50 protein-coding genes, 1 pseudogene and 1 riboswitch (1 of these 52 running past the window's edge) are annotated in these 57,671 nt (G+C 72.4%); of the genes and pseudogenes, 14 read left to right on the top strand and 37 right to left on the bottom strand.

Going from position 1 to position 57,671, the window contains the following annotated elements; all coding sequences use genetic code 11:
• Positions 1-65: 65 nt before the first annotated feature.
• Positions 66-974: pseudogene (locus NIE111_RS25025) on the bottom strand (MFS transporter); the annotation flags it as partial.
• 160 nt (positions 975-1,134) lie between these two features.
• Between NIE111_RS25025 and NIE111_RS25030 the strand changes: the two are divergent.
• Positions 1,135-1,488, top strand: a complete 354-nt coding sequence (locus NIE111_RS25030) for a nuclear transport factor 2 family protein (RefSeq protein ID WP_238686785.1) — start codon at positions 1,135-1,137, stop codon at positions 1,486-1,488.
• A 6-nt stretch (positions 1,489-1,494) separates the two neighbouring features.
• On the opposite strand, the gene NIE111_RS25035 is transcribed toward NIE111_RS25030, so the two are convergent.
• The 3 genes from NIE111_RS25035 to NIE111_RS25045 form a co-directional block, all read right to left on the bottom strand.
• Positions 1,495-2,094, bottom strand: a complete 600-nt coding sequence (locus NIE111_RS25035) for a hypothetical protein (protein WP_238686786.1) — start codon at positions 2,092-2,094, stop codon at positions 1,495-1,497.
• A gap of 79 nt (positions 2,095-2,173) precedes the next feature.
• Positions 2,174-2,869, bottom strand: a complete 696-nt coding sequence (locus NIE111_RS25040; RefSeq protein WP_238686787.1) for a UdgX family uracil-DNA binding protein — start codon at positions 2,867-2,869, stop codon at positions 2,174-2,176.
• 343 nt (positions 2,870-3,212) lie between these two features.
• Entirely contained in the window at positions 3,213-4,553 is a 1,341-nt protein-coding gene (locus NIE111_RS25045) for an aminotransferase class I/II-fold pyridoxal phosphate-dependent enzyme (protein WP_238686788.1), read from the bottom strand.
• Between the two features lie 36 nt (positions 4,554-4,589).
• Between NIE111_RS25045 and NIE111_RS25050 the strand changes: the two genes are divergently transcribed.
• Together NIE111_RS25050 and leuE are read left to right on the top strand one after the other, a co-directional pair.
• Positions 4,590-5,834: a bifunctional pyridoxamine 5'-phosphate oxidase family protein/GNAT family N-acetyltransferase gene (locus NIE111_RS25050; RefSeq protein WP_238686789.1), complete on the top strand. Its 1,245-nt coding sequence runs from the start codon at positions 4,590-4,592 to the stop codon at positions 5,832-5,834.
• Complete coding sequence (gene leuE / locus NIE111_RS25055) at positions 5,834-6,505, top strand: leucine efflux protein LeuE (RefSeq protein WP_238659665.1); 672 nt, start codon at positions 5,834-5,836, stop codon at positions 6,503-6,505. The genes NIE111_RS25050 and leuE overlap by 1 nt, the downstream gene beginning before the upstream one ends.
• Positions 6,506-6,738: 233 nt before the next feature.
• On the opposite strand, the gene NIE111_RS25060 is transcribed toward leuE, so the two are convergent.
• From NIE111_RS25060 to NIE111_RS25105, 10 genes are all read right to left on the bottom strand, one after another.
• A complete protein-coding gene (locus NIE111_RS25060) occupies positions 6,739-7,668 on the bottom strand; it encodes a sporulation protein (protein WP_238686790.1) in 930 nt (309 codons plus the stop codon).
• Positions 7,669-7,808: 140 nt separating this feature from the next.
• Positions 7,809-8,873, bottom strand: a complete 1,065-nt coding sequence (locus tag NIE111_RS25065) for a hemolysin family protein (RefSeq protein ID WP_210787401.1) — start codon at positions 8,871-8,873, stop codon at positions 7,809-7,811.
• Entirely contained in the window at positions 8,870-10,225 is a 1,356-nt protein-coding gene (locus NIE111_RS25070) for a hemolysin family protein (RefSeq protein WP_238686791.1), read from the bottom strand. Before NIE111_RS25070 ends, NIE111_RS25065 begins: the two co-directional genes overlap by 4 nt.
• A gap of 218 nt (positions 10,226-10,443) precedes the next feature.
• A complete protein-coding gene (gene mnhG / locus NIE111_RS25075; RefSeq protein WP_442932657.1) occupies positions 10,444-10,815 on the bottom strand; it encodes a monovalent cation/H(+) antiporter subunit G in 372 nt (123 codons plus the stop codon).
• Complete coding sequence (locus tag NIE111_RS25080) at positions 10,812-11,075, bottom strand: MrpF/PhaF family protein (protein ID WP_030489433.1); 264 nt, start codon at positions 11,073-11,075, stop codon at positions 10,812-10,814. The genes mnhG and NIE111_RS25080 overlap by 4 nt, the downstream gene beginning before the upstream one ends.
• Positions 11,072-11,683 carry a Na+/H+ antiporter subunit E gene (locus NIE111_RS25085; RefSeq protein WP_238686792.1) on the bottom strand — a complete coding sequence of 204 codons (612 nt, stop codon included), beginning with the start codon at positions 11,681-11,683 and terminating at the stop codon, positions 11,072-11,074. Before NIE111_RS25085 ends, NIE111_RS25080 begins: the two co-directional genes overlap by 4 nt.
• Positions 11,680-13,185: a Na+/H+ antiporter subunit D gene (locus tag NIE111_RS25090; protein WP_238686793.1), complete on the bottom strand. Its 1,506-nt coding sequence runs from the start codon at positions 13,183-13,185 to the stop codon at positions 11,680-11,682. The genes NIE111_RS25085 and NIE111_RS25090 overlap by 4 nt, the downstream gene beginning before the upstream one ends.
• Positions 13,185-13,664 (bottom strand): Na(+)/H(+) antiporter subunit C, encoded by a 480-nt coding sequence (locus NIE111_RS25095; RefSeq protein ID WP_238686794.1) that lies wholly within the window; start codon positions 13,662-13,664, stop codon positions 13,185-13,187. The genes NIE111_RS25090 and NIE111_RS25095 overlap by 1 nt, the downstream gene beginning before the upstream one ends.
• Before the next feature lie 55 nt (positions 13,665-13,719).
• Positions 13,720-16,554, bottom strand: a complete 2,835-nt coding sequence (locus NIE111_RS25100; protein ID WP_238686795.1) for a Na+/H+ antiporter subunit A — start codon at positions 16,552-16,554, stop codon at positions 13,720-13,722.
• A 220-nt stretch (positions 16,555-16,774) separates the two neighbouring features.
• On the bottom strand, positions 16,775-17,161 hold the full coding sequence (locus NIE111_RS25105; RefSeq protein WP_238686796.1) for a hypothetical protein: 387 nt from the start codon (positions 17,159-17,161) through the stop codon (positions 16,775-16,777).
• Between the two features lie 178 nt (positions 17,162-17,339).
• Between NIE111_RS25105 and NIE111_RS25110 the strand changes: the two genes are divergently transcribed.
• The gene (locus NIE111_RS25110; RefSeq protein ID WP_238686797.1) at positions 17,340-22,010 is read left to right on the top strand and encodes an Lhr family helicase; all 4,671 of its coding nucleotides are present in this window, start codon (positions 17,340-17,342) and stop codon (positions 22,008-22,010) included.
• Positions 22,011-22,122: 112 nt separating this feature from the next.
• On the opposite strand, the gene NIE111_RS25115 is transcribed toward NIE111_RS25110, so the two are convergent.
• Entirely contained in the window at positions 22,123-22,680 is a 558-nt protein-coding gene (locus NIE111_RS25115; protein ID WP_238686798.1) for a hypothetical protein, read from the bottom strand.
• Between the two features lie 101 nt (positions 22,681-22,781).
• Between NIE111_RS25115 and NIE111_RS25120 the strand changes: the two genes are divergently transcribed.
• Positions 22,782-23,582 carry an SAM hydrolase/SAM-dependent halogenase family protein gene (locus tag NIE111_RS25120; RefSeq protein WP_238686799.1) on the top strand — a complete coding sequence of 267 codons (801 nt, stop codon included), beginning with the start codon at positions 22,782-22,784 and terminating at the stop codon, positions 23,580-23,582.
• 46 nt (positions 23,583-23,628) lie between these two features.
• Positions 23,629-23,850 carry a CPCC family cysteine-rich protein gene (locus NIE111_RS25125; protein ID WP_091400463.1) on the top strand — a complete coding sequence of 74 codons (222 nt, stop codon included), beginning with the start codon at positions 23,629-23,631 and terminating at the stop codon, positions 23,848-23,850.
• A 33-nt stretch (positions 23,851-23,883) separates the two neighbouring features.
• Here NIE111_RS25125 and NIE111_RS25130 read toward each other — a convergent pair whose 3' ends face one another.
• On the bottom strand, positions 23,884-25,146 hold the full coding sequence (locus NIE111_RS25130; protein ID WP_238686800.1) for a DUF8814 domain-containing protein: 1,263 nt from the start codon (positions 25,144-25,146) through the stop codon (positions 23,884-23,886).
• A 109-nt stretch (positions 25,147-25,255) separates the two neighbouring features.
• Between NIE111_RS25130 and NIE111_RS25135 the strand changes: the two genes are divergently transcribed.
• Positions 25,256-26,065: a DNA-formamidopyrimidine glycosylase family protein gene (locus tag NIE111_RS25135; protein ID WP_238686801.1), complete on the top strand. Its 810-nt coding sequence runs from the start codon at positions 25,256-25,258 to the stop codon at positions 26,063-26,065.
• Positions 26,066-26,230: 165 nt separating this feature from the next.
• Positions 26,231-29,842 (top strand): hypothetical protein, encoded by a 3,612-nt coding sequence (locus NIE111_RS25140; protein ID WP_238686802.1) that lies wholly within the window; start codon positions 26,231-26,233, stop codon positions 29,840-29,842.
• 68 nt (positions 29,843-29,910) lie between these two features.
• Here NIE111_RS25140 and pspM read toward each other — a convergent pair whose 3' ends face one another.
• From pspM to NIE111_RS25175, 7 genes are all read right to left on the bottom strand, one after another.
• The gene (gene pspM / locus NIE111_RS25145) at positions 29,911-30,696 is read right to left on the bottom strand and encodes a phage shock envelope stress response protein PspM (protein ID WP_238686803.1); all 786 of its coding nucleotides are present in this window, start codon (positions 30,694-30,696) and stop codon (positions 29,911-29,913) included.
• A 24-nt stretch (positions 30,697-30,720) separates the two neighbouring features.
• On the bottom strand, positions 30,721-31,593 hold the full coding sequence (locus NIE111_RS25150) for a PspA/IM30 family protein (protein WP_238686804.1): 873 nt from the start codon (positions 31,591-31,593) through the stop codon (positions 30,721-30,723).
• Positions 31,594-31,791: 198 nt separating this feature from the next.
• A complete protein-coding gene (locus NIE111_RS25155; protein WP_238686805.1) occupies positions 31,792-32,226 on the bottom strand; it encodes a helix-turn-helix domain-containing protein in 435 nt (144 codons plus the stop codon).
• 221 nt (positions 32,227-32,447) lie between these two features.
• On the bottom strand, positions 32,448-32,957 hold the full coding sequence (locus NIE111_RS25160; protein WP_238681857.1) for a CinA family protein: 510 nt from the start codon (positions 32,955-32,957) through the stop codon (positions 32,448-32,450).
• Between the two features lie 236 nt (positions 32,958-33,193).
• Complete coding sequence (gene pgsA / locus NIE111_RS25165) at positions 33,194-33,784, bottom strand: CDP-diacylglycerol--glycerol-3-phosphate 3-phosphatidyltransferase (protein WP_238686806.1); 591 nt, start codon at positions 33,782-33,784, stop codon at positions 33,194-33,196.
• A 77-nt stretch (positions 33,785-33,861) separates the two neighbouring features.
• Positions 33,862-35,370, bottom strand: coding sequence for a 30S ribosomal protein S12 methylthiotransferase RimO (gene rimO, locus NIE111_RS25170; protein ID WP_238686807.1), 1,509 nt, complete (start codon positions 35,368-35,370; stop codon positions 33,862-33,864).
• A gap of 80 nt (positions 35,371-35,450) precedes the next feature.
• A complete protein-coding gene (locus NIE111_RS25175) occupies positions 35,451-36,374 on the bottom strand; it encodes an ornithine cyclodeaminase family protein (protein WP_238686808.1) in 924 nt (307 codons plus the stop codon).
• 92 nt (positions 36,375-36,466) lie between these two features.
• Positions 36,467-36,537, top strand: a riboswitch (guanidine-III (ykkC-III) riboswitch).
• Between the two features lie 60 nt (positions 36,538-36,597).
• Between NIE111_RS25175 and NIE111_RS25180 the strand changes: the two genes are divergently transcribed.
• Positions 36,598-36,912, top strand: a complete 315-nt coding sequence (locus tag NIE111_RS25180; RefSeq protein WP_238686809.1) for a DMT family transporter — start codon at positions 36,598-36,600, stop codon at positions 36,910-36,912.
• Between the two features lie 87 nt (positions 36,913-36,999).
• Here the strand turns inward: NIE111_RS25180 and NIE111_RS32465 are convergent, their stop codons facing one another.
• From NIE111_RS32465 to lanL, 4 genes are read right to left on the bottom strand one after another with little or no spacing between them, the layout of a single operon-like run.
• Entirely contained in the window at positions 37,000-37,134 is a 135-nt protein-coding gene (locus NIE111_RS32465; protein ID WP_353962154.1) for an ALQxL family class IV lanthipeptide, read from the bottom strand.
• A gap of 10 nt (positions 37,135-37,144) precedes the next feature.
• Positions 37,145-37,297 carry a hypothetical protein gene (locus tag NIE111_RS25185; protein ID WP_238686810.1) on the bottom strand — a complete coding sequence of 51 codons (153 nt, stop codon included), beginning with the start codon at positions 37,295-37,297 and terminating at the stop codon, positions 37,145-37,147.
• Between the two features lie 10 nt (positions 37,298-37,307).
• Entirely contained in the window at positions 37,308-37,499 is a 192-nt protein-coding gene (locus tag NIE111_RS25190) for a hypothetical protein (RefSeq protein WP_238686811.1), read from the bottom strand.
• Positions 37,496-40,255 carry a class IV lanthionine synthetase LanL gene (gene lanL / locus NIE111_RS25195; RefSeq protein ID WP_308193747.1) on the bottom strand — a complete coding sequence of 920 codons (2,760 nt, stop codon included), beginning with the start codon at positions 40,253-40,255 and terminating at the stop codon, positions 37,496-37,498. The genes NIE111_RS25190 and lanL overlap by 4 nt, the downstream gene beginning before the upstream one ends.
• Positions 40,256-40,422: 167 nt before the next feature.
• Here lanL and NIE111_RS25200 point away from each other — a divergent pair, with 167 nt between their 5' ends.
• Positions 40,423-41,415: a helix-turn-helix transcriptional regulator gene (locus NIE111_RS25200; protein WP_238686812.1), complete on the top strand. Its 993-nt coding sequence runs from the start codon at positions 40,423-40,425 to the stop codon at positions 41,413-41,415.
• A gap of 44 nt (positions 41,416-41,459) precedes the next feature.
• Here the strand turns inward: NIE111_RS25200 and NIE111_RS25205 are convergent, their stop codons facing one another.
• Positions 41,460-43,253, bottom strand: a complete 1,794-nt coding sequence (locus NIE111_RS25205) for an ABC transporter ATP-binding protein (protein ID WP_238686813.1) — start codon at positions 43,251-43,253, stop codon at positions 41,460-41,462.
• Positions 43,254-43,321: 68 nt separating this feature from the next.
• Complete coding sequence (locus NIE111_RS25210; protein WP_238686814.1) at positions 43,322-45,784, bottom strand: FtsK/SpoIIIE family DNA translocase; 2,463 nt, start codon at positions 45,782-45,784, stop codon at positions 43,322-43,324.
• Positions 45,785-45,897: 113 nt separating this feature from the next.
• Here NIE111_RS25210 and NIE111_RS25215 point away from each other — a divergent pair, with 113 nt between their 5' ends.
• Together NIE111_RS25215 and NIE111_RS25220 are read left to right on the top strand one after the other, a co-directional pair.
• Positions 45,898-46,377 carry a YbjN domain-containing protein gene (locus tag NIE111_RS25215; protein ID WP_091400436.1) on the top strand — a complete coding sequence of 160 codons (480 nt, stop codon included), beginning with the start codon at positions 45,898-45,900 and terminating at the stop codon, positions 46,375-46,377.
• Between the two features lie 86 nt (positions 46,378-46,463).
• On the top strand, positions 46,464-48,047 hold the full coding sequence (locus tag NIE111_RS25220) for a type III secretion system chaperone family protein (RefSeq protein WP_238686866.1): 1,584 nt from the start codon (positions 46,464-46,466) through the stop codon (positions 48,045-48,047).
• Positions 48,048-48,111: 64 nt separating this feature from the next.
• Here the strand turns inward: NIE111_RS25220 and NIE111_RS25225 are convergent, their stop codons facing one another.
• The 5 genes from NIE111_RS25225 to NIE111_RS25245 form a co-directional block, all read right to left on the bottom strand.
• Positions 48,112-49,800 (bottom strand): ribonuclease J, encoded by a 1,689-nt coding sequence (locus NIE111_RS25225; RefSeq protein ID WP_238686815.1) that lies wholly within the window; start codon positions 49,798-49,800, stop codon positions 48,112-48,114.
• Between the two features lie 52 nt (positions 49,801-49,852).
• Positions 49,853-50,779 (bottom strand): 4-hydroxy-tetrahydrodipicolinate synthase, encoded by a 927-nt coding sequence (dapA, locus tag NIE111_RS25230; RefSeq protein WP_238686816.1) that lies wholly within the window; start codon positions 50,777-50,779, stop codon positions 49,853-49,855.
• Positions 50,780-50,826: 47 nt separating this feature from the next.
• Positions 50,827-51,567 carry an FAD-dependent thymidylate synthase gene (thyX, locus tag NIE111_RS25235; protein ID WP_210786506.1) on the bottom strand — a complete coding sequence of 247 codons (741 nt, stop codon included), beginning with the start codon at positions 51,565-51,567 and terminating at the stop codon, positions 50,827-50,829.
• Positions 51,568-52,501: 934 nt separating this feature from the next.
• Complete coding sequence (locus tag NIE111_RS25240; protein ID WP_238686817.1) at positions 52,502-53,140, bottom strand: DUF2752 domain-containing protein; 639 nt, start codon at positions 53,138-53,140, stop codon at positions 52,502-52,504.
• 4 nt (positions 53,141-53,144) lie between these two features.
• Positions 53,145-54,374, bottom strand: a complete 1,230-nt coding sequence (locus tag NIE111_RS25245; RefSeq protein WP_238686818.1) for a winged helix-turn-helix domain-containing protein — start codon at positions 54,372-54,374, stop codon at positions 53,145-53,147.
• Positions 54,375-54,453: 79 nt separating this feature from the next.
• On the opposite strand from NIE111_RS25245, the gene NIE111_RS25250 reads away from it, so the two are divergent.
• On the top strand, positions 54,454-55,005 hold the full coding sequence (locus tag NIE111_RS25250) for a GNAT family N-acetyltransferase (RefSeq protein ID WP_238686819.1): 552 nt from the start codon (positions 54,454-54,456) through the stop codon (positions 55,003-55,005).
• Here the strand turns inward: NIE111_RS25250 and NIE111_RS25255 are convergent.
• Entirely contained in the window at positions 54,904-56,178 is a 1,275-nt protein-coding gene (locus tag NIE111_RS25255; RefSeq protein ID WP_238686820.1) for a glycosyltransferase family 87 protein, read from the bottom strand. The two genes, NIE111_RS25250 and NIE111_RS25255, sit on opposite strands and share 102 nt — an antisense overlap.
• Positions 56,179-56,213: 35 nt before the next feature.
• On the opposite strand from NIE111_RS25255, the gene NIE111_RS25260 reads away from it, so the two are divergent.
• Positions 56,214-56,795, top strand: coding sequence for a GNAT family N-acetyltransferase (locus NIE111_RS25260; RefSeq protein WP_238686821.1), 582 nt, complete (start codon positions 56,214-56,216; stop codon positions 56,793-56,795).
• 123 nt (positions 56,796-56,918) lie between these two features.
• Here the strand turns inward: NIE111_RS25260 and NIE111_RS25265 are convergent, their stop codons facing one another.
• A complete protein-coding gene (locus NIE111_RS25265) occupies positions 56,919-57,389 on the bottom strand; it encodes a GNAT family N-acetyltransferase (RefSeq protein ID WP_238686822.1) in 471 nt (156 codons plus the stop codon).
• Positions 57,390-57,456: 67 nt separating this feature from the next.
• On the bottom strand, positions 57,457-57,671 hold the end of the coding sequence (gene dapB / locus NIE111_RS25270) for a 4-hydroxy-tetrahydrodipicolinate reductase (RefSeq protein WP_274531649.1). 562 nt of this gene lie beyond the right edge of the window; the window shows 215 of its 777 coding nt (coding positions 563-777); its start codon lies off the right edge, out of view; the stop codon is at positions 57,457-57,459.

Below are 57,671 nucleotides of genomic sequence, written 5' to 3' on the forward strand. Positions count from 1 at the left end.
GCCAGACTCGGCATAGCTGCCGTGGCGGTGGGTCACCTGGTGATGGTGGCGGTGATGGCGATGACTCCGAGCCGGACCGGAGTCATCGCCATCACCGCCACCATCACCAGGTGACCCACCGCCACGGCGGCGATGCCGAGTCTGGCGGCGGGCTGTCCGCGTACCACCGACCAGGCCACACGCATCCCGGCGCCGCGCGGCGCGCGCACCGTGACCGGCGCGGCGGCCGGCGTCGCGCCACCACCTGCCGCCGGCGCCTCGGCCGCCACCGCGGTCGCCGTCGCGTCGGCGGCCGGCGGCAGATCGGTGGCCGGCGCGTCGGCCGCCGCGAGCCGCCGCGCGGTGAGCAGCGGGTCGGGCCGGAGCAACCCGAGGAGTACGACGGCAGCCAGCACGAACGCGGCCGCGCTGAACGCGAACGGGCCGGCCAGCGGGGGCAACCCCCAGCCGGTGGTGACGCGGTCGGCCAGCGCGGCGAAGTTCGGCGCGGCCACCGCACCGATGGTGGTGGCCCAGACGATCAGGGAGAGCTGCCGCCCGCGACGGGCCGGCTCGGCGAGGTCCACCGCCGTGTAGCGGGCCTGGAGGTTCGCGGCGGTGCCCCCGCCGAAGAGCAGCATGCCGAGGAAGAGCAACGGCACCCAGCGGGTGGCCGCTGCCAGCACCACCAGCAGGCCACCGACGGCGCCGACCGCGTACGCCAGCACCAGGCCCGGCCGGCGGCCGTGCCGCGCCATGATCCGGGTGACCGGGACGGCGAGCAGCGCGGCACCGACCACCCCGGCGCTCTGCGCGACACCGGCCACCGCCGTCCCGGCGATCCGGGCCGCGAGCAGCGCGCCCACGGCGATGCCGATGGTCACGCCGATCCCGCCGATGATCTGGGTGGTGAAGAGCAGCCGCAGGGTACGCCGCTGGATCGACGCGACGTCGGGTCGGGCGGCGGTACGCGGCGCGGTCAGGTCGGTCGCCATCGGCGCTCCTGTCGGAAGGGGTGACTCATCCTCGCGCACCCGCACCGACCAGCGGCAGTGGGTTTTGCCGACAGCCGAACGCCCTACCCACGCGGCCCGCGACGCACCGTCGTGCCGGAACGGGGTCGCTCCCGGCGCGGCCCACGCCTATGGTGCCCGGGTGAGCGATGCCGGGGTGTTGGTGGTCGAGCGGTTCAACGCGGCGTGGCACCGCGGCGACATGGCCGCGGTGTCGGCCTGCCTCGCCGAGGACGTGACCTACAGCCCGAGCGCCTGGGACGGTGCGGCGGTGACCCTGCGGGGTCGGGACGCGGTGTGCCGTGCCTTCGCCGACCAGTTCGGCCCTGGGCCGACCCTCGGAGCGGTCCGATCGGCCGGCGACCGGGTCCTGTGCGAGTGGGGCTGGCCGCGGGCGGAGGACGGGACGGTGCTGCGCGGAGTGGATCTCTATCTGGTCGAGGGTGGTCTGATCGCCGCCAAAGACGTGTTCAGCAAGATCACGGCAGGCGACTGAGCCGCCCTACCCACGCGATCCCGGCGCTTGCGGTGGGTTGGGCGCGGCCAGCAGGGACGCCAGCCGACGGATCCGGGTCAGGGTGCGTGCGGCGACAGCCACACTGACGGCGGCGACCACGCCGAAGATCACCGGGAAGCCCTCGTTGTCGGCGGCGAGCAGAGCGAGCAGGACCAGCCCGAGGCAGATGCCCAGAATGGCCAGCAGCGCCGCCCAGGTGGCCCGCCGCTGTTCGGCGAGGTAGCCGGGCAGCTCGGCCCGCGCCACGACGTCCTCGGGCACGGTGGCGGTACGCACCGCCTCGCGCAGCGTGTACCCCTCGGGATCGCGCCGGGCGGCCTGCTCGCCCGCCATCCGCTGGCTCAGGTAGAGCGCCGGGCCGATCGAGACGGCGTTCAGCGCGGCACCCAGCAGGGCCTCGTCAAGTGATTCCTGGCGATCGAAGAGCCAGCGCACCGGCAGCCCGATGAGCACTGTCATCGGCACCCAGTAGACGGCCATGAGCTGCAAGCCGGGCGCCCGCTCGAAGAACCGCTTCCATCTCCCGCGACGCCCGGCGGCCGCAGTGGGCGCACCCGCCCGACGCTCCACGTTGTCGACATCCATCGACCCCCGTTACCCACCCACGCGGTCCGCGACGCACCGTCAATCGTGGACAGTTTCCGGCGGCGCGCGGGGTGGCTGGTCAGCCGGGCAGGGCGCGGGTGACGACGGTGAGGTCGGCGACCAGCCCCTCGTACGCCTTGTCCTGGTCGTCGGCCCGCAAGACGGCGGACGGGTGGATGGTGGCCAGCACCCGAGCCTCCGGCGCGTCGGCCCGCTTTCCGGCGTTGTCCACCGGCACCTGCTCGAAGTCGGCGGGGTGTTGGGCCGACTCCGGCCAGGGCAGCAGCTCGCCCCGCTGTCGGGTGACCCGGAAGGACGGGCCGAGCAGGGCCTTGGCTGCGGTCGCGCCGAGCACCACCACGATCTCCGGACGCAGCCGGGCGAACTCGGCGACCAACCAGGGGCGGCAGGCGGTGATGTGCGCCTGGTCCGGGGTCTGGTGGATCCGCCGCTTGCCGCGCAACTCGAAACGGAAGTGCTTTACGGCATTTGTCAGATAGAGGTGACGCGGGTCCAACCCGGCGTCGTCGACGGCGCGGCGCAGCAGGCGTCCGGCCGGGCCGACGAAGGGCAGCCCCTTCTGGTCCTCCATGTCGCCGGGCTGCTCGCCGACGAGCACCACGCGGGCGCTCTCGTCGCCTCGACCGAAGACCGTCTGCGAGGCGTCCCGGTACAGCTCGCAGCCCCGGCAGCCGCCGGCGGCGTTGCGCAGGTCGTCGATGGTGTCGGCGTCGGGCGGGATGAACCGCTGGGCGCCGGGAGCACTCTCGGCCATGTCGACTGTTATATACCCGTTCGATGCTCGCCGCCGGATACGCCCCGGCGCCCCGGCCGCAACGCGTCAGTACCCGTTGCCGCCCCCATCGCCGCCGGACGCGATCGCGATCAGCACGATGACGATGATGATGATCGCCACCGCCACCGCGATCCAGATCCCCTTACGAGCCCCACCAGAAGCCATGTCCCCCACCTCCGGGCGCCCGCATACCCGTCCCCGCCGTCCCGAATCCCCGCGATCTTGCACTTTCTGCCCCGACCAACGTGCACAGGCCTGACATTTCGTCAACACAAACCGCAAGATCGCGCGGGCGGGGGCGTGGAGGGCCCCCGGGGTGGGGTCAGGTGGGGAAACCCTGGGAGGGGGGTGGGTTTTCGGCCCGGGCCAGGGCTGCCGCCAGCGGGGCCAGGTCGGCGGGGTCCAGGGAACTGACGGTGATGCGCAGGGCCGGCGGGGCGGCGATCCGGTAGAGCGCGCCGGGGGCCACCGCCCAGCCGGCGTCGCGAAGCGCTGTCACAGTGCTGGTCTCGTCCGCGACCGGCAGCCAGACGTTGATGCCGCTGCGACCGTGTGCGGTCAGGCCGTGCTCGGCCAGCGCGGCGAGCAGCCCATCGCGGCGCTGCTCGTAGCTCTGCGCCGCCCGCCGCACCAACTCGGTGACCGCCGGGTCCCGCCACAGGGAGAGCACCAGGCGTTGCAGCACTGTGGAGACCCAGCCGGCGCCGACCCGGGTACGGCCGCTCACCCGGGCCACAGTCGTCTCGTCGCCGACCAGGACCGCCATCCGCAGGTCCGGGCCGAAGGGCTTGCTCACCGAACGGAGGAAGGCCCAACTCGCTGTCGCACCGGCGAGCGGGTGCAGGGGTACGCGGGCCAGTTCGGCCGCGTGGTCGTCCTCGATCAGCAGCAGGTCGCGGCGGCCGGCGAGCAGTGTCCGCAGCGCCTCGGCGCGGGCCGCGGAGACGGCGGCGCCGGTCGGATTCTGCGCCCGGCTGGTGACGATCAGCGCCCGCGCTCCGGCGGCGAGCGCCGCGGCAACCCCGACGACCAGCGGTCCATCGTCGTCCACCGGTACGCCGATCGGGCGCAGGCCCAGCGCGGCGACCAGGTCGAGCAGGTTGGCCCAGCCCGGGTCCTCGACCGCCACCGCGTCGCCGGGGCGCAGGTGGGCGCCGAGCAACCGCTCGATGCCGTCCAGCGCACCCCCGGTGAGCGTCAACTCCCCGGCCGGTACGCCGTCGGCGCGCAGCCGGGCGCGGGCCGCCTCGGCCAGTTCGGGCAGAACTCCGGCATCGGAGTAGCCGACCGGCGGGCCGTTCTCGATGGCGAGCGCCGCCAGGTGCGGGCCCAGCGGAGGCAGCAGACGGGGGTCGGGTTCACCCCGGGACAGGTCTCGGGTGCCGGGCAACGGTGGGGGGCGCAGCGCGGAGCGGCGGGCGGCCACTGGCGGGCGGGGGCGCACCCGGGTGCCGTGCCGGCCGGCGGTGGCGAGCAGGCCACGCTGGCGTAGCTCCTGGTAGGCGCGGGCGACGGTGGCGGGGCTGACCCCCAACTCGGCGGCGAGTGCCCGCACGGGTGGCAGGGCGGCCCCCGCTGACAGGGTGCCCGTACGGATGCCCGACTCGATGCTGGCCGAAATCTCGACGGCTGTCGTACCGGTGAGCTGATAGTGTGCTGACACAAATAAGAGATTGTACTAGAACAAAGGGGCGCGCGCATGTATCCACCCACCGCCCGGACCACACCCCACCGCTCCCGCGACAAGATGAGCTACGACCAGGCCGCCGCCCACGCCGTGCTCGACGAGGCGTACGACTGCGCGCTCAGCTTCGTCGTCGACGGCCAGCCACGGGCGCTGCCCACCCTGCACGTCCGCATCGGCGACACGCTCTACCTGCACGGCTCCACCGGCAGTCGGCCGCTGCTCGCCGCCCGGGGCGACGACGGGTTACCGGTCTGCGTCGTGGTGACAGTGCTCGACGGGCTGGTCTACGCCCGTTCCCAGTTCCACCACAGCGCCAACTACCGCTCGGTCGTCGCGCACGGCACCGCCCGACTGGTCAGCGACGAGCGGGAGAAGCTCGCCATGCTCACCGCGCTGGTCGAGAAGGTCGGCGCGGGACGCAGCACCGCCACCCGTCCGCCCAGCCGTCGGGAGCTGGCCGAGACCGCCGTACTGGCGCTGCCACTGCGCGAGGTGTCCGTCCGGGCCCGCGCCGGCGGGGTCCGCGAGGACGAGGCCGACCTGGACCTCCCGCACTGGGCCGGCGTGCTGCCACTGCGACTCACCGCCGGGGCACCCGAGCCGGACTCCGGGGTCACCGCGCCGCTGCCGGCGTACCTGCGGACGCCCCGCACGCCCTGGCACGAGCCGGTGCCGCTGCACGGTGAACACGTTCGGCTGGAGCCGCTGGAGTTGGCGCACACCGACGAGTTGCACGCCGCCACCGCGGACCCCGTGGTGTGGCGGCACCTCAGCGTCACGCCGCCCACCGCCCCCGCCGACACCGCCGAGGTGATCCGGACCGCCCTGGCCGCCCAGCACCGGGGCGAGCGGGTGGCCTGGGTGCAGCGATGCGCGGCGACCGGGGTGGTGGTGGGCAGCACCTCCTACTACGACATCGATCCGGAGCGGCGTGCGGTGGCCATCGGGCACACCTTCCTCGGCCGGTCCTGGTGGCGTACCGGGATCAACACCGAGGCGAAGCTTCTGCTGCTCGGCCGGGCCTTCGACGACCTGGGCGCGGTACGGGTCGCCTGGCACACCGACATCCGCAACGTTCGCTCCCAGGCGGCCATCGAACGCCTCGGCGCGACCCGGGAGGGGGTGCTGCGGATGCACCGGCAACGCCCGGACGGCTCCTGGCGGGACACCGTGCAGTACGCGATGACCGTCGACGAGTGGCCGAACGCACAGGCCAGGCTGCGAGAAAGACTTCTGCGGACGGCACCGGTGGCGTGATGATGGCGGGCGTGCTGGGGATCACCGACATCTGGACGTACGTGCTGGGCACCGTGGCCATCATCCTGCTGCCCGGGCCGAACTCACTCTTCGTGCTCTCGACCGCGGCCAAGCGGGGCGTCGCGGTCGGCTACCGGGCCGCCGGTGGCGTGTTCGTCGGCGACGGGGTGCTGATGTTCCTCTCCGCCGCCGGTGTGGCGTCGCTACTCAAGGCGTACCCGCCGCTGTTCATGGTGATCAAGTACGCCGGTGCCGCGTACCTCGGTTATGTCGGGGTGACCATGCTGCTCGGCGCCGCGCGCCGCTGGCGCGACCGCAACGACCCGAGCACGCCGCGGCTCATCGACGCCGCGGAGCCGGCGGCGATGCGCAGCCCGTTCCGCAAGGCGCTGGTGATCAGCCTGCTGAACCCGAAGGCGATCCTGTTCTTCATCTCGTTCTTCATCCAGTTCGTCGACCCCGGCTATGCCTGGCCGGCGCTGTCGTTCCTGCTGCTCGGGCTGATCGCGCAGGTGACCAGCGCGCTCTACCTGACCGCGTTGATCTTCGCGGGCACGTTCCTGGCCGCCCAGTTCCGCCAGCGCCGCCGCCTGGCGGCCGGTGGCACCACCGCCGTGGCCGCCCTGTTCCTGGCCTTCAGCCTCAAGCTGGCCACCGCCAGCGCGGGTTAATCCAACCCCAACCCCCACCCGCGCCCTCGCTGCCCGCCGGCCCGCCCGCCCGCCCGCCCGCCCGCCTGCCCGCCCGCCTGCCGCGATCTTGCACTTTCGGTCGTTGAAACGCGCATTCTGAGCCGTTTTGTCGCCGCAGAAACTGCAAGATCGCGGGGTGGGAGGGCGGGGCCCCGGGGGCGCGGGCCCGGGGGGAGAGAGGGCGGGGCCGGGGGCGCGGGCCGGGGGGACGGTCAGGTGCCGTCGCCGCCGGAGCCGCCGCCTCCCACGCCGGCGCCTCCGGCAGTGCCGCCCAGGCCGTAGCCGGATCGGATCGGCTCGTCGGGATGGCGGCTGACGTGGGCCGACCCGGCGATCTGCGCGGACCAGTCGGCGTGCGCGGCCGCGGCGGCGTGCCGGTTGATCGCCTGGCGGATCCAGCCGTCCACTGTGGCGACCCAGTCCCGCCGGTCGGCGTCCTCGTGCCAGATCCGGAACCTGCTGATGCTCTGGTGGGTGATTCCGGCCAGCGCCAGCCGGCGATCCATCCAGAGGATCGCTTCCAGGCCCGCCGAGTTGGTCACGAAGATCACCTCCAGCTCGGTGATCGGGCCGGCGTAGAGCGGCCCCACCCAGTAGCCCCAGCGCTGGTGCAACGGCAGTGTGTGCTCCACCCCCGGCAACCCGCCCTCCAGCAACCCGGACTGGCGGATCATGAAGCCGAGCGTGTCCAGCGCCGCCAGCACGTGCTGCTGGGTGGGGATCGGATGCACGAAGACCGGCACCATGGCCCCCTGGTCGAGGTCGGGGTCGAGCGACACCTCGGTCCGCAGGCCCATCCGCAGGCTCAGCAGCGGCACCCCACCGAAGGTGGTCACCGGGGTCTCCCACGGCAGCGGGAACGCGAAGTCGACCGCCCGCCGCCGACCGGCCGGCACGACGAACCGGCCGGCGATCGGCAGATGGTGGAACTGCACGAGACGTCGGGCCGCGGCCGGATCGTCCGGTTCGACAGTGGTGACGAGGCCGAGTCGGATGTGCCGCACCAGCACGTCCTCCGGCCCGGCCGCGACTGTCACCCGGCCGGGCAGGCGCAGGCCCGGACGGGTACTCGGGTTGGGCAGCGTGGTCTGCACGGAGAGTCCGGTGCCGCCGGACTCCGGGGACACTCCCGTCAGCCGCACCGCGCGCCCCCTCCCGGAACGGGGACAGAACGCCCCGCACCAGCCACGCCTACCCCGTCGAGGTGATCTCAAGCCCGCCGACGTCGAACAGCACCGACGTCGACCCGGCCGCACGTCGTCAGTGCGGCCGGGTCGGCACGTCAGCGCAAACGACGCCCGCGCGGGACCGTGTCGGTCTCGTCGTCGAACTCCCCGATGACCTCCTCCAGGAGGTCCTCCAGGGCCACGAAGCCGATCGGCCGGGCCGGGCCACCGCCGTTGCGGACCAGCGCGAGCTGCGACTGCCGGGCCCGCATCGCCGCCACCGCCTCGGTGACCGAGGACGTCGCGGGCAGTGTGAACGCGGGGGTCATCAGCTCGCCGGCGGTGGCGACCCGGCCGGTGGTGACCACCCGTACCGCCTCCCGGACGTGCACGAGCCCGCACACGTCGCCCGCCTCGTCGAGCACCGCGAGCCGGGATCGGCCGCTGTCCCGGCTGACCTCCTCGATCCGCTCGGCCGGGTCGTCCCGGCGGACGGTGACCATGGTGGCGAACGGCTCCATCACCTGCGCCACCGACGTGCCCTGCAACTCCAGCATGCTGGTCAGCAGTTGGTGCTGCTCGGCACCGAGCAGCCCGTGCTCACGGGACTGCTCCAGCAGGATCCGCAGCTCGTCCGGGCCGTGCACCTGGGCGAGCTGGTCCTGCTGGTTGACGCCGAACAGTCGCAGGATCGCGTTGGCCAGGGCGTTCAGCGCGGAGAGCACCGGCCGAGAAACCCGGGCGAAGGCGCGGAACGGCAACGCGAGCAGTGTCGCCGAGCGCTCCGCGTCGGTGATCGCCCACGACTTCGGTGCCATCTCCCCCACCACCAGGTGCAGGAAGGTCACCACCCCGAGGGCGAAGACCAGGGCGATCAGGTGACTGGCCGCGTCCGGTAGGCCCACCGCGTGCAGCAGGGGGCTGAGCAGGTGCTCGATCGCCGGCTCGGCCAGCGCGCCGAGACCCAGGGTGCACAGCGTGATGCCGAGCTGCGCGCCGGCCAGCATCAGCGACAGTTCGCGGACGCCATCCAGCGCGGCCCGTGCCGCTCGACCGCCGTTCGCCGCCGCCTGCTCCAGGCGGTAGCGCTTGCTGGCCACCAGAGCGAACTCGGCGGCCACGAAGAATCCGTTCAGCGCCAGCAGGATCACCGAACTGAACAGCGCGATCCCGGGGCTCACGCGGTCACCTCGGGTGTGGTCAACTGCAGCCGCACCGAGTCGGCCACGTGCCGGTCCACGGCCAGCACCTCGACCAGAGCCCGGGGCTCCGTCTCGTTGTCCTCACCGTCCGCCCCCTCGGGTTGCAGGCTGATCTCCAGCCGGTCACCGACCTCGGGCACCCGGCCCAGCTCCCGCATCACAAGCCCGGACAGGGTGTCGTATTCGGGGGCCTCGGGCAGGGCGATGCCGGTGCTGTCGGCGACCTCGTCGATCCGCCAGCGGGCCGGCACCACCCAGGACCCGTCGTCCTGCCGGGCCGGCGCCCGCTCTGGTGGGTCGTCCTCGTCGCGGATCGGGCCGACCAGCTCCTCGGCGATGTCCTCCAGCGTGATGACGCCGGCGAAGCCGCCGTACTCGTCGACCACGCACGCCATCTGCCGGTGCCCGGACCGTAGACGGTCGAGCACCGTGGGTAGGGGCAACGTCTCCGGTACGAGCAGCGGCGGCCCGGCCACAGCGCTCACCGGGGTGGTGGCCCGCTCCCCCGGGGGTACGCCGAGCACGTCGGCGATGCCGACGATGCCGAGCAGGTCGTCGACGCCCTCCGCACCGCGTACCGGGAAGCGGGAGTGGCCGGTGTCCAGCAGCTCCACCACCCGGCTCACCGGTTCGTGCGCCCGGACGGTGTGCACGTCGACGCGCGGCACCATGGCCTCGCCGGCGGTCAGCTCGCGGAAGTCCAGACCTCGGTCGAGCAGCGTGGACATCTCGGCGTCGAGGCTGCCCTCCTCGCGGGACTCGGCGATGATCTGTTCCAGGTCCGCCGGGGTGGCGCCGCTGGGCAGCTCCTCGATCGGCTCGATGCCGATGCGGCGCAGCAGCCGGACCGAGGCCCGGTCGAAGAGCCGGATCAGCGGCCCGGCGACGGCGAGGTAGATCAGGGTGGAGCGGCTCAGCGCCCGGGCCAGTTGCTCGGCCCGGGCGATGGCCAGGTTCTTCGGGGCCAGCTCACCGAGGACCATCTGCACGATGGTGGCGATGACCAGGGCCAACGCCACCGACAGCGGCAGGCTGACCGCCTCGCTGACGCCGGCCACCCCGAGCAGGTCGGCGAGGCCACCGCCCAGGTACGGCTCGGCGACGTAGCCGACCAGCAGCGCGGTGACGGTGATGCCGAGTTGGGCACCGGAGAGCACGAAGGAGAGCCGGCTGGTGACGGTCAGGGCCCGGGCGGCGGCCTGATCGCCGTCATCGGCAAGCTGGCGCAGCTTGCCCCGGTCCACGGCGACGTAGCCGAACTCCTGCGCCACGAAGTAACCGGTGGCGGCAGTGAGAAGAATGATCAGAAGGAGACCAACGACGATCAACACGGGTCGCTCAGGGCTCCCGGGGTCGTCGGTACGGGGATATGCCGGGCACGACCCGGCTGGCTACTGCTGCCCTCCTGGGCAGAAGAGTCGATCATGCTGTCATTTTATCCGCGCTGGCTGGGACTCCGCTGGGGGTGGGCCGAAGGAGCGGAACGTCCGGTTCAGCGGGCCCCACCGGTCGTCACGCCGGCCCCGCCGGCCCGCCGCCTCGGCGGTCGTCACGCCGGGCCCGCCGGCCCCGCCGGCCCGCCGCCTGGTCCGCGGTCGGCCAGCTCATCGGCGTCGAGCAGACCCCGGTCGAGCCGCCCCGACCGGTACGCGGCCCGCCCGATCATCTGCGCCGCCACCGGCGCGGTCGCCAACTGGAAGACCGCCACCAGCAGGATCATGCCCAGGTCGGCCGGGGACCGCAGCCGCAACGCGATGCCCAGCAGCAACAGGAGCACCCCGAGCACCTGCGGCTTGGTGGCCGCGTGCATCCGGGACAGCGCGTCCGGAAAACGCAGCACGCCGATCCCGGCGGCCAGGGCTAGCAGCGCGCCGGCCACCAGACAACCGGCGCCGAGCCAGTCCGCGATCGTCGCGATCACTGCTGCTCCCGGACGGCGAAGCGGACCAGCGACACCGAGCCCACGAAGCCGAGCAGGGAGAGCACCACCAGCACGGGCAGCGTGGTGGCGTGCCGGTTGACCGCCGCCTCGGCGCCCACCGCGCCGACCATCGTGGCGAGCAGCATGTCCGCGGCGATCACCCGATCCACCAGCGACGGGCCACGATAGAGGCGGGCCAGCGCGAGAAGCGCGGTCACCGACAGCAGTGCGGTGAGGACGACGGCCAGGAAGGTGGTCACGGGAGGGTTCCCTTCTCGGGTGAGGTGACGTCGAGTCGGCGCAGTTCGCTGGTGGAGCCGACCGCGCGGACGATTCGCCGCTCGACGGCGAGCGTGCGGGCCCGGGCCACGTCCAGGTCCCCCGGGCCGTGAGTGTCCAGGACGTGCAGGTAAAGCGTTCCGGAGTCCCGGTCCACCTCGAGGATCAAGGTGCCCGGCACCAACGAGACCGCCTCGGCGGTGAGCGCCAGGTTCAGGTCGGTGGACACCCGCAACCGGACCGAGATGACCGCCCCGCGCGGCCGGTAGCCGGGCTGCACGGCGATCCGTGCGACGTGCAGGCTCGCGCTGACCAACTCGACGGCGAACCGGCCCGCGAACACCAGCAGCGCCAACGGTCGCAACCGGCCACCGAAGCTGACCTCCGGAAGCGGGAAGAACACCAGCACTGCCGCACCCACCAGCAGGCCACCGACCAGGTTGGCCCAGTTGATGTCGCCCCACAGCAGGTTCCAGACCAGCACCAGCCACCCGAGCGCCACCGCCTGGTCCCGCCAGCGCCCGAGCCGGCCCCGCCCCACAACGGCGGGGCCGGGGGCGTCGGGAGTTGGCTCCGGGGAGCCGGTCACGGCACACCGCCCGGCAGCACGGCACGGACGTACGGGGTACGCAGCCGCAGGTCCTCAGCCGCGTCGGCGGTGACGTCGAAGAGCGGACCGGCCAGCACCGTCAACGCCAGCCCGATGGCGACCAGGGCCACCGTGGCGCCCACCATCAGCCTCGGCAACTGGACGACAGGCTCGCTGGTGGCAAGCCGGGGCGCACGCCAGAAGGCGATGTTCCACACCCGGGACGCCACGTACAGGGTGAGCAGGCTGGTCAGTGTGCCGGCCGCGACCAGCACCCCGGGCAGTGGCCCGCCGGCGGCCACCCCGGCCTGGAGCAGGCCGAGTTTGCCGAGGAAGCCGGAGAACGGTGGCACTCCGGCGAGATTCATGGCCGGGATGAAGAAGAGCACACCCAGCAGCGGCGCCACCCGGGCCAGCCCGCCGATACGACGCAGGTCGGTGCTGCCGGCACGCTCCTCGACCAGCCCGGCGACGAGGAACAGCGTGGTCTGGATGGTGATGTGGTGCACCACGTAGAAGATCGCGCCGGAGAGGCCGGCGACGGTGCTCAACGCCACCCCGAAGATCATGTAGCCGATGTGACTGACCAGTGTGAACGAGAAGAGTCGCTTCAGGTCGGACTGGGCCACCGCACCGAGGATGCCGATCACCATGGTCAACCCGGCGACGACCATGAGCAGGATGTGGGCACGCCCACCGGGAAACAGCAACGTCTCGGTGCGGATGATCGCGTAGACGCCCACCTTGGTGAGCAGACCCGCGAACACGGCAGTGACAGGGGCCGGCGCGGTGGGGTAGCTGTCCGGCAGCCAGGCCGACAGGGGGAAGACCGCCGCCTTGATCGCGAAGGCCAGCAGCAACATCAGCTCCAGGGCCAGTCGGACACCGTCGGGCAGGTCGTCGAGGCGCTGGGCGAGCTGGGCGAGATTGAGCGTGCCGGTGGCCGCGTACACCAGACCCACCGAGGTCAGGAAGATCATCGAGGAGAGGATGCTGACCACCACGTACGTCGACCCGGTCCGGATCCGGGTCTCGGTGCCCCCCAGGGTGATCAGCACGAAGCTGGCGGCCAGCAGGATCTCGAACCCGACGAAGAGGTTGAACAGGTCACCCGCCAGGAACGCGTTGGTGACGCCGGCGGTGAGCACCAGGTACGTCGGGTGGAAGATCGACACCGGCGAGCTCTCGCTCGTCTCACTGCGACCCTGGCCGATCGAGTAGAGCAGCACGCAGAGGGTCACCGCCGAGGAGACCACCAGCATCAGCGCGGCCAGTTGATCGGCCACCAGGACGATGCCGACCGGCGCCGGCCACCCCCCGACCGCCACCACCACCGGCCCGTGCCGGTACGCCTGCACCAACAGCAGCACCGCCACAGTGAGCGTGCCTCCCAGACACAGCACGCTGATCGCGCGCTGGGTTCGGGGCTTCCCGGCCAACAGAAGGGTCAGCGCCGCACCGAGCAGCGGCACCACCACCGGCAGCGGCACCAGGGCGCGCATCACGACTCGTCCCCGCGTCGTAACCGACGACGGGCCGGCTCGGGATCGACCTGTTCCGGGTCACCGTTCGGGCCCTCCCCACCGCGATCGGCCGCACCCACCTCGTTGCGCCCGGCCCGGCGGATGATCTGCCGGTCCTCCAGGTCGTCGGGCACCTCGTCGTCGCCGGAGAGATACCAGCTGCGGTACGCCACAGCGAGCAGGAACGCGGTGAACCCGAAGGTGATCACGATGGAGGTCAACACCATCGCCTGTGGCAGCGGGTCACTCATCTGCTCCACCGGGCCCGTGCCGACGATCGGCGCCCCGCCGGACCGCCCGCCCAACAGGATCAACAGGTTCACCCCGTTGCCGAGCATGACCACCCCGAGCAGGATCCGGGTCAGGCTGCGCTCCAACAGCAGGATGACCCCGCAGCCGACCAGCACCGCGACGGCCAGCACCAGCACCAACGTCGGCCCCGCACCGCTCCGCGTCACGGTTCCACCTCTGTTCGCGACTGCGGGGCTCGCAAACCCGGCTCACTCCTCACGCTCACGCCCGGTCCCCCTTGTCGACGGCCAACCCGCCGGTGGCCGTTCCGGTGGCCTCGATGTGCCGGTCCACCTCGGCACCGAGGCTGCGCAGGATGTCCAGCACCAACCCGATCACGACCAGATACACGCCGATGTCGAAGAAGAGCGACGTGACCAGATGGGCGTCGCCGACCAGTGGCAGGGCTCGGTCGACCTTCGCGCTCTCCAACACCGTCCCGCCGACCAGCAACGCCACCACGCCACTGCCCACCGCCATGGCCAGCCCGGCGCCGAGAATCGCGCCGGCGCCGATCGGGGCCGCCTCGGTCAGTTCGTACCGGCCGCCGGCCAGATAGCGCACCACCAGGGCGAGACCCGCCACCAGTCCGCCGGCGAACCCGCCGCCCGGCGCGTTGTGCCCGGAGAAGAGCAGGAACAGCGAGAACAGCACCACGGTGTGGAAGATCAGCCGGATGACCACCTCCAACACGATCGAGCGACGTTCCTCATAGAGGGTCGGGCCACCGCGCAGCCAGACCGGTCGGCCGCGTCCACCCACCCCCTGCTCGGAGTCGGGCCGGCGTGGCCGTGGCCCGGTGCGGGAGCGCTCGAAGATCAGGCTGGCCACCCCTGTCGCGGCCACCACCAGCACCGCCAGCTCGCCCATCGTGTCCCAGGCCCGGATGTCGACGAGGGTCACGTTGACCACGTTGCGGCCGTACCCGTGCACCACCGCCAGGTCGGGAAAGGCGGCGGAGATGTCCGGCGCCCGGCGCGCGCCGACGGCGGTGAGGGCCAACCCGGCGGCCACCAACCCCGCCGCCACCCCGATCACCCGACGGGCCCAGCGGGTACGGCGCAGCGGGCGGGCCGAGAACCGCTCCGGCAGGCGACGCAGCACCAGCACGAAGACCGCGATCGTCGACGTTTCCACCAGGAACTGGGTGAGCGCCAGGTCGGGCGCTCCGTGCAGCACGAAGAGCATCGCCGTGCCGTAGCCGGTCATGCCCACCAGCAGCATCGCGGTCAACCGGCGACGGGCACCGACCGCCAGCACCGCCGCCACCGTGATCACCAGGACGACCACCGGTTGCAGAGGGCTGTCCCAGAGCGGAATCCGCGCCCGCCAGGGGCTGGCGGAGATCATCGCCGCACCGGGCACCAGCACCAGGGTGACCAGGATGATGCCCAGATACTGCGGCAGTGAGCCACGCTGGGTCGCGCCGGTGACGTCGATGGCCAGCCGGTCGAACCGGCCGATGACCCACTCGTACCCCTGGTTTCCACTCACCGGTGATCGGAGCCGGGCCAGCACCGGGGCGAGCGGCCCGCGCACGGCGAAGAGCAGGCCGCCGCCGACGAGCGCCAGCACGGACAGGCCGAGCGCCGGTGTCGGTCCGGCCCAGAGCGCCAGGTGCGCGTCGACCCCGCCGAGCAGATCGGCGTACGGGCGCAGGAGGTGGTCCAGCACGCTCGCGGCCGGACCGGCGAGCAGACCGACACCGGCGAGCACCGCGGGCGGGACCAGCAGCGACGCGGCGATCGGCCCCGGCGGGACCGGCGCCACACCGGGCCGGTCGGCGAATGCGCCCCAGAGGAAGCGGGCGCTGTACGCGACGGTGAGCACCGTGCCGGCGACCAGGCCGGTGAGCAGCACGGGCTGGTCGGTGAACGCCCCGAACACCGCCTCCTTGGCGACGAAGCCGACCAGCGGCGGCACACCGGCCATCGACGCCGCGGCCAGCACGGCGACCACGAACAGAGTCCGGGACCAGTGCCGCACCCCGGACAGCTCGCGCAGGTCACGGGTGCCGGCACCGTGGTCGATGATGCCGACGACCAGGAACAGCGCCGCCTTGAACAGGGCGTGCGCCAGCAGCATCGCGGTGCCGGCCAGCGCGGCGTCCGGGGTGCCCGAGCCGGTCACCGCCACCAGCAGGCCGAGCTGACTGACCGTCCCGTACGCCAGCAGCAGCTTGAGGTCGGTCTGGCGCAGCGCGGCCCATCCGCCGAGCAGCATGGTCGCCACGCCGGCGACCTGCACCAGCGGCCGCCACGGGCCGACCGTGGCGAGCACCGGGGCGAGCAGCCCGACCAGGTAGACGCCGGCCTTGACCATGGCGGCGGCGTGCAAATAGGCGCTGACCGGCGTGGGTGCCGCCATCGCCACCGGGAGCCACGAGCTGAACGGCAGCACCGCCGACTTGGACAGGGCACCCGCCAGGATCAGCAGCACGGCGCCCACCAGGTACCCGCCGCCGGGCAGCGGCTGTGCGCTGATCTCCGACCAGCGGTAGGTGCCGGCGTGCTCGCCCAGCATGATGAAGCCGACCAGCATGGCGAGGCCGCCCAGCGTGGTGACTGTCAACGCCTGCGCCGCCGCCCAGCGGCTGGACCGCCGTTCGGTGCTGTGCCCGATCAGCAGGTACGAGAAGATCGTGGTCAGCTCCCAGCCGACGTAGAGCAGCAGCAGGTCGTCGGCGAAGACCAGGACGAGCATCGCGCCCGCGAACGCGACCAGGACCGCGGCGAACTGCGCCAGCCCGATGGAACCGGCACCGAAGTAGCGGGCGCTGTAGACCAGCACCAACGCGCCGACGCCGCCGATCAGCAGCGTCATCAGCCAGGACAGTGTGGTGAGCCGGAACGCGATGTCGAGGCCCAACTGCCGGATCCACGGGTACGTCTCGACCACCGCCCCGCCGTCGGCGACGGCCGGGGTGCGGGCCACCGCCCAGCAGAACGCTGCGGCCGGCGCGAGCGCCAGCGGGTAGCACGCGCGCGGACCCCACCAGCGGACGAGCAGGGGCGCGGCGAGGGCCGCCACGAGATGGAGGATGAGCAGTACCAGCACCTGCGCTCCCGATCGACATGGCCGACGCCCGTGGCAGCGGTGGCGCCTAGCAGCGATCAGACGCCAGTTCCTCCCCCGCCGGGCGGTTTTGCCGGAATTCGCCCGGACAGCCGCAGCCCTAACCCTCAGCTCAGGCCGTTGATTAAGAGGTTTGCGTCAGGAACGCGGGCGCGGATGACGCAAACCTCTTGATCAACGTGGAAGAGGAGGTGCGGTGTCGTCAGCGCAGCAGGGCGTTGTTGAGGGGTTGCGCGTCGTCGGGGGTGGGGCGGTCGCGACGGAGCACGGCCAGCAGGTCGAGGCGGCCGAGTTGGCGGGCGACCCGGTCGACCACCCGCTCGGCGGCGGTCAGCGACCGCACCGACAGCAGGCGGCCACGGCTCTCGCGACGGAGCACGAAGTAGTGCACGGCAACGCGGACCTGACCCCGGTCGGCGGCGCTGGCCTGGGCGGTGCAGAGAACCATCTCTCGCAGACAGTGGGCGAGGCGTTCGGCGAGCTCGAGCTCGGGGCCGTGCAGGCCGGCGCGGAGCGCGGCGAGGTGGCTGTCGACCTTGCGAATCAGCACGTCGGTGCCCGGTTCGACGGTGCGCTGCTCGCCGGCCATCACATCCCCTCACCCCGGTTCGCGTTGCGAGTGAAGTTACTTTATGTTGCTCCTTAGAAGCAAGCAGTTAAGTGAGACTTAACGTATTAAGCGCACCTTCCGCGCTTTTTGCCTTTAGCTGGCTCATTCCGTCGTGAGGTCGTTAGTGGATGTCGGACCGGCGGGGCACGATGGACCGGTGACCGGGGCAGAAGCAGACGCCGGTGCGGTGCTGGCCGGGTTCGGCCCGGCCACCCGCGCCTGGTTCGACAACGCCTTCGCCGCCCCGACCGCCGCGCAGACCGGCGCCTGGCGGTCGGTCGCCGCCGGCCGCAACGCGCTCGTGGTGGCGCCCACCGGCTCGGGCAAGACACTCGCGGCCTTCCTCTGGTCGCTGGACCGGCTCGCCCGCGAGCCAGCACCGGCCGAGGCCCGCCAGCGATGCCGCGTGCTCTACGTCAGCCCGCTCAAGGCCCTCGCCGTCGACGTCGAGCGCAACCTGCGCGCCCCGCTGGCCGGCATCCGGCAGGCGGCCACCCGGCTGGGCGTCGCACCGCCCGACATCACCGTCGGCATGCGCACCGGCGACACGCCCGCCGACGAGCGACGAGCCTTCGCCCGCACCCCACCCGACATCCTCATCACCACACCCGAGTCGCTGTTCCTGCTGCTCACCTCCGCGGCTCGGGACTCGCTGCGCGGCGTCCAGACGGTGATCGTCGACGAGGTGCACGCGGTGGCCGGCAGCAAACGCGGCGCCCACCTCGCGCTCTCCCTCGAACGCCTCGACGAGCTGCTGCCCGCCCCGGCGCAGCGCATCGGCCTCTCGGCCACCGTCCGGCCGATCGACGCCTGTGCGCACTTCCTCGGCGGCGCCCGCCCGGTCGACGTGGTGCAGCCGGCCACCCCTAAGACCATCGAGGTCAGCGTGGAGGTCCCGGTGGAGGACATGACCCGCCTCGACGAGCAGGAGCAGCCACCGGAGGACGACCTCGGCGGGCCCGGGCCACGTCGGGCGTCGATCTGGCCGGCCGTGGAGGAGCGGGTCTTCACCCTCATCGGGCAGCACCGCTCGACGATCGTCTTCACCAACTCCCGGCGCAGTGCCGAGCGCCTCTGCGCAAGGCTCAACGAGCTGGCCGCCGAGGCGGTGGCCGCATCCGCGGCGGGCGAGGGCGCGATCGGCGTACCGGAGGGGTTGCCGGCCGGCGACGACCCGGCGGGCGACGACGGCCCGGCATCCGGCGCGCGGCGTTGGGGTGGCCCCGCCGGTCCGCTGCGCAACCGGCCGCCGGCCGAGGTGATGGCCCAGTCCGGCGCGGCCACCGGCGCGGCGCCCGTGATCGCCCGCGCCCACCACGGCAGCGTCTCCCGGGAGGAGCGCAAGCACATCGAGGAGGCGCTCAAGTCCGGTCAGCTCCCGGCGGTGGTGGCCACCTCCAGCCTGGAGCTGGGCATCGACATGGGCGCTGTCGACCTGGTGGTGCAGATCGAGGCGCCGCCCAGCGTGGCCGCCGGCCTGCAACGCGTCGGCCGGGCCGGGCACCAGGTGGGCGCGGTCTCGCGGGGGGTGGTCTTCCCCAAGCATCGCGGTGACCTGCTCTCCTGCGCGGTGGTCGCCGAGCGGATGACCGCCGGCGCGATCGAGGAGCTGCACTACCCGCGCAACCCACTGGACGTGCTGGCCCAGCAGATCGTCGCGATGGTGGCGCTGGAGCCGTGGCCGCTGGGCGATCTGGCAGTGCTGGTCCGCCGGGCCGCGCCCTTCGCCGAGCTGCCCGACTCGGCGCTGCACGCCGTGCTCGACATGCTCTCCGGCCGCTACCCGTCCACGGCGTTCGCCGAGCTGCGCCCCCGACTGGTCTGGGACCGGGCCACCGACCTGCTCACCGGCCGCCAGGGAGCGCAGCGCCTCGCGGTGACCAGCGGCGGGACGATCCCCGACCGGGGCCTGTTCGGCGTGTTCCTGGCCGGCGCCGAACGGGCCGCCCGGGTCGGCGAGCTGGACGAGGAGATGGTCTACGAGTCCCGGGTCGGCGACGTCTTCCTGCTCGGCTCGTCCTCCTGGCGGATCGAGGAGATCACTCCGGACCGGGTGCTGGTCTCGCCCGCGCCGGGGCAGGCCGCGCGCATGCCGTTCTGGAAGGGCGACCAGCTGGGTCGGCCGGTGGAGCTGGGCCGGGCCATCGGCGCCCGGGTACGCACCCTGCTGCGCCAGACCGACGAGGCGGCCCTGGCCGCGCTGCGTGACGGAGGGCTGGACGACTGGGCCGCCGGCAACCTGATGGCCTACCTGCGCGAGCAGCGGGAAGCCACCCGCTCGTTGCCCGACGACCGCACGGTGGTGGTCGAGCGGTTCCGCGACGAGCTGGGTGACTGGCGGCTGGCCGTGCACAGCGTGCTCGGTGCCCGGGTCAATGGACCCTGGGCCCTCGCTGTGGGCCGCCGGCTGGCCGAGCGGTACGGGGTCGACGCCCAGGTGATGCCGTCCGACGACGGCATAGTGGTGCGACTTCCGGACACCGCCGACGAGCCGCCCGGCGCCGACGTGGTGGTCTTCGAGCCCGACGAGATCACCCAGCTCGTGGAAGAGTCGGTAGGCACCTCCGCCCTCTTCGCCGCCCGTTTCCGGGAGTGCGCCGCCCGGTCCCTGCTGCTGCCGCGCCGCGACCCGCGCCGCCGCCAACCGCTCTGGCAGCAACGACAACGCGCCGCGCAACTGCTCGACGTCGCCCGCGAGTACGCGGACTTCCCGGTCACCCTGGAGGCCGCCCGGGAGTGCCTCCAGGACGTCTTCGACCAGCCGGCGCTGGCCGGGTTGATGCGCGACCTGGCCACCCGCAAGGTGCGGCTGGTCGAGGTGGAGACCAGCGCGCCGTCGCCGTTCGCGCGGTCGCTGCTCTTCGGCTACGTCGGCGCGTTCCTCTACGAGGGCGACGCCCCCCTGGCCGAGCGCCGCGCCGCTGCCCTCGCCCTCGACTCCACGCTCCTCGGCGAGCTGCTCGGCCGGGTCGACCTGCGGGAGTTGCTCGACCCGGCGGTGCTCACCGAGACCGACCGGCAACTGCGGTGGCTGACCGATCAGCGCCGCCCCCGCGACGCCGAGGACGTCGTCGAGCTGCTGCGGGTGCTCGGTGACCTGAGCGACACCGAGTTGACCGAGCGGGGTGTGCCGGAGACGTGGCTCAGCGAGCTGGAGGCCACCCGCCGGGTGTTGCGGGTCCGGATCGCGGGCGAGCAGCGCTGGGTGGGCGTCGAGGACGCCGCCCGCCTGCGTGACGCCCTCGGCGTGGCGCTGCCGATGGGGGTGGCCGAGGCGTACCTCGCCCCGGTGGCCGATCCGCTCGGTGACCTGGTGGCCCGCTACGCCCGCACCCACGGGCCGTTCGCCGCGGCCAGCTGCGCGGCCCGGTTCGGGCTCGGGGTGTTCGTCGTCGAGCAGGCGCTGCGCCGGCTCGGCGCCACCGGTCGGGTGGTCTCCGGGGAGTTCACCCCGGATTCGGCCGGCGCCCAGTGGTGCGACGCCGAGGTGCTGCGGATGCTGCGCCGCCGCTCCCTCGCCGCGCTGCGCCGGGAGATCGAGCCGGTGCCGCCCCGGGCGCTGGCGACGTTCCTGCCACGTTGGCAGCAGGTCGGTTCGTCCGCCCGAGGTGTGGAGGCGCTCGCCGCCACTGTGGAGCAGTTGCAGGGCACCGCGGTGCCGGCGTCCGCGCTGGAGCGGTTGGTGCTGCCCGCTCGGGTCGCGGACTACTCCCCCGCCCAGCTCGACGAGCTGTGCGCCAGCGGGGAGGTGCTCTGGGCCGGGTCGGGCGCGATCTCCGGGGGCGACGGGTGGGTCACCCTGGCGTACGCGGACGCCGCGCCGCTGCTGCTTCCACCCCCGGACGAGGCGTTGACCCGTACCCCGCTGCACGACGCGGTGCTCGACGCGCTCGGCGACGGGCAGGCGCTCTTCTTCCGCCCGCTGGCCGACCGGGTCGGCTCGACCGACGACGCCGCGTTGACCGGGGTGATCTGGGACCTGGTCTGGGCCGGGCACCTCAGCAACGACACCCTCGCCCCGCTGCGCGCGGTGCTCGGCGCCGGCGGCGCGCACCGCTCCCGGCCGTCAGCGCCCCGCACCCGTTACCGGCGGCCCGGTCGGGTGGCGCTGCCGACCCGGGGTGGCCCGCCGACCGTCGCCGGCCGGTGGTCGCGTCTCCCGGAGCGGGACCTCGACCCGACCCGACGCGCCGCCACGCTCGCCGACCTGCTGCTGGAGCGGCACGGGGTGGTCACCCGGGGCGCGGTGATGGCCGAGCAGGTGGTCGGCGGGTTCTCGGCGGTCTACCCGGTGTTGTCGGCGCTGGAGGAGCGCGGCGCGGCCCGCCGGGGTTACTTCGTCGAAGGGCTCGGGGCGGCGCAGTTCGCCGTACCCGGTGCGGTGGACAGGCTGCGCGCGCTGGCCGAGCCGACCGACGGCGCCCGGGGTCGGGGCGCGGTGGCCACGGTGCTCGCCGCGACGGACCCGGCCAACCCGTACGGCGCGGCGCTGCCCTGGCCGGAACGGGTGATCGACTCCGGCGACGGTGCCACCCCGGCGACCGGGCACCGGGCCGGCCGCAAGGCGGGCGCCCTGGTGGTGCAGGTCGGCGGTGACCTCGTCCTCTACGTCGAACGCGGCGGCCGGACGTTGCTCTCCTTCACCGACGACACCGACACGCTCGCCGCGGCCGGCAAGGCGCTCGCCGACGCCGTCCACTCCGGGGCGTTGGGCGCGATGTCGGTGGAACGGGCCGACGGTGAGGCGGTGCACTCGTCGCCGCTGCGGGACGCGTTGACCGCCGCCGGCTTCCGGGCTACCCCCCGCGGCCTGCGCCTGCGCGGCTGACGCCAGGGCCCGCCGAGGGCAATCCGGCAGAGAGCCTGATGTCTGTGAGTCATCACGATGACTCACAGACATCACGGTCAAGAGAACGACATGCTTGGGCCACGCTGGCACATCAGCCCAGGCCGTTGAGGACCTTCTCGTAGCGTGGCCGGTCGGCGGCCGGGGTCTTTGCCTCCAGGTAGTTCAGCACCACAGCGCCACGCCGGTACGACTGACCACCCCAGGTCTCCGCGATGTCGCTGGCGCTGGTCTCGTCCGGGAAGACGTAGACAGTGACGGCGTCGGTGGCCATCAGCTCGGAACAGCCCAGGCCGAGGCCGTCCGGCCCGCAGTCGACCGAGCGGTCCTTCGGGCGCGGCACCTTCAGGCCGGCGGCCCGGAAAGCGTCGACGACCTGTTTCGCGCCGGGCGCACTGGCCGGGCGCTTCGGCAGCACCACCGGCGGCGGGCTCGCCGGCCGTCGCTGCGTCGTGCCCTGTGCGGAGGCGGAGGGCGGGGTCGCGCCGTCGGCGCTGGGTGCGGCTTGGGGCGTCGGCAGGCCGGTCGGGGCCGCCTCGGATGAGACGGATGGGGTCGCGGTCGGGCTGCCGTCGTCGTCACTGCCACAACCGGCGCTGAGGGCGACGGCGACCAGCAGGATTCCGACTGCGGGGAGGTTCCGAGTTGTCACCAGGGCAGTCTGCCCAACGTCCTCCGGCGGCGGGAGGGGCCGGTCGGCCACTGCGCTGTCCCGTATCCGCCAGCACGCCGCGGTTCTACTAGCGTGCGGGCATGTCCGCAGTGCCCTGGATCTCGCTGACCACCGACTACGGCCTCACCGACGGCTTCGTGGCCGCCTGCCACGGGGTCGTCGCCCGGATCGCGCCGGCCGCCCGGGTGATCGACGTGACCCATCTGGTGCCGCCGGCGGATGTCCGGCGGGGTGCCGCCGTGCTGGCGCAGACCGTGCCGTATCTGCCGGTGGGAGTGCACGTGGCGGTGGTCGATCCGGGCGTGGGCACCGCTCGACGGGGGGTCGCGCTGGCCACCCCGGGCGGGTTGCTGGTCGGACCGGACAACGGATTGCTGCTGGACGCGGCCACCGCGCTCGGTGGGGTGACCGACGCGGTCGAACTGACCGGGTCGGGCTGGCTGGCCTCCCGGGTGTCCCACACGTTCCACGGCCGCGACGTCTTCGCACCGGTGGCGGCCCGGCTGGCGCTCGGCGCGCCGCTGGCCGACGCGGGCCCGCCCGTCGACCCGGCCGGGCTGGTGCGACTTCCGACGCCGACGCTGGCCCGGGACGCCGAGGGCTTCACCGCCGAGGTGCTGACAGTGGACCACTTCGGCAACGTCCAACTGGCCGCGCCGGCCGAGCTGCTCGATCCGCTGCCGGCCACGCTCCGGGTGGGCCCGCCGGGGCCGACGCCGGCCCTGGTGGCGGTGCGCGGGCGGACCTTCGGCGACGCCCCGGCCGGTGGCCTGGTGGCGTACGTCGATTCGGCCGGTCTGGTCGCCGTCGCTGTCAACGGCGGGCGGGCCGCGGACCTCCTTGCGGCCTCCCCGGGGGACCTCCTGCGGGTATCGGGCTGATGTTCGACTGTGGAATGCTTCTCCGGTGGGTGAGCATGTGGTTCCTGTGGGCTGTCCCTGCTGTGCATCCCGGACCGGCGGGGGGACCTGCCCCGTCTGTTTCTGGACCGACGACGGCCAGACCGACGCCGACGCCGACGCCGTCCGGGGCGGTCCCAACGGCGATCTGAGCCTCACGCACGCCCGTCTCAACTACGCCGTCTACGGTGCCAGCCACCCGCGCTACCAGGACATGGTGCGCACGGCTCGCCCCGACGAGCGCCCCTGACGTTGACGGAGCGCCCGACGGGGTGAGCGTTGCTCAGCAGACCGGCACGCTGCCGCCGTACACGCTGGAGATGTACGCGTGGCTGACGTACTGGCCACTGGCCAGACGGTTCCAGCGGGTGGTGGTCCGGTAGGGGCCGGCGACCGACTGACCGGTGACGTAGCACTGGATCGGCACGTGGGCCAGCCGGGCGGCGAGGCCACGCGTCGCGTACGACGTGCTGGCCCCGGTGCGGATGTTGAGCGGCCCGTCACCGACCACGCCGCGCGGCCCGCCTCCGGTCCACAGGTAGGCAACGTCCACCCAGGCGTTGGTGGTCAGCCGCAACCCGTCCCAGAACGTGCCGTCGGCAAGGTCGATGCCGGCCGGGTTGAGCACGGTGCGCCCGAACTGGTCCCGTCCGCCGTTGTAGCCGGACTGGTACGCCGCCTGCGCCTCGGGCCGACCCTGCGGCAGGTTCTTCCAGTTCTCCCGGACCGACGAAGGGTTCCAGTAGTCGTCGCGGGTGTTCCACGGCCCGACGTCCCAGACCGGGGCGTACTCGCATCGGGAGCCGCTGGTGGTGCAGACCCGCACCGTGTAGTCGCCGGTGTTGAGCGGGGAGAGCCCTCGCCGCGACGGCAGCGCCGCGAAGTGGTCCCGGGGTTGCACGGTACGGCCGTTGGCGGTCAGCTCACCGACCAGCCCGATGCGGGTGGCGTACACCCGATAGGTGCGGCCGGGTGTGGCGGCGGAGACGGCGGCGTTCGCGTCGGCGGTGAGCCGCACGCCCCGGACGGTCGCCGTGGCGCCGCCGTTCGGGGCGGTGAGCACCACCCGGGTCTGCACCCGGGTGACCGGCCGGTCGAAGACCGCCCCGACGGTGGCCGCCCGCCACTCCGTCCAGCCGGCGGCCCTCCAGCCGCGGACCTGCGCCTCCACTGTCGCCCCGGCCGGAACCGCGGCGTTGATCTCGGCGCGGACCCGGGTGGCTGGCCGGGCGAGGGTGCGGGGCGCGGTCAGCAGCATCCCCTCGGCGACCGCGCTGTGCGGGCTGCGGACGCCGCGCTCATTGGACCGGGCCTCCCGCAGGCGGAGGCCGGCGGCGGTACGCCGGACGTTGACATCGTCGCTGTCGACGATGGTGAGGTCGGCGCTCCACAGTTCGCCGCCGGGTGCGGCGGCGACGAGGGTGATCGGAGCGCCGCTGGGTGCGGCCGGGGCAGGACCGGTCGCGGGTAGGAGCGCTGTGGTGAGCAGGAGGGCGAGGGTGGCGATGAGGGCGACGGATGGGATACGACAAGAGGGTCGCGTCATGGGCATTCTCCTCAGAACCCCCTGACCTTCGCATGTCAGGAGATCATGAGGAACCTGAGTACAAATAGCGACACATGCGAATCTTGCTCGACAGAGGGAGGATGGCAGGGTGCCCGAAGGCGACACCGTCTGGAACACCGCGCGCGTGCTGCACCGCGCGCTGGCCGGCGCGCGGATCACCGGCAGTGACTTCCGGGTGCCGCAACTGGCGACCACGGACCTCACCGACTGGACCGTCCGCGAGTCGGCCAGCCGGGGCAAGCACCTGCTGCTGCGGCTCAACGCCCCGACCGAGGAGCACTGGACCCTGCACTCCCACCTGCGGATGGACGGCGCCTGGCGGGCGTACGCCCCGGGGGAACGCTGGAGCGGCCGGCCCGCGCACCTGATCCGGGTGGTGCTGCGCAGCCCCGGCGCTGTCGCGGTCGGCTACCACCTGCACGATCTGACGCTGGTGCCAACCGTCGAGGAGGACCAGCTGGTCGGCCACCTCGGCCCCGACCTGCTCGGCGCCGACTGGGACCCGGCCGAGGCGGTCCGTCGGCTCGCCGACCACTCGGAGCAGACCATCGGCGAGGCGCTGCTCGACCAGCGCAACCTGGCCGGTGTGGGCAACCTCTACAAGTGCGAGGTGCTGTTCCTGCGGGGCGTGTCACCGTGGACCCCGGTGGGCGGAGTGCCCGACCTGCCAGGCCTGGTGGCCCTCGCGCAGCGACTGCTCGCCGCCAACCGGGGCCGATGGACGCAGAGCAGCACCGGCTCACTGCACCGGGGGCAGACCAGCTACGTGTACGGCCGCCGCGCCCAGCCCTGCCGCCGCTGCGGCACCGCGATCCGCAAGGAGGAACTGGGCGAACGGGTCACCTACTGGTGCCCGGTCTGCCAGCCCGAGCGTCCGGGCCCGCCGAGATCCGGCTGACCAGGCTCTCGCCAGACGGGATCCATGGCAGAAACGGACGATTGGGTAATTCCTAACCGGCCGTCGGAGTCGCATGCTGCGGTTGAGCGCTCACCGACCGTCAGCAGAGTGCCGAGGTCCTCCACGCCGGGGTGGCGGACCTCGCGCCCCGAACCGGGGAGAGTCATGGCGATGTTCCGCAGACTCCGCTCCACCTTCTTCGAGCGGACCACCCGCGACGCCGACGCCGACGGCGGGGCGGCGTCCGTGCCGGCCCCCCGTACCGCCGAGGAGGCCGTTGTCACGTCGAGCCTGGACCCGGCCGTCGTGCCCCGCTACTTCGGCCCGGTGCCGAACTTCGCCCACAGCCCTCGCCCGACACGGGGCCCCGACGGGCAGGTGGTGGCCGGGACCGGGCTGCGCAAGTTCGTCGACCCACTGCCCCTCCCGGGCCAACCGGGCAACGGCGACCTCGGCAGCCGCCTACCGGTGGCGGTGCCGGACACCATCAGCTACCCGGGCTGCGACTACTACGAGATCGGCCTACAGGAGTACGCCCAGCGCCTGCACCGGGACCTGCCGGTCACCCGGCTGCGCGGCTACCGGCAACTCAACCTGGGCACCGACCCGGCCGGACACAACACTGTGGCGCCTCCGGAGCGGCAGTGGCACCTCGGGCCGATGATCCGCGCCCGTAGGGGTCGACCGGTCCGGGTGAAGTTCATCAACCAGCTCCCCACCGGTCGGTCCGGCGAGCTGTTTCTGCCGGTCGACGAGACCATCGAGGGGGCCGGCCTGGGCCCACTGGACGGACCGGCGCCGTACCCGCAGAACCGGGCCGTACTGCACCTGGCCGGGGCGCAGACCGGCTGGACCAGCGCGGGCAACCCGGGGCAGTGGATCACCCCCGCCGGCGAGATCACCCCGTACCCGACCGGGCCCGGCCTGGCCCACGTGCCGGACATGCCGGCGCCCGGCGCCGGCGCCACCACGCTCTACTTTCCGAACGAGCAGAGCGGCCGGCTGCTGTGGTTGCACGACAACACCCTCGGTCTGGCCCGGCTCACCGTCTACGGCGGACAGCTCGCGCTCTACCTGCTCACCGACCCGGCCGAGGACCAGCTCGTCGCCGACGCGGTGCTCCCGGCCGACCAGGTGCCGTTGGTGATCGAGGACAAGACGTTCGTTCCGGACGACACCCAACTCGCCGCCGAGGACCCGACCTGGGACCGGGAACGCTGGGGCGCCCGGGGCAGCCTCTGGCACCCGCACGTCTACCAGCCCCGGCAGAACCCGTACTCCTCCGGCGGACGCAACCCCACCGGCCGGTGGGACTACGGACCCTGGTCCCGCACCTCCGACGCGGACGACGCCCGCACCGACGGCTGGGTGGCGAACCCGTACCACGACCCGGTCGGCGCGCCGGACGAGCCGCCGCTGAGCCCCGGCGTACCGCACCCGTCGGCCGTTCCCGAGGCGTACGGCGACACCCCGCTCGTCAACGGCGTCGCCTATCCGTACCTGGAGGTGCGGCCGCGCGCGTACCGGTTCCGCATCCTCAACGCCTGCCTGGACCGTAGCCTCAACCTCCAGCTCTACCGCGCCTGCTCCGACGCGCCGATGTGGACGGCCGACGGGGCGCTCGCCGACGCCGACGCCGGTGAGGTGCCGATGGTGCCCGCCGCCCGAGCCGCGGACCGTCCGGCGGGGTGGCCGGCCGACGGACGCGACGGCGGTGTCCCGGACCCGCGCGCCGCCGGCCCGGAGTTCATCCAGATCGGCAACGAGGCCGGCCTCCTGCCGGCGCCGGTGGTGCTGCCGAACCAACCGATCCGCTACCGCTACGACCGGCTCGACCCGACGGTGCTGAACGTCGACGGACACACGGTGCTGCTCGCCCCGGGCGAACGGGCCGACGTGCTCGTCGACTTCTCCTCCGTGCCGCCGGGCAGCACGCTGATCCTGTACAACGATGCTCCGGCCCCGCTGCCCGGCTTCGACAGTCGCTACGACCAGCACACCGACGCCCCGGACCGCAGCGCCGAGGGCGGCCCTCCTCAGACCGAACCGGGGTACGGCCCGAACACCCGCACGGTGCTCCAGTTCCGGGTCACCGGAACGCCCGAGTCGCCGTACGACCTGAGCCGGCTGCGCGAACGGCTGCCCCTGGCGTACGCGGCCAGCCAGCGCCCACCGATCGTCCCGCAGCCGGCGTACGACCCGGCGTTCGGCACCCGGACCCCGGCGCAGACGACGGTGCCGGTGCACGCCACCACAGTGACGTTCACGCCGACGGCCGGCACCGGCCCGGTGACAGTCCCGATCGCTGTGAAGGCCGTACGGCAGATCTTCGAGCCGGACCACGGCCGGTCGGCGGGCCGGCTCGGCGTCGGGCACCCACACGCCGGGCCGTGCAAACCGACAACGCTGCCGCTCGCTGCTACCGACCCGGTCACCGAGGTGCTCTTCGCCACCGACCTCGCCGTGCCGGTGGGCTCCCCCACCGACGGCACGCAACTCTGGCGGATCAGCGGCGACGTCCGGCAGACCGAGCCGTTGCACGTCGCCGGCTGCGACGTGCAAGTGATCAACCGCGTCGGCTGGGACGGCACCCTGCGACTCCCGCACGGCACGGAGCTGGGCTGGAAGGGGATCATCCGGGTCAACCCCCGGGAGGACGTGGTGGTGGCGCTGCGCCCGGTCGCGCCGGTGCTGCCGTTCAAGCTGGGAGACAGCGTCCGGCTGCTCGACCCCTGTCGCCCGGCCGGAGCGCGGACCGGATCGACGCCGGTCAGCCCGATCGACGGTCGACCGGCCACAGTGGTCAACCAACTGGTCAACCTGGGCTGGGAGTACCGCTGGCACAGTCAGCTCGCCGGCCACCGCGACGGCGGAATGAGCCGGCCGCTGGTGCTGCGGGTGGCGCCGAAGGCACCGACCGGGCTGACCGCCACACCGGTGCCCGGCTCGGCCACCGCGCTACCCGCGATCGCGCTGGCCTGGACCAGCAACGGCGGACGACCGCCCGCCACCAGCCACCTGCTGCAACGGGCCACCGACGCGACCTTCGGCGGCGAGGTCACCACGATCACCGTCGCGGCCGCCGCCACCCGCTACACCGACGCGACGGTCACCCCCGGGGTGACCTACCACTACCGGATCCGGGCGGAGAACGCGGCCAGCTACTCGTCCTGGTCGAACGGGGTACCCGCCTCGGTGCACCTGGCCGCGCCGAGCGGTCTGGTCGCGACGCTCCCGCCGGCCGCGCCGCTGCGCGTGGCGCTGCGCTGGACGAACCGCTCGTTCGCCACCGGCATCGACGTGCAACGGGCCACCAACCCGACGTTCACCAGCGGCCCGGGCACCACGGCGATCGGGGTCGGCGACAACCACCTGGACGCCACGGTGGCACCGGACACCACCTACTACTACCGGGTGCGGACCACCTACCTGGGATCCGCCTCGGCGTGGTCGACTGTCGCCACTGTGACCTCGCCACCCGCGCCGGGGACCCCCAGCGGGGTGAGCGCCGCCGCCAGCGCACCCGGGCCGGACACCGCGACGGTGGTCCTGGCCTGGGAGGCGAGCACACCCGGCGGTCCGGGGTCCGGGTTCATCGTGCAGCGGGCGCTCGACCCGGCCTTCGAGCACGAGGCGGCCACCTTCACTGTCACCGGCCGCGGCTTCACCAACACCGGGCTGACCCGGGGCGTCACGTACCACTACCGGATCCGGTCGTTCAACGTCGTGGGTACCTCGCCGTACACCGGGACGGTAGTGGTGACGACACCACAGTGACCGACCCGGCGTCCGCGCTGCGGTCGCGACGCTCCCGCCGTCGGCGCGGTGTCTCGGCGGGTGCGCCGTCAGCGCGTCGGCGCGCGCAGCGGGGTGCCGACGGCCCGCAGTTCGGCAAGCGCCCCGGCGACCCCGTGCAGCAGGTCGGTCGCCTCGGTGAGCCGGTCGGCGGCCGGGTGGGCGGTCTCCGGTCGGGAGTCCTCGGCCAGGTAGCCGGCGGCGGCGACCACCAGCCGTTCGTACGCCGCCACCCCGCCCTCCAGTTGAGCGGTCAGCGCGGCGTGCGCCTCGGCCAGCGGCGGCCGGGCGTCGACCGGGGCCAGCCGCAGCGCGCGTTCGACGCTGGCCACCCGCGCGGCCAGCTCGCGCAGCGAGCGGTCGGCGGCGGCGGCCTCCAGCACCGCCGGCTCGGCCAGCCCGGTGAGCCGGGGGGCCATCCCGGCCAGGGTGAGCGCCGCCCGGTCCAGTCGGGCCCACTGCTCTCCGGCGCTGGTACCGCGCAGCGCGATCCGGGAGCGGACCCGGCGCACCTCGGCCAGCACGCCGGGGCCGACCGGCAGCCGCTCGACGGCTGCGATCAACCGGGCCCGCGACCGGGCCGCCGCCTCGGCCGGGTCGAGCGCGGGGGGCGCCGGCTGGGCGGCCAGGGCGCGTACGTCGATCCAGCGCCAGGCGGCGAGCGCCACCGCGCTGCCCGCGGCGCCGGCCCAGGCCGCGTCGGGCAGACCAAGGCCGGCGTACGGAGTCAGCACCACCGCAGCGCCGCCGAGCCCACCGGCCAGCACGCTCCACCGTCGGGCCGACCGGCGAAGCCGACCCAGCCTCCGGAAGTACCGTGTCCGCTCGTCTGCCACAGTGACCCCCCTCGATCCGGTCGTTCAGCCGGCGGCGGTCGGGTCGCCGGTGCCGCGCTCGCGAGCCATGCTGGCGCGCAGCTCGTCCAACCGGGCGGCGGCCGTCGGATCGTTGGCCGGGCCGGTCTTCTCGGCCTGCGGCACCGCCGGTCGCTGCGCCGCGCCGCCGAGCTGCTCGCCCGCCATGCTGGAGCGGATCTGCTCCAGCCGGGCGGAGCCAGCCGAGTCGATAGTGGCCTTCTGAATTTCCAACATACGGCCCTCGACGGAGTTGCCGGCCAGTTCGGCGCGACCCATCGCTGTGGCGTACCGCCGCTCGATCCGGTCGCGCACCTCGTCGAGCGACGGGGTGTTGGTGGGCGCGGTCAACGACGACATCGACTCCAGCGAGCGGGCCACCGTCTCCTGCATCTTGGCCTGCTCCAGTTGGCTGAGCAGCTTCGTGCGCTCGGCGAGCTTCTGCTGGAGGATCATCGAGTTGTTCTCGACTGCTCGGCGGGCCTGGGCGGCGGCGCCCAGCGCCTGGTCGTGCAGGGTCTTCAGGTCCTCGGTGGCCTGCTCGGCGGAGACGAGCTGGCTGGCCAGGGTCTGCGCGGACTGCTCGAACCGCACCGCCTCGGCCTCGTCGCCCTTGGCCCGGGCCTGGTCGGAGAGCACCAGGGCCTGCCGCGCGTTGCCCTGCAACCGCTCGACCTCGGTCATCTGCCGAGACAGCTTCATCTCCAGCTGACGCTGGTTGCCGATCACCGCGGCCGCCTGCTGAACCAGCGCCTGGTGCTGCCGCTGGGCATCCTCGATGGCCTGCTGGATCTGCACCTTGGGGTCGGCGTGCTCGTCGATCTTCGCACCGAAGAGCGCCATCAGGTAGTTCCAACCCTTGACGAACGGGTTCGCCATCTCCGCGGTATCCCCTCAGTAGCGTCGCTCCACCACGGCCGGGCCGGCTCAACCGACCGACCATGACCGGCCGGTCTCCATCGTCCCAGCCGAACGCCAATGAGGCATCCGTACCGGGCGGTCGACAGCACCGGCGGCTCCTGCGAGCAACCCTACTTGGCCGGGGCCAGCCCGCCCATGGTCAACCGGATCGGCGGCTCAGGCCGCGCAGACCACGTCCCGGTCGCGCTCGTTCGGGCGGACCCGGGTGCTGCGCAGTGTGGCCTTGAGCGGCGAGTCCTGGCGGACCGACACAGCGACCTTGCCGTCGGAGGTCACCTGGCGAACACCCCGGTTGGCGTTCTTGGCTGCGGCGTCGGCCGGCTCGTCCTGCATCGAGACGAGCACCCCCGGCATCTGCTCGGCGAGCGCCACTGTGTCGCTCACCTCAAGAAGCAGCTCGGAGAGGCGGGCGCCGAGGGCGTCGCAGATCGCGGCGAGCAGCTCGCTCGACGGTTCCTTGTGCCCGCGTTCGATCTCGGAGAGGTAGCCGAGGCTGACGTTGGCGGCGGTGGAGACCTCACGCAGCGTGCGCTGCTGGCCCTGCCGGCGCGCTCGCAGTGCGTCACCGATCACCCGGCGTAGCAGGATCATCGCACCTCCCCCTGAGGGATACCTCGCGCCCGCCGCTGGGGCGGCCGGCCGCGGCGGACCGCGCCGACCCCGAACGTCGGAGCCTTCCCGCAACCGTACCCGTTGCGGGCCCGGGCGACATCCCGCCCCGCCCGTCGGTTCGCCGGGACGGGCTCACCGGGGCGCGCCGCCGCCCGTGTGGCGTCGGCTTGGGTGGCTCTGACCGCTTCGGCCCCTGGCGTTCATGAGTTCGCGGCGGCCAGCCGCTCGGCGAGCAATCGCAGCGCCTCGACCACCGCGCCCGCGCGGACGTGGTCGCGCCCGCTGCCCAGGTCGAGCTGGCGGACCTCGCCGCCGTTCGGGCCGGCGACCGCGACGTAGACCAGGCCGACCGGTTTCCCGTCCTGCGGCTCCGGGCCGGCGACCCCGGTGGTGGCCAGTCCCCAGTCCGCGCCGCACCGCTGCCGGCCGCCCTCGGCGAGCGCCGCCGCCACCTCCGGGTCCACCGGGCCTCGCTCGGACAGCAGGTCATCCGGTACGCCAGCCAAGGTCGCCTTCAACTCGGTGGCGTAGACAACGAGGCCACCCCGGTAGACCCCGCTGACCCCGGCGATGTTCACTATCGAAGCGGCCAGCGACCCGCCGGTGAGCGATTCGACGGTGGCCAGGGTCTCGTGCCGCTCGGCCAGCCGGTGCACGACCGCAGCCGCCGCGCTGCCCACCTCGGCACCGTCCACCTCGGCGCCATTCACCCCGGCACCACTCGCCCCAGGACCACTCACCCCAGCACCGCCCGCCCCGCCACCGTTCACCGACACCCAACCAGTCCTTCCCCGCCCACCAGTCCCCAACCCAACTCCCTGCCCCTGCCCCACCCCTCGACCCAATCGCGTCGATCATGAAGTTAGCGTCGCGACACGCCGCCCCGACTGGCGATAACCTCATGATCAACGGGGGGAGAGGGCCGGAGGCCGGGGGGAGAGATGGGTCAGCGGGGGCGGCGGAGGCGAAGGGCTTGGGCTATGTAGTCGAAGCCGGTGGCGACCGTGACCAGGACGGCGGCCGCCATGATCCAGGGGCCGACGGCGGCGAGCGCGGCCGGCATCGGCCAGAGGTACCAGGCGATGGCGAGGATCTGAAGCGCGGTCTTGACCTTGCCGCCCCGGCTGGCGGCGATGACGCCGTGCCGGATCACCCAGAACCGCAGCCCGGTGATGCCCAGCTCGCGGACGAGAATCAGCGCCGTCACCCACCAGGGCAGTTGGTCGTACCAGGAGAGCAGGACCAGCGCCGCGCCGGTCAGCGCCTTGTCGGCGATCGGGTCGGCCACCTTGCCCACCGAGGTGACCAGCCCGAAGCGGCGGGCGATCCAGCCGTCCACCAGGTCGGTCGCCGAGGCCACCGCGAAGATCAGGCAGGCCGCCATCCGCCAACCGGCGTGGGTCATCCCCGACATGATCACCGAGGCGGCGAAGACCGGCACCAGCACCAACCGCAGCGCGGTCAACGCGTTGGCCGCGTTGACGACGGGCACCACGGCCACCACCCGGGCCGGCGTCGACTCCGTCGCCCCGGTCACCGCCGCACTCCGCTCGGGCCGCCGTGGCGTTCCCGGCACCGCACCACCTGGGTCCCCCGCTCCGCTCGGGCCCACCGTCACCGTGCCGCGCCGGGCGCCGCCGAGATCATCTCATCCGGCACGGCGAGCAGGTCCACCCCTTCGGTGCCGGTCACCGTTGCGCGTACCAGATCGCCCGGGCGCAGCGCGGCCAGGTCGACCCCGCCCTCGGCCGGGGCGACCAGGGTGGTGGAACCGTCCACCTCCGGCGCCTGGTGCGCCGCCCGGCCCTCCACGACGCCGTCCTCGATCGAGTCGACGAGCACCTCGACAGTCGAGCCGAGCCGGTCCTCGGCCCGCTGCGAGCAGAGCTCGTCGGCGAGGGCGCTGAGCCGGTCGTATCGGCGCTTGATCGTCGCGGCGGAGACCTTGCCGGGCAGGCCGGCGGCCTCGGTGCCGTCCTCGTCGCTGTAGTCGAACATGCCGATCGCGTCGAGCCGGGCCTCGGTCAGGAACCGGACCAGCTCGTCGACGTCGGCGCGGGTCTCGCCGGGGAAACCGACGATGAAGTTGCTCCGGGCGCCCGCGTCCGGAGCAAGGGCGCGGGCACCGGCCAGCAGCTCCAGGAACCGGTCGGTGGAGCCGAAACGTCGCATCCGGCGCAGCACCGGCTCGCTGGAGTGCTGGAACGACAGGTCGAAGTACGGTGCCACGCCCGGGGTGGTGGCGATCGCCTCGACCAGCCCGGGCCGGGTCTCGGCCGGCTGGAGGTAGCTGGCCCGCACCCGGACGATGCCGGTCACCGCGGCGAGCTGCGGCAGCAGCTTCTCCAACGCGCGGGGGTCACCGAGATCCTTGCCGTACGAGGTGGAGTTTTCGCTGACCAGCACCAACTCCCGTACGCCGGTCTTGGCCAGCCACTCCGCCTCGGCGAGCAGCTCGTCCGGCGTACGCGAGACGAACGCCCCCCGGAAGGCCGGGATGGCACAGAACGCGCAGCGGCGGTCGCAGCCGCTGGCCAGCTTCAGCGAGGCCACCGGGCCGGTGTCGAGCCGCCGACGCAGCACCTGGCGCAGGTGCGCCGGGGTGTGCTCGTCGGTGTCGACGACGGTGCGGGTCACGGTGCCGTGGCCGGGAAGCGACACCGTGCTGTCGCGGCGCTGCACCGGGGTCAGCGGCAGCAGCTCGCGACGGTCCCGTGGGGTGTGCGCGGTGATCTGCTCGCCGGCGACGACGGCGTTCAGCCGGGCGGCGATGTCGGGGTAGTCGTCGAAGCTCAGCACCGCCTGGGCCTCGGGGAGGCTGTCGGCCAACTCCCGGCCGTACCGCTCGGCCATGCAGCCCGCGGCGACCACCTTGGCGCCGGTTCCGGCGGCGGCGAGCAGGGTCTGGATCGAGTCCTGCTTGGCCTTCTCCACGAAACCGCAGGTGTTGACGACCACCACGTCGGCGCCTTCGCCGTCGGTGGTCACCTGCCAGCCGTCGGCGTGCAGGCGGGCGGCCAGCTCCTCCGAGTCGACCTCGTTGCGGGCACAGCCCAGGGTCAGCAGGGCGACGCGACGGCCCTCGGCGTGGTCAGCGGGAGAAGGAGAGGTGGCAGACACCATCCGAGGGTACCGGGCCGGCCGGGTAACCCCACGCACGCGGGCTGCGGGGACGGTCGACACGGAGGCGAACGTCATTCCGGTCAGCGCGCCTCGGCGCCAACCCGGGTGAGCGCGTCGAGGAGGAACACCTCGGTGCCGGCCAGGCCGGTGGAGCAGAAGACCGAGATCTGGTCCGCTGTGGTCCGGCCGGGGACCGCGCCGGCCAGGATGCCGCCCAGGTCGCGCAACCGCCCGGCGTACGGGGGTGTGGCCGCGAGCATCGGCGGCTGGTAGTCCGCCGCCTGGGCCGGTGAATCGGTGACCAGCAGGTCGGCGGTGTCCAGCAGGTCGGTGCCGAACTCGCTGCGGTCGCGCTGCTTGAAACCGACGGCGTTGACGTGCGTGCCGGGGCTGAGGTCGGCGGCGCGGAGCACCGGGGTCGGGCTGGTGGTCGCCAGCACCACCAGGTCCCGCCCGGCGACGGCCGAGCCCGGATCTGCCACCGCACGGGCCGGCACGCCCAGTTCGGCACGGACCCGGGCGGCGAAGGCCTCCCGGCGAGCGGTGGAGCGGCTGTGCACCACCACCTCGCGCAACGGGCGGACCGCGGCGGCGGCCCAGACCTGGGTCCACGCCTGCCGGCCGGAACCGATCACCCCGAGGCTGGCGGCGTCGGGACGCGCCAGCGCGTCGACAGCGACGCCCCCCAACCCTCCGGTACGACGGGAGCCCAACTCCTCGCCGACCGCGACCGCCCGGATCGCCCCGGTCCGGGCGTCGTGCAGCACCACCAACTGCTCGCCCTGCGGGTGACCGAAGGTGTCGTAGGAGCGGAAGCCGTACCACTCGTCGACCAGCTGCCCGGCGGTCAGCACCATCCGCCCGCCGCTCAGCGGTGCGGCGGCCCGGGGCGGCGCGATCAGGCGTCCCTCGTACGCGGCCAGGAGGGCGGCGCGCATGGCGTCGACCGTGGTGGCGGCGTCCAGCGCGGCGGCGACCTCGGGGTCGGCGTACAGCATGGTCATGGTGGCGATACTGCACGTTGAAGTCAGGTAGAGGTCAACGGACCGTGGTGGTGGTCACCGCCCCGCCACCGGGGTCGGTGCTAGCGTCGGCTCCGGCGGCCGGATCCTCGTGGCCGCTCCGGACGAGTGGTGGGCGTACCCGGTCAGGCCAAGACGCCCCGCGTGACGTGCAGACTCGACTCGTCCCGGCGCGACAGCCCGGGCGCTCCCGGTGAGGTGAACGATGGCCTGGCTCGTACTGGTGATCTCGGGACTGTTGGAGACGGCCTGGGCGATCGCCCTGGACCGCAGCGCCGGTTTCAGCCGGCTGGTCCCGTCAGTGGTGTTCGTGGTGACCCTGCTGCTGAGCATGGCCGGGCTGTCGTACGCGCTCCGGGACATCCCCGTCGGCACCGGCTACGCGGTGTGGGTCGGCATCGGCGCGGTCGGCACGGCGCTGGTCGGGATGCTGGCGCTCGGCGAGTCGGCGAGCCTGCCCCGAATCCTCTGCCTGTTGCTGGTGGTGACGGGCGTGATCGGTCTCAAGATCTTCCACTGAGGCGATCGACGACAAGACATGAGACCGGCTTCGCACCAGCACGAACGGGCCGCCGGTCGTCACCGGCGGCCCGTCCCGTTTTCAGCGTCAGGTGCTGTTCGCGCTACAGAGGAACGTGCAGGTGTCGCAGGTGATGAAGGAACCCGCGACGCAGCAGCCCTCGGCCCTGGCATCAGTCATGGACTCTGGCAACTCCTGCAGAGCGTCCACGTCACAACTCACAGCATCACCCCTATCTGGAGATCGTGCAGCCGAAACAGGTCACCACGGACAGCCACGGGTCACAGCAGCCGGCAGCGGCCCGCAGATTCGAGAGAGCGTCCTCGGGCATCCGCTCCATGATTTCGAGTTCAATGGCCTGATCGGGCCACTCGAAACGACTCATGTCGCCTCCCTCAGTTGTCGGTGTTGGTACACGTTCCGCAGGTGACCCACGACAACGCGCAGGTCGCGCCGCTCCACGGCAGGGTGCCGGCGCAGCAACAGCCTTCCGCGAGAATGCCGATGGACGGGTCCGCCTCGGTCAACTCCTGAAGCGCCTGGACGTCGTCCGTGACAATCTCCCTCTCAAGCAGTTCGGTGCTCATTTCTCACCTCCTTTCGCAGTAACGCCGTCGGACAGCAGACCGTCAAGCATCCACATTCGCTGGCCACCATTCTTGAGGCGGTGCAGGAATGCGAGCACCCCGGCGAGTCCGACGTTGTACCCGATACTTACCCCCCGGCCACTTTCACCCGGGACAACCATGCGTCCGCGCTGATATACGTTGCGGACAGCGATACAGGCGGCGGTTTCCTCGGCCCAGTGCCGATAGGTGGGATCGTCGAAGGCCTCGGCCATGTCGAGCAGAAGCTCGCCATTGCTCGCCAAGCCGTGGCACGCAACTGTTGTCATGAACCACTTGTCACGCCGCAGGGCCACACCCGCGCCCTGCACCAGCTCCCGGTAGCGCGGATCACCGGTCGCCTGCCACAACCGGAGGAGGAAGGCGCCGACACCGGCAGACCCGCTACACCACCAGCTGATGGCCGTGTCCACGCCGGCCTTCTGCTTCTCCGCGTCACCACTGGGCCAGAGTGCGGCGCCGCCCTCCCAGACCGCCGCCGAGGCGAGCAGGTCACCACCGGAACGCGCCAGCTCCAGATACCGCTCGTCGTCGAACGCGCGACCGGCCAGGAGAAGGAAGTGGCAGATACCGGCCACGCCGTGTGCGTACCCGTAGTGGGTCAGACCCGCCAGCGCCGAATCGCTCGACTCCGGAACCATCCACTGCACCCCGTCCGGGCCGGTCACGACGGCGTCGGCGAGCCAGTCCGCCGCGGCCTTGGCGCGTTGTTTGAAGTCCGGGTCACCGGTGACGGCCCAGAAGCGCAGTTGAGTCATGCCAACGCCAGCGGTGCCATGGGTGAGGTCGGGATTGGGCCAGCGGACCGGAGCACGCTTGGCGAAGCGGACCGCCTGCGCGGCGAGGTCGTGGTCGTCCAGGGCCAGTGCCGCCTCGTGCAGCCCCCAGACCGCGCCGGAACGCCCAAAGTAGAGCCCGGGCAGGACTCGCCGTTCCTCGGGCAGGCGACGAGCGAGCCAGCGAGCCGCGACACCGAGTCCGGGGCGCAGGTCCGCGTTCGCCGGTGTACCCGCTGCTCGGGCCAGGTAGGCGACGACGCCTCCAGCTCCGGCCTGCACGTTGCACGGGTCGTTCGTCATGCCCTGGACCTCGAGCGGCGGCCACAGGTGCTGCTGGTCCGGGGTCATGACATCGAGGATGTAGTCGGTGCCGTCATCCAGCATCCGGTCGATCCGTTGCGGCGTCACCCGACCCGCCGGCGCCGGCACCGTCACGTCCGCAGGGGTGGGTCGCTTCTCGTCGAGGTGGTCGACCACCCGCGACACCGACCACCGGTCGGCCGGCCGATCGGTCATCAGTCCCACGATCGCCGGGGCGAGGACGCGTACCGCGGCGCTCTGTGGCAGTGCGACAGCGATCATCTCGGCGACCCGGCCGTCCACCGGCCGGCGTGGCGCGTCGTCGGCCTGCATGTACGGCTCCAGGCACGTGGACAGGTAGAGCAACACCGCGCCGAGGCTGTACAGATCGGCAGCGAAGTCGGCAGCCGGACCCCACATGGGCGCGGTCATCACCTCGGGCGCGGCGTACCCGGGCGTGAAGACCCGAGGTGCCTCGTCGCCGGGCGCCGCGAAATACTCGACGTCGATGAGCCGGACCCGGCCGTCCTCCTCGACCATGACGTTGCCCGGTGAGAGGTCACGCAGCACCAGCCCGGAAGCGTGCACGACCCGGACGACCTCGATCAACTGCCGGGCCACCGACAGCACAGCGTCCAACGGCACGAGGCCGTCGTCGTTCCGCCGGGAGTGCTGCTCGACCCACTGGCGCAACGGCTCGCCGAGCACTTCCTCCTGTGCCAGGAAGAGGTGCCCACTCTGCTCGAACGTCGCGAGCTTGCGGGGGGTGAATCCGTGCGGCTCGAAAAGATCCAGCATCCTCGCTTCGTGCTGGAGCCGGCGCTGGGCGTTCTCGCCGCTGGGTCCCCCGCCCACATGCGGCCGGGCCTGCTTGAGGATCACCGTCGTGCCGTCCGCCGCGGTGTCCTCGGCGCGGTAGACGCCGCCCCGGTTCGAGTGCCGAATCGCGGCCCGGACGACGTACCGGTCCGCCAGCCGCACGGGCCCACCTCGCTGCTCGGGCGGCTTCGCCGTGGGCATGTCCGGAAAGGGGGGCGGCGCCCACTCCGGCGGACTGAACCATGCCTCCCGGGCGTCCTGCACCCACGTCCCGTCCGGTGCCACCAGCATCGGGATGTAACTGCCGTCGCTGCTGAGAATGTCGTTGCGCATGAAGCCGCCGTAGCGGTAGTAGACCACCCCTCCCGGGCGGTACGGCCGGTCCGACAGCACCGCTGGGCCAACCAGTCCCTCCGTCGCCTTGTGCAGCGCCTCGGCGAGCCGGCGGAAGTGATTGTCATCCTCCGGGTAGACGGTGATGAACTTTCCGCTACCACCCCGTGGGCAGCGCGGCGAGTTCAGGTCCTCGACGAGTGCCGGGGTCCGGGCGAACTTGAAGGCGGCGTGCTCTGCCAACAACACGACGGCGACTCTTTCCAGGGTTTCCGCCGCTAGTCCGGTCGTGGTCGAGACGTGCAGCTTCCAGCCCTGGGCACGTCGATTGTGCGCCGGAGGATCCACATAGCACCACGGTTCGCTCGAATGCAACTGCCACTCTTCGAGCGCGACTTTGTGCATTGCGGCGTGCAGCGCGGCGAGAAACGCATCGTCCACGGGGAATGACTCAACCGAGCGTCTCAAATCCGACAGTTCGTTCATCTCGTCTCCCGTCGGTGTCCACCTGACCTGTGTTCATCGGGTGTTTCGAACGCTACGGGAGGGGGCACGTGTGGATAAGGTTCGATCTGCCAGTGGCAACTTCTCACCGGGTATATCCACCGGCGCGCGAATCGCGGAACAAGTACAACGGGGAACGGGGGCAAGAGATGGGCAAGCTGACGCAAGGGAGCCAAGGGACAAGCGGCGACATACTCCGCAGTCTCGTCCCGGATCAAGTCGTGGAACATTATTCCGACCTGCTCGAGCGGGGCGCGGTACCCGTCGATGAGTACACCGCCGGCAGAGAGGAGGAAGCCGTTCAGGAACTTGTCGACCGCGGGCTCGCCTACCGGCAGACGCACGCCGGCGAGCCGGAGCTGCGAGCGGTGGAACCTGTGATCGCCCTGGAATGCGCGCTACTGCACCTGCAAGATGACCTGGCTCACCAGCATCAGGCCCTCCTCGACGGTCACCATCGCCTGCGCGACCTGCAACAGAACAGCCTCTCGGACACCGGAAGTCACGGTGGCAACCGGGTACTCCGGGTGCTCGCCGAGGACGACGAGATCCTCGACTCCGCGATCGGACTGGGCAACACCGCTGTTCGGGATTCGATGGTGACGGTAAACGACGCCACGGGCGTGATCATGTCCAGCGTTCGCCACCCGGAGGTCGAGGCCGCCCGCCGCCAGGTTCGCAGCCGGATCATCTTCGACGCCAGGTTGGTCGACCGGGCGGAACCCGTGCCGATCGCGTCCACGCAGCCGGACGGCGAGGCTCGGGCGTTGGCGCGAGTGCCCATCGAGCTCAAACTCGTCGACGAAACCGCCGCCATGGTGCCGCTCGTGACCAGCGAACACAAGAGCTTCCTCCTGGTGCGCTCGCAGCCGCTCGCCAGAGCGCTCCGGCACTACTTCGAGTTGCTCTGGCAGTGGGCCCGACCGATCCCCCCGGGCGACAGCCAGATCGGCCCCCTCAGTCAGGCGCAGCGGGACGTTCTTCTGCTGATGTCGTACGGGCACAAGGACCAGGGCATAGCCCGACGCACCGGGATGAGCACCCGCACCGTACGGCGGCACATCGCCACCGTCATGGAGCTTCTGTCCGCTGACACCCGCTTTGCCGCCGGGGTCGAGGCAGAACGGCGCGGATGGATCTAGGTCCTGTTGCGGGGCGGTCCGGACGGGCTTCCGGGCCGCCCCGCTCAGCTCAGCATCAACTGATGCCGGGCGAGCTCACGGTATAGATCGTTACGACCGGTCAGCTCCCGGTGTGAACCGACGTCCACCACTTCGCCCCGGTCGAGCACGACGATCTGGTCGGCGTCCACAACCGTGGAAAGCCGGTGCGCAACGACGATCATCGTCCGATCGGCGGCGGCCCGGTCGATCAGTTCCCGCAGTCGGGCCTCGTTGCGAGCGTCGAGATTGCTGGTCGGCTCGTCCATCAGGAGGATCGGCTGATCGGCGAGCAGACACCGGGCGATCGCCAGACGCTGCCGTTCCCCGCCGGAGAGCAGTACGCCCCGCTCCCCCACCTCGGTGTCCAAACCTTTGGGTGTCCGCGCCAGCACGTGTTCGAGACGCACCTCGGCCAGTGCCCTCAGCAACTGATCCTCGGTGGCCTCCGGAGCTACCAGTCTGAGGTTGTCCCGCAGCGTCCCGGCGAGGACTGGCGCCTCCTGCTCCACGTACCCCAGTTGACCGCGCAGGTCCGCCAGAGGACTGTGGCGCACGTCCCGCCCGGCGACCCGGACGCTGCCCGACTGGACGTCGTAGAACCGCTCGACCAACATGAGCAGCGTCGACTTGCCGGCAGCGGACGGCCCGACCACGGCGGTACGACTGCCGAACGGCACCGAGAAGCTCACCTCGCGGAGCACCGGCGTGCCGTCGTAGCCGAACACAACTCGGTCGAACTCCACGGCGGCACCACTGCCGCTGCCGCTGCGCGTGGGCACGCCCATGCTGTCGGCCCCCCGGGGCTCGGGCAGCCCGCCCGGATTCTCCGGAGGCGTCCGCAGCACCTCCTCGATGCGTTCCAGCGCGGCCAGTCCACTCTGCAACTGCACGTATGCCCGGATCGCCTGGGCCAGCGGCATGAAGACGTAGAACATGAAGAGGACAAACGCCACAAGGGAGCCGACGCTGATGTGCCCGCCCGCGACCCGGCTGCCGCCGACGCCCAGGACGAGCAGGAGAACCGCCTGCATGGCTGTCGAGCTGACCGGGCCCACCAGAGCCTGCCGCGCCGCCAGCCGCACTCCCGCGCGATACGCGTCGTGTGCGTGCCGGCCAATGATCTCGGCCTCCCGGCCCTCGGCCCGGCTGGCGCGGATCGTCCGCACGGCGGCCAGGGCCCGCTCCACCGCCGAGGTCATCTCCCCCAGCCGGGCCTGCGTTGATCGGGACAACTTCCGCAGGGGACGGGCCGTGAGGAGCCCGACGGTGAGCGCGATCGCCAACCCGGCCACTGTCACCCCGAACAGCAACCTGTCGATCAGCACCATCGCGGCCGCCGCTCCGACGACCGTGATCGCCCCGGTCACCAGGTCGAACACCCCCGACGTGATGACCGTTCGCAACAGGTTGGTGTCCGCGCCGAGGCGGGAGAGCAGATCACCGGTACGGCGACTGTCGTACTCGGCGACCGGCAACCGCAGCAGGTGCCCGGCGAGCCGCTTCCGGGTGCTCAGCACCAGCCGTTCGGCGGTGCGCTGAAGAATGAAGTCACGGAAGCCGGTCAACACCGCGGCTCCGACGAGCACCGCCACCAGCAGGGCCACCGGCGTGGACACGTCCGTCCGCTCGGCCAGCCGGTCGAGCACGCTGCGTACCAGCACCGGCTGCGACAACGCCAGAGCCGTGCCCAGCAGGGAGAGCGCCCCGACCGCGATCAGGCTGGTCCGGTGGCCACGCAGGTACGGTCGGAGGCTGGCGAGCCCGACCCGCCCACGGGAGTCCCGGTCCATCTCCGAAGGCTCTGTCGTCGCCGGCATGACCCGAGGCTAACGGCGGACGGAGCGACCTGGTCGTTGGTGAGCCGAGCAGAAGCTGCCAACGGCCGTCAGTCCGCCCCTTCGCCGCGCAGGCCGGCCAGGACCTCGTCCAACTCGTCCGGCTTGACCAGCACGTCGCGCGCCTTCGACCCCTCGGACGGCCCGACCACTCCCCGGGTCTCCATCAGGTCCATCAGGCGGCCCGCCTTGGCGAAACCGACGCGCAGCTTGCGTTGCAGCATCGAGGTCGAGCCGAACTGCGAGGTGACCACCAGCTCCACCGCCTGCACCAACAGGTCCAGGTCGTCGCCGATGTCCTCGTCGACCTTCTTCTTGCTCTCCTGCGCCGGGGCCAGCACGTCCTTGCGGAACTCCGGCTCACGCTGGTCCTTGCAGAACTTCACCACGTCGGCGATCTCGCGCTCGGTGACCCAGGCGCCCTGGATCCGGACCGGCTTGGAGGCGCCCATCGGCAGGAAGAGCCCGTCACCACGGCCGAGCAGCTTCTCCGCGCCCGGTTGGTCGAGGATGACCCGGGAGTCCGCGAGGGAGGAGGTGGCGAACGCCAGCCGGGACGGCACGTTCGCCTTGATCAGACCGGTCACCACGTCCACAGAGGGGCGCTGGGTGGCCAGCACCAGGTGGATGCCGGCGGCCCGCGCGAGCTGGGTGATCCGGACGACCGAGTCCTCCACGTCGCGCGGCGCGACCATCATCAGGTCGGCCAGCTCGTCCACGATCACCAACAGGTACGGGTACGGACGCATCTCGCGTTCGCTGCCCGGCGGCGCCTTGATCTCGCCGTTGCGGACCTTGCGGTTGAAGTCGTCGATGTGCCGGACCCCGTTGGCGGCGAGATCGTCGTAGCGCATGTCCATCTCGCGGACCACCCAGTCCAACGAGTCGGCCGCCTTCTTGGCGTTGGTCACGATCGGGGTGACGAGGTGGGGAATGCCCTCGTAGCCGGTCATCTCGACCCGCTTCGGGTCGATCAGCAGCAGCCGCACCTCGTCCGGGGTGGCCCGGGTGAGGATGGACACCAGCAGGGTGTTGAGACAGCTCGACTTGCCCGCGCCGGTGGCGCCGGCGATCAGGATGTGCGGCATCTTGGCCAGGTTGGCCACCACGAAGCCGCCCTCGATGTCCTTGCCGAGCGCCACCACCATCGGGTGGTGATCGCTGGTCGCCGCGCGCGAGCGCAGCACGTCGCCGAGGGCCACGTTCTCCGGGTCGGTGTTCGGGATCTCCACGCCGACGGCGCTCTTGCCCGGAATCGGACTGAGGATCCGAACGTCCGGCGACTTCACCGCGTACGCGATGTTGCGGGACAGTTGGGTGATCCGCTCGACCTTGACGCCGTGCCCCAGCTCCACCTCGTAGCGGGTGACTGTCGGGCCGCGGGTGAAACCGGTGACGGCGGCGTCCACGTCGAACTGGTCGAACACGCCGGTCAGCGCGGCGATCACCTCGTCGTTGGCCTTGCTGCGGGTCTTCGCGGCGGCCCCGGCGCTGAGCATGTTGGCCGGCGGCAGGGTGTAGTCCCCGGACAGCCCGGTCAACGCGAGCTGCTCGGCCCGGGTCGGGGCGGGCGAGTGTTCCGGCGGCTCGACCGACGGCTTGCGGCTCGCCGGCACCTTCGCCGGAGACTTGCGCGGCAGCACCAGTGTCTCCTGGAGGTCCGCGCCGTCCAGGTCCTCGAAGTCGTCCGGGTCCAGTGGCGCGGGCATCCGCTTCGCCGGGCGCTTGCGCGCCGGCTTCGCGGCCACCTCGTCCGCCTCCTCATCCGCCTCCGGTGCGCCGACCAGCCCACCGGCGAGCAGGCCCAGCCGCTCCGGGATCTTGTTGATCGGCGTGGCGGTCACCACGAGCAGGCCGAAGAGCAGCAGCAGGATGAGCAGCGGCACCGCCACCCAGGCGGTGACCGCCCGCTCCAGCAGCCCACCCACGCCCGCGCCGACCAGACCTCCGGCGAAGTCACGCTCCAGCGAGTCGACCGGGTCCTGACCGATCTGGAGCAACGCGGCGGTCGACACCAGCAGCGAACCCCAGCCGATCAACCCACGACCCCGGTGCTCGGGATCGGCCGGCTGACGCATCAGCCGCCACGCCCCGATCATCAGCAGCACCGGTACGACGATCGAGATCGCGCCCAGGAACAGCCGAACCGTGTCGGCCAGTCGCGCGCCGACCGGCCCCGCCCCGGACAGCCAGAGCGACACGGCGCTGAGCAGGGCGAGCCCGAACATGAGCAGCCCGGCACCGTCCCGACGGTGCTCCGGGTCGAGGTCGCGGGCCGAGGCAGCCTGCCGACCAGCGGCGCGCACCGCCCAGCCCATCCCGTGCGCCAGCCCCATCCACAGTGCACCCACCGCACGCCCGACGTAGACCGCCGCGCCGGGCCGGGCCGGCGTGGTGCGACGTCGTACCGGTGCCCGGGTGGTCTTCTTCGCCGGTTGACGGGCACGACTGTTGGTGCCACCGCGCGGCGACGCGCCGCGCCGCCGGCTCGCCTGAGAGGTACGGCCCGCCATAGAGTCACGGTAACGGTGGGGCCGGGCAGATCCCCGCTTTTCCGGGTCGTGTCCGCGCGTCGTAACACGAACCCCACCGACGGTCGTGATATCCGCCTCAGAAGGGATGCCCCATGGCGTCGCCGGAAATCGAAGGCGATCCGGACGATCCGCTGGCCGGGCACCCTGGCGCGCTGCGTCCGCTGACTGGCGAACTGGTCGCGGCGGTGCTCGCTGCCCGCGGCCGGTCCGTCGGCCCGACCCCGGACGGCGAGCTGGTGGGCAACTTCGACGACAACCTGATCTGGTTCCTCCGCGTCGGCGGGGACGGTGAGCTGCTCCAGATCCGCACCATGGTCGATCCGACCTTCGGCATCGAACGGGTGCCCGACCTGTACGCGTTCTGCAACTCCTGGAACCACGACCGGCTCTGGCCGAAGGCGTTCGTCCACGTCGCCGACGACGGTCGGGCCCGGGTGTACGGAGAGGTGATCACCGACCTGGAACGGGGCGTGACGCCACACCAGCTCGACCAACTGCTCGACTGTGGCATATCCACCGGCTGCCAACTGGCCGTGGCGGTTCGTCGACTGCCCGGCGCGGTGCCGTCGTGACCGGCCGGGACGAGTTCACCGGCAGCCGCACCGGCACGCCACCCACCGGCGCCGGTGACCGCCTCGCGCGGGGCCGCGTACCGGCGTTGGAGACCGCGCTGGCCGAGGCCCGGGACCTCCCCGACGGTCCGGCCCGGCAGGTGGCCCTGGAGCGGCTCGCCGAGCGCGCCGACGCGGCCGGCGACGTCCGGTCCGGGATGGACGCGCGGTTCGCGTTGATCGAGGCGTACCTGCTGCACGGGGAGCGGTGGCGTCTGGTCGAGCCGGTCCGGCGCTGCCGGGCCGCCGCCGACCATCGGCCCGACCTGCTCACCGAGACGGAGACCGGGTTGCTGCTGCGCTACCAGCGGTACGCGGTGGAGGCGCTGCTCGGCACCCCACGGGTCGGGCTGGACCAGACCCGGTCCCTGCTGCACGACCTGGCCCACCGCGTCGGCACGGACGGTCCGGACACACCGACGGTCGCGGAGCTGCACTGCCGGATCGCCGATCATCTCGGCGACGAGCCCACCGCCCGGCACTGGTACGAGCGATGGTCCGGAAAACGGCCGGGCCCGGCCGGCGGCTGCCCGGGCTGCGCCTCGGCCCGCCGTGCCGAGCTGCTGGCCGGCTGGGGCGAGTGGCATGCCGCGGTCAGCGAGCTGGGGGAAACCGACGGCGACCCGCGGTCCTGCACCGACCAGCCCGAACGGGACCTGGTCGCCGGCCTGCTGCCGGCACTGCGCACCGGCGAGCCGGCGCGGGCGGCGACGGCGCACGTACGGGCGTACCGTCGGCACCGGCGGGAGCGCGCGGCGTTCCCGCACCTCGCCGCGCACCTGCGGTTCTGCGCGCTGGGCGGGCACTTGGAGCGCGGGCTGGCCATTCTGGCCGAGCAGCTGCCCCGGCTGGACCGGCCGACGGACGATCTCGCCGCCATGGAGTTCGCCGCCGCCGGGGCACTGGTCTGCGGGCTGGCCGCCGACGCGGGGCTGGGCGGGCGGACGATGCCCCGCCCGGCGTACGGCGAGCGGACGGCCACCGAGTTGGACGTCGCCACGCTCGGGGCGTTGCTGCTCGGGGTGGCCAACGAGTTGGCCGGCAGCTTCGACGCGCGCAACGGGACGGGGCACCACTCCGGACGGATGGCCGCCTGGCTGGCCGAGCGCCCGCTCGCGGCGCCGGTTCCGCTGCCCACCGACGACGAACCCGACGAGCCTGACGCCGACTGGTCCGACCTCCAGGCCGGCACCGACACCGACACCGATCCCGAGCTGGGCGAACGCGAGTTGTCGGCGCTCTCCCTCGGCATGATCACCGGGATCCTGGACGGGCGCGGCGACCGGTACCTGGTGGACGAGGGCGAGACAGTGGTCGGCCACTGGGAGGGGACGGTGATCCAGTTCCGGCGGGCCGGTGAGCGCGGCGAGGTGCTGCACGCCCGCGCCATGGCCAACCGTCGGCTGCCGGCGGCCCGCCGTGCCGAGGCGTACGCCTTCTGCAACGCGTGGAACCACGACCGGCTGCTGCCCAAGGCGTACGCGCACGACCTCGGCGACGAGTTGGTGCTGGCCGGCGACGTGGCCACCGACCTGGCACACGGGGTGGCACCGGCGCAGCTACGGGTCCTCATGGACGCCGCCATCGCCACCGGCATCGCGTACGCCGAGGCCGTCGCCGCGCTGCCTTGACCCTGCCGGGTACGGCGGACGCCGGCCCACCCCGTTCGGGTGGACCGGCGTCAGCGGGAGTTGCTCAGACCTCGACGACGGTGGGCACGATCATCGGCCGACGACGGTACTTGTCGTTGACCCACCGCCCCACTGTCCGCCGGACGATCTGCTGAAGCTGGTGCGGGTCGGTGATGCCGTCCGCCGCAGCCCGGTTGAGCGCCTCGGTGACCAGCGGCACCACCGGGTTGAACGCCTCCGGGTCCTCGGAGAAGCCCTTCGCGGAGAGCGTCGGGCCGGCGACCACCTTGCCGGTGACCGAGTCGACGACAACCGTGGTGGCGATGAAACCGCCGTCACCGAGGATCCGCCGTTCGGTGAGCAGCGACTCGCTGACGTCACCGACGGCGAGGCCGTCCACGTAGACGTACCGGCTCTTCACGTGCCCCACCACGCTGGCGCGGCCCTCGACCAGGTCGACCACGTCGCCGTCCTCGCAGAGCACCACCCGGTCGGCGGCGACCCCGGATTCGATGCCGAGCCGGGCGTGGGCCCGCAGGTGACGCCACTCGCCGTGCACGGGCATCAGGTTGCTGGGCCGGACCACGTTGAGCAGGTAGAGCAGTTCCCCGGCGGGGGCGTGCCCGGAGACGTGCACCTTGGCCACGTCCTTGTGCACGACCACCGCGCCGGCCCGCGCGAGCCGGTTGATCACCCGGTAGACCGAGGTCTCGTTGCCCGGCACCAGTGAGGAGGCCAGCACGACGGTGTCACCGGGAGCGATGGTGATGTGCCGGTGGTCGCCGCTGGCCATCCGGCCCAGGGCGCTCATCGGCTCACCCTGGGAACCGGTGGACATCAGCACGATCTCGTCCGGCGGCAGCGTGGTCGCCTCGTCGATGCTGATGACCAGGCCGGCCGGGATGTTGAGCAGGCCGAGGTCCCGGGCGATGCCCATGTTGCGGACCATGGACCGGCCGATCAGCGCGACCTTGCGGCCGTGCTCGGCGGCGGAGTCGAAGACCTGCTGCACGCGGTGCACGTGCGAGGCGAACGAGGCCACGATGATCCGACCCTTGGCCTTCGCGAAGATCGAGTCGAGCACCGGGCCGATCTCCCGCTCCGGGGTGACGAAACCGGGGATCTCCGCATTGGTGGAGTCGGACAGCAGCAGGTCGACGCCTTCGGCGCCGAGCCTGGCGAAACCGGCCAGGTCGGTGATCCGGCCGTCCAGTGGCAGCTGGTCCATCTTGAAGTCGCCGGTGTGCAGCACCAGGCCGGCGGGGGTGCGGATGGCCACCGCGAGGGCGTCCGGGATCGAGTGGTTGACAGCGAAGAACTCACACTTGAACGGGCCGAGCCGCTCGCGGCCGCCCTCCCGCACGGTCAGCGTGTACGGCTGGATCCGCCGTTCGGCCAACTTCGCCTCGACCAGGGCGAGGGTGAACTGTGAGCCGACCAGCGGGATGTCGGGCTTGTGGGCGAGCAGGTACGGCACCGCGCCGATGTGGTCCTCGTGACCGTGCGTCAGCACGATCGCCTGGACGTCGGCCAGCCGGTCCAGGATCGGACCGAAGTCGGGCAGGATCAGATCCACACCCGGCTGCTCGACGTCGGGGAACAACACTCCGCAGTCGACGATCAGCAACTTGCCGTCGTACTCGAAGACGGTCATGTTCCGACCGATGGCGCCGAGCCCGCCGAGCGGGATGATCCGCAGGCCGCCTTCCGGCAGCGGCGGGGGTAGCTCCGCCTCGATGTGCGCCTCGGTCACGCGTCCACCTCATTCTGCGACGCCGTTACTCGACGTCCATCGTGTCGTTCGTTCATTCGGGCAGCTCCAGGCCCGCTGCCGCGAAGTCCGCGCGCAGCTGGGCGATCTCGTCGTCGGTGGCGTCCATGAGCGGGGGTCGCACCGGGCCGGCCGGCAGGCCCAGCGACGCCAGGCCCGCCTTCACCAGGATGGTGCCCTGGGTACGGAAGATGCCGGTGAACAGCGGCAGCAGCCGCCGGTGCAGGGCCAGCGCGGTCGGCATGTCCCCCGCGTCGTACGCCTCGATCATCTGTGCGGTCAGCGCCCCGGTGAAGTGCGTCGAGGTGCCGACCACGCCCACGCACCCGACGGCCAGCGCCGGCAGGGTGAGGGCGTCCTCACCGCTGTAGAAGGCGAGGGTGGTACGGCTGGTGACCCAGCTGGTGGCGGTCAGGTCACCCTTGGCGTCCTTGACCGCGACGATCCGGCCGTGTTCGGCGAGCCGGACCAACGTCTCGGTGTCGATCGGCACGCCGGAGCGGTGCGGAATGTCGTACAGCATCACCGGCAGGCCGGTGGCGTCGGCCACCGCGGTGAAGTGTCGCAGCAACCCGCTCTGCGGCGGCTTGTTGTAGTACGGGGTGACCACGAGCAGGCCGTGCGCGCCCGCCTTCTCGGCGGCGGCGGCCAGCTCGATGGTGTGCCGGGTGTCGTTGGTGCCGACGCCCGCGACCACCTTGGCGCGGTCACCGACGGCCTCCACCACGGCCCGGATCAGGTGTTCCTTCTCCGCGTCGGTGGTGGTCGGCGACTCGCCGGTGGTGCCGTTGACCACCAACGCGTCGTTGCCCTGCTCGTCGACCAGGTGGCTCGCCAGCCGGGCGGCGCCGTCGAGATCGAGGGAACCGTCGGGGGTGAACGGGCTCACCATGGCTGTGAGCAGCCGGCCGAAGGGGCGGGACGCCGGTCGGGCCGCGGCGTCGAGGTGGTCGTGCGTCATACCCTCCAACCTAGCGGACGACCAGCCGAGGCCCGCCGGGGAAGGGCTCAGGACGCCTCGTGCGGGCTGGCCGCCACTTCGGTGCCGTCCGGCAGCGTGGTGATCACGAAGTCGGCGAACACGTTCGGGGCGACCCCCTGGAGCTGGCGCAGGCACTCCACGGCCAGCTCACGGATCTCCACGTCGGCGTGCTCGGTGGCCCGCATCGCGACGAAGTGCCGCCAGGCCCGGTAGTTGCCGGAGACCACGATCCGGGTCTCGGTGGCGTTGGGCAGCACCGCTCGGGCAGCCTGCCGGGCCTGCTTGCGACGCAGCGTCGGGTTGGGCTCGTCGGAGAAGCGCTGCTCGAGGCCCTCCAGCAACTCGGTGTACGCCCGAACGCTCGCCTCGGCGGCCTCCACGAACTTCTTGTGCAGCTCCGGGTCGTCGGCGATGACGGCCGGCTCGACCATGGCCGCGTCCCGCTCCGGGACGTAGCGCTGCGACAGCTGGGAGTACGAGAAGTGCCGGTGCCGGATCAGCTCGTGGGTGAAGGAGCGGGACACCCCGGTGAAGTAGAAGGTGACCGACCCGTGCTCCAGCACGCTCAGGTGGCCCACCTCGAGGATGTGCGCCAGGTAGCCGGCGTTGGTGGCGGTCGCCGGGTTCGGCTTCTTCCACGACTGGTAGCAGGCCCGACCGGCGAACTCGGCGAGCGCCTGGCCGCCCTCCGCGTCTGTCGACCACGGCACGTCGTCCGGGGCCGCGAATTGGGTCCACGCGATCAACTTGACCTGGGGCTGCACCATGTCCGGCATTCCTGGGACTTTAGTGGTGGGGTACCGCCCGACCCAACTCAGGCGCGCCCCGTGCAATGTCGATCACTCGGACAGCGCCGAACCCGCCGACGCCCCCGGGCGTCGGCCGAGGGCCGGGGCCGAGGTCCAGGGACCAGGGCCGAGGTCCAGGGCCGGGGCCGGGGCCGAGGTCCAGGGACCAGGGCCGAGGTCCAGGGACCAGGGCCGAGGTCCAGGGACCAGGGCCGAGGTCCAGGGACCGGGAGCCGGGCATCGTCGTCGACGCCGGGGCGGACAGGTGCATCGGCGTCCTTTGGAGCTGAATCGTTTGCGACATCAGCCCCGGAAGGTGGGCCGCCCGAGCCTGCGACCGAGGCCCGAGCACCGTTCAGCGCCTGGGCGACCCGAACGAGCCGAGCGACCTGGGCCCGAGCGGCTCGGCAGCCGCTTCCGCTCGCAAGATCGCGCAACATCATGGATGTAGTGGCATCCGTCGCGCCCGACTCCACTACATCCAGGATCGAGCGCGATCTTGGGGCGAGGTGCGTCTGCCGCCGTGGCGCGGACGCGGGGTGTGCGGCTGCCCACTGGGTGATCGACTCGGGTTCCTGAAAGTCGGGGTATCCAAGTCGGGTGGATGGCCCAGTTTCCTGAGAGCCGAGTCGATCATGGGTGATAGGCGCCGGCGGGCCCGTGATGTCGTAGACGAATCAGGTCCAAAGGACGCCCGAATAGCGCCCCGACCGAGGTCCGCGACCGAGGTCCGCGGTCACGGTCACGGTCACGGTCGCGTTCTCGGGCACCGGCGCGTCCGGCGCCAGACAGCGGTGCGTCGGGCGGCGGCAGGTCCCGGCGGCGGCGCAGCGGGCACTGGGCGGGTCGGACGGCGGCGGCGCGGCCAGACGACAGCGCGGCCAGGCGACAGCGCGGCCAGACGACGGCCCGGTCAGACGTAGAGCGAGGTGAACGGCGCCCAGGGCAGGTTGCGAAGCACCGAGAAGGCCAGCCACGCGGCGAGGAACCCGCCGATGACCTTCGAGCTGATCCGCAGCTCGGGCAGTCGCCAACCGAACGCCTGGTTCCCCGCCCAGGCCACGAAGAGGTACGCGAGGAACGGCAGCGCGAAGACGAACAGGAAGTGGTGCCGGGCCGCGGCCGGCAGGTCGCCGTGCAGCACGTACCAGAGCGCGCGGGTGCCACCACAGCCCGGGCAGTCCAGCCCGGTGGTCAACTTGAGCAGACAGGTGGGCGCGGCGTCCGGGTCGGCGTGGGTCGGGTTGCTGAGCAGCGCGTAGCTCATGCCCACGGCGACGCAGCCGACCGCGGCCAACGGCACCGCCCAGCGCGGGGAACGTTCGTAGAGCCGCAGCACGAACCGGGTGAGCCGGTCGGGCTCAGGCGCCGGGTAGCCACCCGTCGGGGTCGTCGGCCAACCCTCCGGACCCGAGCCGCCGGGACCGAAGCCACCCGGACCGAAGCCACCCGGACCGAAGCCGGCGGGACCCGTGTCACCGTCTGCCGGCGCCGTGTGGACCGCGCCGGGGGCGGGGTGCGGCTGGTCGACCGGTCCGGGAACGCTCGTCACGCGCTCACGGTACACCGGACACGCCGGCCAACGCGGCGGTGAGCGGACCGGCCAGATCGCCGGCCGCTGGCGGGGCCACCGCGTCCAGGCCGAGCCAGCCGGCGAGGCGGTACAGCTCGGCGGCGAGCGCGACGGCGGTCTCCCCCGGGTCGGCGCCGGGTTCGAGCCAGGCGGCCGGCACCAGCAGCACGCCGGCCTTCCGATCGGCCTTCAGATCGACCCGTGCGGTGAACCGGTCGCCCTGCAGGAACGGCAACACGTAGTAGCCGTAGACCCGCTGTGGCGCCGGGACGTAGATCTCGATCCGGTAGCTGAAGTCGAACAGCCGCTCGGTGCGGGCCCGTTCCCAGATCAGCGGATCGAAGGGGCTGACCAGCGTGTTGCCCCGCACCCAGCGGGGCAGCCGGGCGGACGTGTGCAGCCAGGCCGGCTGTCGCCAGCCCGCCACTGTGACAGGCACCAGCTCACCGGCCTCGGCCAGCTCCGCGACGGCCTGTCGGGCGCCGGCCAGCGGCAACCGGAAGTAGTCGCGCAGCTCCGGCTCGGCGGCGACCCCGAGGGACCGCGCGGCGAGGGAAACCAGCGTCCGGTACGCCTCGGCGTCGGTCGGGGTGGGCGCGGCCAGTACCGCCGCGGGCAACACCCGCTCGGGCAGGTCGTAGCGGCGGGCGAAGGAGGTGCTGCGCTCGGCGGCGGCCACCTCCCCGGCCCAGAACAGGAACTCCAACGCCCGCTTGACCGCCGACCAGTTCCAACCCCAGTTGCCGGTCTCGCGGGGAGCGTCGTGCTCGATCTCGGCGGCGGTCAGCGGCCCCCGGGCAGCCACCTCGTCCCGCACCCAGGCGACCAGCTCCGGCTGCTCCTGGGCGATCCGCCGCATGCCGCCCCAAGATTCGCTGTGCGCCCGGGCCATCCGCCAGCGCAGCATCGGGTGCAGCTCCACGGGGACCAGCGACGCCTCGTGGCCCCAGTATTCGAACAGCTCACGGGGGCGCCGGTAGGCGGCCTGGTCGAGCAACGTGGTCGGGTAGGGCCCGAGCCGGCTGTAGAGCGGCAGGTAGTGCGCGCGTTGCAGCACGTTGACCGAGTCCATCTGGATCAGCCCGACCCGGCCCAGCACACGACGCAGGTGCCGACGGGTGGGCACGCCCGTCGGCGTCGGGTCGGCGAAGCCCTGGGCGGCGAGCACCACGCGGCGGGCCTGGGCGAGCGAGAGCGATTCCGGTGCGGTCATCGTCGGCGACCTTAATTCATAGGTACGACGCCGGTGCGGGAAGCTGGACGTGAGGACCAACGGGGCATAGAACGGTGCAATGCTGACCATCCGTCGGGAGGAGCCGGACGACGCCGAGGCGGTCGCCCGGGTACACGTGCACGGCTGGCAGGCGGGCTACGCCGGCTTCATGCCGGACGAGGTGCTCGGACGGCTCAACGTGGTGGCCTGGGCGCAGCGTCGTCGCGACGTCGGCACCGCCGATCCGGAACACCCGTTCATCACCCTGCTCGGCGAGGTGGACGGGTTGGTAGTTGGCTTCACCACCTTCGGACCGTACCGCCGCAACCAGGACCGGGACGACCTGGACCCGACGGTCGGCGAGGTGGTGGCGCTCTACGTGGAGCCGGCCCACTGGGGTGACGGAACCGCTGCGGCATTGCTGGACGCCGCCCGCAGCGGGCTCACCGAGCGGGGCTGGGCCGGGTACCGGGCGTGGGTGCTGGCGGACAACCGGCGGGCCCGGCGGTTCTGCGAGCGCGCCGGCCTGTCACCGGACGGTGAGCGGTCGACCTACCAGGTGCCGCTGGCCGGTGGGGGCCCGCCGGTCGGGCTCGTCGAGCTGCGGTACGCCGGACGCCTCGACCGCTGACCCGTTCGGGGTCAGCCACCGGCGGATCGGCAGGAAGGCGAGCAACGCCAGACTGACCCACACGTAGGCGTTGCTGCCCAGGAAGCCGTCGACGCCGGTGAAGTCCTTCTCCCAGAGCCAGACGGTCCGGCTGATCAGCAGCGCGTACCCGATGGTCGCGGCGACCAGCAGGACCTGCCGTCGGCGGCCGGCCGGCGCGGCCATCGCGTTGTCGACCAGCAGGATCAACGCGGGCAGCAGCCAGACCAGGTGGTGCACCCAGGTGACCGGGCTGACGAGACACATCACCGCGCCGGTCAGCGCCAGGCCGGTCGCCTCGTCGCCGGCCGCGACGGCGGCCCGGGACCTCCAGGCCCAGAGCGCGAGGGTGCCGAGCACCAGCACCAGCCACAGCAAGGTGCTCGGGTGCTCCGGGTCGAGCCGGGCGACCACCCCGCGCAGCGACTGGTTGGAGACGAAGGCCAGCTCGCCCACCCGCCCGGTGTTCCACAGCGCCTCGGTCCAGAACTCCCGGGACGCGTCGGGGAAGAGCGCGGCGGCCAGCAGTGACACCCCGGCGGCGGTGCCGCTGGCGGTGAGCGCCGCCCGCCACCGCCCGGTCACCAGCAGGTAGACGATGAACACGCCAGGGGTCAGTTTGATCGCGGTGGCGAGGCCGATGCCCACGCCGGTCCATCGGTTGCCGGCGGGCAGCAGCCGCAGCAGGTCCACCGCCACCAGGAAGAGCAGCAGCGTGTTGACCTGGCCGAAGTTGACCGTCTCCCGCATCGGTTCGAACGCGGCGGCCAGGCAGAGCGCCACGGCGAGGGCGAACCACCGGGTCCAGCCGGCGCGGCGGGCGATCGGGTCGACCAGCCACCAGATCAGCACAGTGGTGGTGACCACGCTGGCGAGCACGCTCACCACGATCGCGGCCGTCCACGGCAGGTACGCCATCGGCAGCATGACCAGCGCGGCGAACGGCGGATAGGTGAAGCCGTACTGGGTGCCCGGCTTGAGGTAGTCGTAGATCTCCCCGCCGTCGTGCACCCACCAGGTCAACGCGCCGTAGTAGACCTTCAGGTCGAAGAACCCGTGTCGGACGGCGGCGACGGCGAGGAACCCGGTGACCGCCGCGGCGAGCACCACCACCCCGACGACCTGCGCGGTTGTCCTGTTGGCACCCTGCGCCACCGTCGTCTCCCTCGCCTTGCGTAGGCTTCCGTCCCATGGCTCTCGGGTACGTCCGCCCGGCGCGTCCCGAGGACGCCGGCGAGATCGCACGCATCCAGCTCGCGACCTGGCGGGTCGCGTACCGCCGGATCCTGCCTCGGCATGTGCTCGACAACCTGGACGAGGCGTTCCTCGCCCGGCGGTGGAGCGCTGCGGTGCTGGAGCCGCCCTCGGGCGCGCACCGGGTGCTGGTCGCCGTCGAACAGGCCGAGCAATCGTATCTGGTGGGGTTCGCCGCCTCCGGCCCGGCCGACGCCGAGGCGTTGGCCCCGGGTGAGCCGGCCGACGCGCTCGGCCCGGACGTGGCGGCGGTGACCGATCTGCTGATCGAGCCCCGGTGGGGCCGGCGCGGGCACGGCAGTCGACTGCTCGCGGCCGCCGTCGACCTGTGGCGGGAGGACGGGATGAGTCGTGCGGTGGCCTGGGCGTTCGACGGTGACGAGGCGACCCGCAAGTTCCTGACCAGCACCGGGTGGGAGCTCGACGGCGCGGCCCGGGCGCTGGACGTCGACGACATGCTGGTGCCTCAGGTGCGCCTGCACGTGGGCGTGCCGACCGAGAAGGTACCGGCCGAGTGAGCCGCTGACCAGGTGCCCCCTCCTCGCCCGTGGTGGGCGACAACCCGGCGATCTTGCAGTTTCGGTTGTCGAGTTGCGTGAGATGCGCCTTATGTCGCGACAGAAAGTGCAAGATCGCGGGGCTCAGGGGGTTCGTTCGGCGATCAGCTCGTCGTCGTCCACGGCACCCGTGGGGTGGAAGCCCAGGGAGGCGTAGAGGGCTGCGGCCGGCGTGTTGTCGGGGTGGTACGACAGGCGGACCGGGGGGTTGCCATCCCGGGCGGCCAGCCAGGGGGCCAGCGTCTGCACCGTCGCCCGGCCGACGCCCTGGGCCTGCTCGGCGGCGTCGATCAGCATCCCGCCGATCCAGTGCGAACCGTCGTCGTCCACGCCCCACATGACGTGGCCGACGACGGTCTCGTCGGCGTACACCGCGAGCGAGTTCCACACCTCGGAGCGCATGCTCAGCAGCAGGTAACGCGCGCCCAACGCCGCCACGAACCGGCGCTGGTCGTCGCGCGGGGCGACGTCGGCCACCGCCCGCCAGTTGTCGTCGTCGACCGGCCGCAGCGTCACTCGGCGCCCGGCCCGGTCACCATGTCCACCATCGATCATCGGGGCAGCCTAGGGCCGGCCGGACCCGCGCCGCGACCAGGTTTCACCCCGGACCGACGTGGGCCGGTCAGTCGAGCAGGGCGTCCAGGCCGACGGTGAGGCCGGGACGGTTGCGCACCGCGCGGACGGCCAGCAGGACACCCGGCATGAACGACACCCGGTCGTACGAGTCGTGCCGGATGGTCAGCGTCTCGCCGGTGCCACCGAACAGCACCTCCTGGTGGGCGACCAGGCCGGTGGCGCGCACCGCGTGGACACGTACCCCGTCGATCTCGGCGCCGC

The sequence above is a fragment of the Micromonospora hortensis genome (assembly GCF_022230935.1).
Taxonomy (GTDB): Bacteria; Actinomycetota; Actinomycetes; order Mycobacteriales; family Micromonosporaceae; genus Micromonospora; species Micromonospora hortensis.

Bases quoted from the DNA above. Each gene is read 5' to 3' on its own strand.
- NIE111_RS25035 (WP_238686786.1), bottom strand. From the start codon at position 2,094: ATGGATGTCGACAACGTGGAGCGTCGGGCGGGTGCGCCCACTGCGGCC.
- NIE111_RS25040 (WP_238686787.1), bottom strand. From the start codon at position 2,869: ATGGCCGAGAGTGCTCCCGGCGCCCAGCGGTTCATCCCGCCCGACGCC.
- NIE111_RS25050 (WP_238686789.1), top strand. From the start codon at position 4,590: ATGTATCCACCCACCGCCCGGACCACACCCCACCGCTCCCGCGACAAG.
- leuE (WP_238659665.1), top strand. From the start codon at position 5,834: ATGATGGCGGGCGTGCTGGGGATCACCGACATCTGGACGTACGTGCTG.
- NIE111_RS25090 (WP_238686793.1), bottom strand. From the start codon at position 13,185: ATGCGCGCCCTGGTGCCGCTGCCGGTGGTGGTGCCGCTGCTCGGTGCG.
- NIE111_RS25105 (WP_238686796.1), bottom strand. From the start codon at position 17,161: ATGGCCGGCGAGCAGCGCACCGTCGAACCGGGCACCGACGTGCTGATT.
- NIE111_RS25120 (WP_238686799.1), top strand. From the start codon at position 22,782: ATGTCCGCAGTGCCCTGGATCTCGCTGACCACCGACTACGGCCTCACC.
- NIE111_RS25130 (WP_238686800.1), bottom strand. From the start codon at position 25,146: ATGACGCGACCCTCTTGTCGTATCCCATCCGTCGCCCTCATCGCCACC.
- NIE111_RS25140 (WP_238686802.1), top strand. From the start codon at position 26,231: ATGGCGATGTTCCGCAGACTCCGCTCCACCTTCTTCGAGCGGACCACC.
- NIE111_RS25150 (WP_238686804.1), bottom strand. From the start codon at position 31,593: ATGGCGAACCCGTTCGTCAAGGGTTGGAACTACCTGATGGCGCTCTTC.
- NIE111_RS25155 (WP_238686805.1), bottom strand. From the start codon at position 32,226: ATGATCCTGCTACGCCGGGTGATCGGTGACGCACTGCGAGCGCGCCGG.
- rimO (WP_238686807.1), bottom strand. From the start codon at position 35,370: ATGGTGTCTGCCACCTCTCCTTCTCCCGCTGACCACGCCGAGGGCCGT.
- NIE111_RS25175 (WP_238686808.1), bottom strand. From the start codon at position 36,374: ATGACCATGCTGTACGCCGACCCCGAGGTCGCCGCCGCGCTGGACGCC.
- NIE111_RS25180 (WP_238686809.1), top strand. From the start codon at position 36,598: ATGGCCTGGCTCGTACTGGTGATCTCGGGACTGTTGGAGACGGCCTGG.
- NIE111_RS25185 (WP_238686810.1), bottom strand. From the start codon at position 37,297: ATGAGTCGTTTCGAGTGGCCCGATCAGGCCATTGAACTCGAAATCATG.
- NIE111_RS25190 (WP_238686811.1), bottom strand. From the start codon at position 37,499: ATGAGCACCGAACTGCTTGAGAGGGAGATTGTCACGGACGACGTCCAG.
- lanL (WP_308193747.1), bottom strand. From the start codon at position 40,255: ATGAACGAACTGTCGGATTTGAGACGCTCGGTTGAGTCATTCCCCGTG.
- NIE111_RS25200 (WP_238686812.1), top strand. From the start codon at position 40,423: ATGGGCAAGCTGACGCAAGGGAGCCAAGGGACAAGCGGCGACATACTC.
- NIE111_RS25205 (WP_238686813.1), bottom strand. From the start codon at position 43,253: ATGCCGGCGACGACAGAGCCTTCGGAGATGGACCGGGACTCCCGTGGG.
- NIE111_RS25210 (WP_238686814.1), bottom strand. From the start codon at position 45,784: ATGGCGGGCCGTACCTCTCAGGCGAGCCGGCGGCGCGGCGCGTCGCCG.
- NIE111_RS25215 (WP_091400436.1), top strand. From the start codon at position 45,898: ATGGCGTCGCCGGAAATCGAAGGCGATCCGGACGATCCGCTGGCCGGG.
- dapA (WP_238686816.1), bottom strand. From the start codon at position 50,779: ATGACGCACGACCACCTCGACGCCGCGGCCCGACCGGCGTCCCGCCCC.
- thyX (WP_210786506.1), bottom strand. From the start codon at position 51,567: ATGGTGCAGCCCCAGGTCAAGTTGATCGCGTGGACCCAATTCGCGGCC.
- NIE111_RS25245 (WP_238686818.1), bottom strand. From the start codon at position 54,374: ATGACCGCACCGGAATCGCTCTCGCTCGCCCAGGCCCGCCGCGTGGTG.
- NIE111_RS25250 (WP_238686819.1), top strand. From the start codon at position 54,454: ATGCTGACCATCCGTCGGGAGGAGCCGGACGACGCCGAGGCGGTCGCC.
- NIE111_RS25260 (WP_238686821.1), top strand. From the start codon at position 56,214: ATGGCTCTCGGGTACGTCCGCCCGGCGCGTCCCGAGGACGCCGGCGAG.
- NIE111_RS25265 (WP_238686822.1), bottom strand. From the start codon at position 57,389: ATGATCGATGGTGGACATGGTGACCGGGCCGGGCGCCGAGTGACGCTG.